This is a genomic window from Pigmentiphaga litoralis (assembly GCF_013408655.1).
Lineage (GTDB): Bacteria > Pseudomonadota > Gammaproteobacteria > Burkholderiales > Burkholderiaceae_B > Pigmentiphaga > Pigmentiphaga litoralis_A.
Genome location: NZ_JACCBP010000001.1, coordinates 3,189,774 through 3,247,444, shown reverse-complemented (window position 1 = coordinate 3,247,444; position 57,671 = coordinate 3,189,774). Strand labels below are relative to the sequence as shown.

At 64.2% G+C, this 57,671-nt stretch carries 50 protein-coding genes (2 of these 50 cut by a window edge); 22 read left to right on the top strand and 28 right to left on the bottom strand.

Annotation, left to right across the window (positions count from 1 at the left end):
• From mqo to HD883_RS14640, 9 genes are all read right to left on the bottom strand, one after another.
• On the bottom strand, positions 1-451 hold the start of the coding sequence (gene mqo / locus HD883_RS14680) for a malate dehydrogenase (quinone) (RefSeq protein ID WP_179584183.1). 1,196 nt of this gene lie to the left of the window's left edge; 451 of the gene's 1,647 nt are visible here — the first part of the coding sequence; the start codon lies at positions 449-451; the stop codon falls past the left edge of the window.
• 304 nt (positions 452-755) lie between these two features.
• On the bottom strand, positions 756-1,613 hold the full coding sequence (locus HD883_RS14675) for an SAM-dependent methyltransferase (RefSeq protein WP_179584185.1): 858 nt from the start codon (positions 1,611-1,613) through the stop codon (positions 756-758).
• Positions 1,614-1,718: 105 nt separating this feature from the next.
• Entirely contained in the window at positions 1,719-5,633 is a 3,915-nt protein-coding gene (locus HD883_RS14670; protein WP_179584187.1) for a patatin-like phospholipase family protein, read from the bottom strand.
• Positions 5,633-8,491, bottom strand: coding sequence for a C1 family peptidase (locus HD883_RS14665; RefSeq protein WP_179584189.1), 2,859 nt, complete (start codon positions 8,489-8,491; stop codon positions 5,633-5,635). The genes HD883_RS14670 and HD883_RS14665 overlap by 1 nt, the downstream gene beginning before the upstream one ends.
• Before the next feature lie 435 nt (positions 8,492-8,926).
• Positions 8,927-9,700: a peptidoglycan-binding domain-containing protein gene (locus tag HD883_RS14660; protein ID WP_179584191.1), complete on the bottom strand. Its 774-nt coding sequence runs from the start codon at positions 9,698-9,700 to the stop codon at positions 8,927-8,929.
• A gap of 81 nt (positions 9,701-9,781) precedes the next feature.
• Positions 9,782-10,663, bottom strand: a complete 882-nt coding sequence (locus HD883_RS14655; RefSeq protein WP_179584193.1) for a hypothetical protein — start codon at positions 10,661-10,663, stop codon at positions 9,782-9,784.
• 11 nt (positions 10,664-10,674) lie between these two features.
• Complete coding sequence (locus HD883_RS14650) at positions 10,675-11,454, bottom strand: hypothetical protein (RefSeq protein ID WP_179584195.1); 780 nt, start codon at positions 11,452-11,454, stop codon at positions 10,675-10,677.
• Positions 11,455-11,781: 327 nt separating this feature from the next.
• Positions 11,782-12,696, bottom strand: a complete 915-nt coding sequence (locus HD883_RS14645; RefSeq protein WP_179584197.1) for an alpha/beta hydrolase — start codon at positions 12,694-12,696, stop codon at positions 11,782-11,784.
• Positions 12,697-13,665, bottom strand: a complete 969-nt coding sequence (locus HD883_RS14640; RefSeq protein ID WP_179584199.1) for a Bug family tripartite tricarboxylate transporter substrate binding protein — start codon at positions 13,663-13,665, stop codon at positions 12,697-12,699.
• A gap of 117 nt (positions 13,666-13,782) precedes the next feature.
• Here HD883_RS14640 and gcvA point away from each other — a divergent pair, with 117 nt between their 5' ends.
• The 8 genes from gcvA to HD883_RS14600 all read left to right on the top strand — a co-directional run bounded on the left by gcvA (position 13,783) and on the right by HD883_RS14600 (position 22,887).
• Complete coding sequence (gene gcvA, locus HD883_RS14635) at positions 13,783-14,664, top strand: transcriptional regulator GcvA (protein WP_179584201.1); 882 nt, start codon at positions 13,783-13,785, stop codon at positions 14,662-14,664.
• 83 nt (positions 14,665-14,747) lie between these two features.
• Positions 14,748-15,845: a permease gene (locus tag HD883_RS14630; protein WP_179584203.1), complete on the top strand. Its 1,098-nt coding sequence runs from the start codon at positions 14,748-14,750 to the stop codon at positions 15,843-15,845.
• A gap of 106 nt (positions 15,846-15,951) precedes the next feature.
• Positions 15,952-16,617, top strand: a complete 666-nt coding sequence (locus HD883_RS27950) for an ABC transporter ATP-binding protein (protein WP_179584205.1) — start codon at positions 15,952-15,954, stop codon at positions 16,615-16,617.
• Positions 16,617-19,091 carry an ABC transporter permease gene (locus tag HD883_RS14620; RefSeq protein WP_179584207.1) on the top strand — a complete coding sequence of 825 codons (2,475 nt, stop codon included), beginning with the start codon at positions 16,617-16,619 and terminating at the stop codon, positions 19,089-19,091. The genes HD883_RS27950 and HD883_RS14620 overlap by 1 nt, the downstream gene beginning before the upstream one ends.
• Positions 19,081-20,202 (top strand): lipocalin-like domain-containing protein, encoded by a 1,122-nt coding sequence (locus HD883_RS14615; protein WP_179584209.1) that lies wholly within the window; start codon positions 19,081-19,083, stop codon positions 20,200-20,202. Before HD883_RS14620 ends, HD883_RS14615 begins: the two co-directional genes overlap by 11 nt.
• Positions 20,203-20,396: 194 nt before the next feature.
• Complete coding sequence (locus tag HD883_RS14610; protein WP_179584211.1) at positions 20,397-21,440, top strand: CDP-6-deoxy-delta-3,4-glucoseen reductase; 1,044 nt, start codon at positions 20,397-20,399, stop codon at positions 21,438-21,440.
• A gap of 23 nt (positions 21,441-21,463) precedes the next feature.
• A complete protein-coding gene (locus tag HD883_RS14605) occupies positions 21,464-21,994 on the top strand; it encodes a VOC family protein (RefSeq protein ID WP_179584213.1) in 531 nt (176 codons plus the stop codon).
• Entirely contained in the window at positions 21,991-22,887 is an 897-nt protein-coding gene (locus HD883_RS14600) for a fumarylacetoacetate hydrolase family protein (RefSeq protein ID WP_179584215.1), read from the top strand. The genes HD883_RS14605 and HD883_RS14600 overlap by 4 nt, the downstream gene beginning before the upstream one ends.
• A 17-nt stretch (positions 22,888-22,904) precedes the next feature.
• On the opposite strand, the gene HD883_RS14595 is transcribed toward HD883_RS14600, so the two are convergent.
• Positions 22,905-23,834: a LysR family transcriptional regulator gene (locus tag HD883_RS14595; protein ID WP_179584217.1), complete on the bottom strand. Its 930-nt coding sequence runs from the start codon at positions 23,832-23,834 to the stop codon at positions 22,905-22,907.
• A 131-nt stretch (positions 23,835-23,965) separates the two neighbouring features.
• Between HD883_RS14595 and HD883_RS14590 the strand changes: the two genes are divergently transcribed.
• On the top strand, positions 23,966-25,132 hold the full coding sequence (locus HD883_RS14590; protein WP_179584219.1) for an ABC transporter substrate-binding protein: 1,167 nt from the start codon (positions 23,966-23,968) through the stop codon (positions 25,130-25,132).
• 45 nt (positions 25,133-25,177) lie between these two features.
• Here the strand turns inward: HD883_RS14590 and HD883_RS14585 are convergent, their stop codons facing one another.
• Both HD883_RS14585 and HD883_RS14580 read right to left on the bottom strand, forming a co-directional pair.
• The gene (locus HD883_RS14585; RefSeq protein WP_257022209.1) at positions 25,178-26,164 is read right to left on the bottom strand and encodes a Bug family tripartite tricarboxylate transporter substrate binding protein; all 987 of its coding nucleotides are present in this window, start codon (positions 26,162-26,164) and stop codon (positions 25,178-25,180) included.
• A gap of 30 nt (positions 26,165-26,194) precedes the next feature.
• Positions 26,195-27,040, bottom strand: a complete 846-nt coding sequence (locus HD883_RS14580; protein WP_179584221.1) for an alpha/beta hydrolase — start codon at positions 27,038-27,040, stop codon at positions 26,195-26,197.
• A 92-nt stretch (positions 27,041-27,132) separates the two neighbouring features.
• Between HD883_RS14580 and HD883_RS14575 the strand changes: the two genes are divergently transcribed.
• From HD883_RS14575 to HD883_RS14540, 8 genes are all read left to right on the top strand, one after another.
• Positions 27,133-28,038, top strand: coding sequence for a LysR family transcriptional regulator (locus tag HD883_RS14575; protein ID WP_179584223.1), 906 nt, complete (start codon positions 27,133-27,135; stop codon positions 28,036-28,038).
• Positions 28,039-28,679: 641 nt separating this feature from the next.
• Entirely contained in the window at positions 28,680-29,648 is a 969-nt protein-coding gene (locus HD883_RS14570) for a tripartite tricarboxylate transporter substrate binding protein (protein ID WP_179584225.1), read from the top strand.
• 4 nt (positions 29,649-29,652) lie between these two features.
• A complete protein-coding gene (locus HD883_RS14565) occupies positions 29,653-30,195 on the top strand; it encodes a cysteine dioxygenase family protein (protein WP_179584227.1) in 543 nt (180 codons plus the stop codon).
• A gap of 39 nt (positions 30,196-30,234) precedes the next feature.
• On the top strand, positions 30,235-31,239 hold the full coding sequence (locus HD883_RS14560; RefSeq protein ID WP_179588554.1) for a zinc-binding dehydrogenase: 1,005 nt from the start codon (positions 30,235-30,237) through the stop codon (positions 31,237-31,239).
• 59 nt (positions 31,240-31,298) lie between these two features.
• Positions 31,299-31,721, top strand: coding sequence for a PaaI family thioesterase (locus HD883_RS14555; protein ID WP_179584229.1), 423 nt, complete (start codon positions 31,299-31,301; stop codon positions 31,719-31,721).
• Positions 31,722-31,729: 8 nt separating this feature from the next.
• Positions 31,730-32,572 (top strand): VOC family protein, encoded by an 843-nt coding sequence (locus tag HD883_RS14550; RefSeq protein WP_179584231.1) that lies wholly within the window; start codon positions 31,730-31,732, stop codon positions 32,570-32,572.
• Between the two features lie 22 nt (positions 32,573-32,594).
• Complete coding sequence (locus tag HD883_RS14545) at positions 32,595-34,106, top strand: class I adenylate-forming enzyme family protein (protein ID WP_179584234.1); 1,512 nt, start codon at positions 32,595-32,597, stop codon at positions 34,104-34,106.
• Positions 34,107-34,134: 28 nt separating this feature from the next.
• A complete protein-coding gene (locus HD883_RS14540) occupies positions 34,135-35,742 on the top strand; it encodes a UbiD family decarboxylase (protein WP_257022208.1) in 1,608 nt (535 codons plus the stop codon).
• On the opposite strand, the gene HD883_RS14535 is transcribed toward HD883_RS14540, so the two are convergent.
• From HD883_RS14535 to HD883_RS14485, 11 genes are all read right to left on the bottom strand, one after another.
• Positions 35,743-36,216 (bottom strand): Lrp/AsnC family transcriptional regulator, encoded by a 474-nt coding sequence (locus tag HD883_RS14535; protein ID WP_179584236.1) that lies wholly within the window; start codon positions 36,214-36,216, stop codon positions 35,743-35,745.
• On the bottom strand, positions 36,189-36,878 hold the full coding sequence (locus HD883_RS14530; RefSeq protein ID WP_179584238.1) for a hypothetical protein: 690 nt from the start codon (positions 36,876-36,878) through the stop codon (positions 36,189-36,191). Before HD883_RS14530 ends, HD883_RS14535 begins: the two co-directional genes overlap by 28 nt.
• A 26-nt stretch (positions 36,879-36,904) precedes the next feature.
• A complete protein-coding gene (locus HD883_RS14525) occupies positions 36,905-37,303 on the bottom strand; it encodes a RidA family protein (protein ID WP_179584240.1) in 399 nt (132 codons plus the stop codon).
• 13 nt (positions 37,304-37,316) lie between these two features.
• On the bottom strand, positions 37,317-38,264 hold the full coding sequence (locus HD883_RS14520) for a D-2-hydroxyacid dehydrogenase (protein WP_179584242.1): 948 nt from the start codon (positions 38,262-38,264) through the stop codon (positions 37,317-37,319).
• Between the two features lie 67 nt (positions 38,265-38,331).
• Positions 38,332-38,844 carry an aromatic-ring-hydroxylating dioxygenase subunit beta gene (locus HD883_RS14515; protein ID WP_179584244.1) on the bottom strand — a complete coding sequence of 171 codons (513 nt, stop codon included), beginning with the start codon at positions 38,842-38,844 and terminating at the stop codon, positions 38,332-38,334.
• Positions 38,837-40,099: an aromatic ring-hydroxylating dioxygenase subunit alpha gene (locus HD883_RS14510; protein WP_179584251.1), complete on the bottom strand. Its 1,263-nt coding sequence runs from the start codon at positions 40,097-40,099 to the stop codon at positions 38,837-38,839. The genes HD883_RS14515 and HD883_RS14510 overlap by 8 nt, the downstream gene beginning before the upstream one ends.
• The gene (locus tag HD883_RS14505) at positions 40,096-41,085 is read right to left on the bottom strand and encodes an ABC transporter substrate-binding protein (RefSeq protein ID WP_257022207.1); all 990 of its coding nucleotides are present in this window, start codon (positions 41,083-41,085) and stop codon (positions 40,096-40,098) included. Before HD883_RS14505 ends, HD883_RS14510 begins: the two co-directional genes overlap by 4 nt.
• Before the next feature lie 45 nt (positions 41,086-41,130).
• The gene (locus HD883_RS14500; protein WP_179584253.1) at positions 41,131-41,940 is read right to left on the bottom strand and encodes an ABC transporter permease; all 810 of its coding nucleotides are present in this window, start codon (positions 41,938-41,940) and stop codon (positions 41,131-41,133) included.
• Positions 41,941-41,954: 14 nt separating this feature from the next.
• Positions 41,955-42,764, bottom strand: coding sequence for an ABC transporter ATP-binding protein (locus HD883_RS14495; protein ID WP_179584255.1), 810 nt, complete (start codon positions 42,762-42,764; stop codon positions 41,955-41,957).
• On the bottom strand, positions 42,761-43,537 hold the full coding sequence (locus HD883_RS14490) for a GntR family transcriptional regulator (RefSeq protein ID WP_179584257.1): 777 nt from the start codon (positions 43,535-43,537) through the stop codon (positions 42,761-42,763). Before HD883_RS14490 ends, HD883_RS14495 begins: the two co-directional genes overlap by 4 nt.
• Positions 43,538-43,629: 92 nt before the next feature.
• Positions 43,630-45,009, bottom strand: coding sequence for an MmgE/PrpD family protein (locus tag HD883_RS14485; RefSeq protein WP_179584259.1), 1,380 nt, complete (start codon positions 45,007-45,009; stop codon positions 43,630-43,632).
• Between the two features lie 206 nt (positions 45,010-45,215).
• On the opposite strand from HD883_RS14485, the gene HD883_RS14480 reads away from it, so the two are divergent.
• The 5 genes from HD883_RS14480 to HD883_RS14460 all read left to right on the top strand — a co-directional run bounded on the left by HD883_RS14480 (position 45,216) and on the right by HD883_RS14460 (position 50,861).
• Positions 45,216-46,214 carry a Bug family tripartite tricarboxylate transporter substrate binding protein gene (locus tag HD883_RS14480; protein WP_179584262.1) on the top strand — a complete coding sequence of 333 codons (999 nt, stop codon included), beginning with the start codon at positions 45,216-45,218 and terminating at the stop codon, positions 46,212-46,214.
• A gap of 1 nt (position 46,215) precedes the next feature.
• Positions 46,216-47,616 carry an MmgE/PrpD family protein gene (locus tag HD883_RS14475; protein WP_179584264.1) on the top strand — a complete coding sequence of 467 codons (1,401 nt, stop codon included), beginning with the start codon at positions 46,216-46,218 and terminating at the stop codon, positions 47,614-47,616.
• Between the two features lie 127 nt (positions 47,617-47,743).
• Positions 47,744-48,724, top strand: a complete 981-nt coding sequence (locus HD883_RS14470; RefSeq protein WP_179584266.1) for a Bug family tripartite tricarboxylate transporter substrate binding protein — start codon at positions 47,744-47,746, stop codon at positions 48,722-48,724.
• Between the two features lie 36 nt (positions 48,725-48,760).
• Positions 48,761-49,447: a GntR family transcriptional regulator gene (locus tag HD883_RS14465; protein WP_179584268.1), complete on the top strand. Its 687-nt coding sequence runs from the start codon at positions 48,761-48,763 to the stop codon at positions 49,445-49,447.
• 34 nt (positions 49,448-49,481) lie between these two features.
• Positions 49,482-50,861, top strand: a complete 1,380-nt coding sequence (locus HD883_RS14460) for an amino acid permease (RefSeq protein WP_179584270.1) — start codon at positions 49,482-49,484, stop codon at positions 50,859-50,861.
• 24 nt (positions 50,862-50,885) lie between these two features.
• Here HD883_RS14460 and HD883_RS14455 read toward each other — a convergent pair whose 3' ends face one another.
• From HD883_RS14455 to HD883_RS14435, 5 genes are all read right to left on the bottom strand, one after another.
• Positions 50,886-51,953 carry a Bug family tripartite tricarboxylate transporter substrate binding protein gene (locus HD883_RS14455; protein WP_179584272.1) on the bottom strand — a complete coding sequence of 356 codons (1,068 nt, stop codon included), beginning with the start codon at positions 51,951-51,953 and terminating at the stop codon, positions 50,886-50,888.
• Positions 51,954-52,043: 90 nt separating this feature from the next.
• Positions 52,044-53,912, bottom strand: coding sequence for a glycoside hydrolase family 15 protein (locus HD883_RS14450; protein ID WP_257022204.1), 1,869 nt, complete (start codon positions 53,910-53,912; stop codon positions 52,044-52,046).
• 4 nt (positions 53,913-53,916) lie between these two features.
• Positions 53,917-54,717 carry a glucose 1-dehydrogenase gene (locus tag HD883_RS14445; RefSeq protein WP_179584274.1) on the bottom strand — a complete coding sequence of 267 codons (801 nt, stop codon included), beginning with the start codon at positions 54,715-54,717 and terminating at the stop codon, positions 53,917-53,919.
• Positions 54,718-54,775: 58 nt separating this feature from the next.
• Positions 54,776-55,456: a Fe2+-dependent dioxygenase gene (locus HD883_RS14440; protein WP_179584276.1), complete on the bottom strand. Its 681-nt coding sequence runs from the start codon at positions 55,454-55,456 to the stop codon at positions 54,776-54,778.
• Between the two features lie 69 nt (positions 55,457-55,525).
• Positions 55,526-57,671: the 3' portion of a catecholate siderophore receptor Fiu gene (locus HD883_RS14435; RefSeq protein ID WP_179584285.1), read on the bottom strand. It continues 200 nt past the right edge of the window; 2,146 of the gene's 2,346 nt are visible here — the last part of the coding sequence; its start codon lies off the right edge, out of view; the stop codon is at positions 55,526-55,528.

The following is a 57,671-nucleotide window of genomic DNA, read 5'->3' as shown; positions in this document are numbered from 1 at the left end:
GCAGGAACGCGATGTCTTCATCTCCCCAGACGAAGCTCATGTGCGGCGTCGAGTTGATGAAGGTGCGCGGGTTCTTCAGGACGTTGCGGTTCACCTGCGACGACCAGAACTGGCGGGACACCTGGAAGGCTTCGTTGATCTCGATGGCCTTGGAGATGTCGACCTTGCCGGTCTTGTCTTGCGGGGTGTAATTCAGTTCGGCCAGTGCCGAATGGCCGGTGCCGGCATTGTTCCAGCCGTTCGAGCTTTCCATGGCGACCTTGTCCAGGCGCTCGACCATTTCCATGCTCCAGCCCGGCTCCAGTTCGTGCAGCAGGACGCCCAGGGTGGAACTCATGATGCCTCCGCCGATCAGGAGCACATCGACCTTCTTGGTTTCGGCCGCATGCAGCGGCAGGACGGCCACCGACGCAACCAGGCCCAGCATGGCCGGGATCATTCGCTTCAACATTGATTGACTACCTTCTGAACAGATACGACAAGGACGAGCCGTCAGGCAATTGCCTGGGACTCGTTGATCTGTCTCCTGCACCAGCTTTGGGATTTCAAGGAAATACCGTCAGCGTCCGGCGCAGCACTATTTTTGGTTCGTGCGCTGCGGGCCGGCACTCGGAGCCCGGGCGAGCACCTGTCGCGGGGGCGGCCCGGCGCGATCCGGGCGAATGGGGAGCGGCGTTGTAGCGAACGCCGCATGGAACCTGGGGATTGTACCAAGAATGCGCGGGATAACCCTGAGGCTATCCCGCGCGGGCCGATCAGCTCTTCCGTGCCGACCAGCTCTTGCCGCCGCCGGCGGTGCCGGTCATGGCATTGCCTTCGACCATGCCTTCGTAGCGGATGCCATTGGAAGTGAAGGCGATTTTCTTGCCTTCCAGCTTGGCGTCGCTGATCGCATTCGTGCCCAGCGTGCCTTCCAGGTTCTGGAACGATTGCTTCAATGTCAGGCGCTGGCCGTCCAGCTGCCATGTGCCGGCCGCCTTGGCGGGCACCACCCACATCAGGGCCGTGCAGTAGTTGGAGCAGCCCTGGCTGACGGTTTCGGAACGGTCAGGCTTCCAGTCGCCCATGGGGAAGGAGTTGGAGACGACGCGCGTGCCGGCCGGCAGTTCAAGCAGCTTGGGACGCAGCCGCTCGTTGATCGTGGGCAACAGGAACATGGTGATGACCGTGGCTTGCGACAGGTCGATCTCGAACAGGTCGGCGGTCTGGAAGGTCGCCATCTTCGACACGCCTTCCTTGTCGGCGTTGGCGCGGGCCAGGGCGGCCATGTCGGGGTTGTATTCGACGCCATGGGCTTTCACCCCGCGTTTGGCTGCCGTGATGACGGTGCGCCCGTCCCCCGACCCCAGATCCAGCACGGTGTCCTTCGGGGTGATGTTGGCCAGTTCCAGCATCTTGTCCACGACCGGTTGCGGCGTCGGGACCCAGACCACATCCTTGCCGGCCTGTCCGACGTCGGGGGTATAGGTGTAGCCGGGTGACTGCGCCAGGGCTGTCGTGCCGAAGGCCAGGGCGGCGACCAGCACGGCGGCGAGCGCCGGGCGGTTGCGGGTACTGCGGGGGTGAACCGAAGCGGTGGGCAGGACGGACGGCGTAACGAACGGGACAGACATGGCGACTTTCCTCTGATGGCCCTCGGTCGGGCGCGGGGTTGGCAGGATCCTCGGTGCGTGGAGCGGGTACCGCCCACAGCAATACCATGGCTGACAGGAAGCTGACTATCGACCGTTTGTTAAAGTTTTTGCAGCCGCCTCCCGGGTGGTGATGGCTGTCCGGGGCGGCAGCCAGACTTCGATGGTGGACGGCGTGCTGGGAAAGCGCGCCGCCAGCGGGCGAGGCGTGACCGGCCCCGGCAAGGTCAACGTCTGCCGCGCCACGGGCCACAGGTAAGCGGCGCATGCCGCGGCATCGTTGCGGTGATAGCGGATCGTCGGTTCGGTAACCGGTGTCAGGTTGGGGCGGCCGCGCGCCTCGGCCGATTGCTGCACGTTCTCGATCGGCTGGAAGCGCGCCTGAATGGCCGACCACGGTCCTCGCAGCCGCAGGGCCGCGTCATACGATTCGCGGTCGTAGACCTGCACGAAGATGGCGACATCACTGCACGCAGCGCGCGCTTCGGCATCGATGACGGTGGGTGGAGGCGGGGCGATGGGCCTGGCGGGCAGGGCCGCTGGTGCGGGCACGCTGGCAGACGCGACGACCCTGGCGTCGGTGGCGGGAAACGGCTCCAGGGCCGACGGCGCAGGCGCTGCGGCAGCCGGACTGCTGTCCGCGATGGCAATGTCGCTGCCTCTGTCCCGCGCGAACCGGCTCAGCCACAGATCGTGCGTGTTCAGGCCGGCCAGGCGTTGCAGGTACTGGAAGCCGTCGTTGACGCCCGCCATCACCGTGCGGACGATGGCCTCGCCGGGCACGCCGAACGCGAATGTGCCCAGCCGGCATCCGGCCGCGGGTGGGTCGACCGCATCGGTGATGGTGACCGGCATGGCTTCCAGGCGCAGGTCCTGCCGGTACCGGTCGCACGGGTGCAGCAGATGCGGCGATGCCCGGGTGGTGTAGTCGTAGGCCCAGTAGGTTTCGTAGCGCTGCGGCGGCCGTTCAAGCAGGGGGCCAAGGCAGGTGTTCACGGTGCGGCTGGCCGGATTGCCGACCGACTGCAGCAGCACGGCGCACGACCGCGACGCCAGCACATCGAGCTTGCGGCATTCCGCAAAAGCGTCGATCGCGATTTCGCGCGCGAGCCCGGGCTGCTGGAACCACTCGGCCTGCCCGTGGGCGCAGATACGGTCGGCGGTATACAGCAGCGTGGTCGCCAGACGCGACACGGCTTCGACGCGTTGCGGCGTGTCCGAGGCGCGAGCTCGCTGCGTTTCCAGCCAGGTCGACGACAGGCTGGAAAGCGCCGTGCGTTCGGTATCGACGCTCTTTTCCCGCGCGGTGCGCCAGGCTTCCAGGCCCTGCCAGGCCGATGCACCGATGGCCGCGACCGCGGTCAGTCCGACTGTCGCCTTTACCGTCGACACGGCGATACGCGCCGGAATGCGCGAGATCGCCTGCATCGGTGTCGCAGGCGCGCCGGCCGGCACGGCGTTCTTGTCACGCGTCAACGCCTTGTCGAGGGTCGAGCTCGTGTCTTGCACGAAGTAGGCATCGGGCGCCGCGGCAATGCAGTTCAACAGATCGATCGACAACGCCTTGCCCATCTCCTGTCCAAGCAGGAAGTAGCTTTCCCATTGCGACTCCGAAAAGAACTGATCCGACGTCGGCTCTTGCGGAAAGTAGGGATTGGCGGCCTTGAAGTTGACGAGGTCCACCGGCAGGCCGATGAAAAAATTCGGCTTCATGTAGATCAGGATGCCGGGGTGCAGCGGATCTTCGGCGTAGATGACGGTGGCCAGCGCCATGCACGCATTGCTCTTGGACGAGGCCAGATCATCAATGGTGCCGAACTGCGCCAGTTCGGCCACGGGCGGACTCAGGCGCAGGTCGGGCGGATTGCGGGGCCGCATGAAACGGATGTCGGCATTCAGGTCGATCCGCGCCTTGCGTACCAGATTCTCAAGGTCGCCGAATGCATAGGTCGGATCCGCGCCCGCGTCGGAAACGACGATGACCCGGCAGCGCTCGGCCAGCAGCGCGTAGGCGCCCGTGTTCTCGAAATGCCCGCCGTCGGTCAGGAACCAGTCGGGTCCTTGCGTGCCCTGGAAGCGGCCGCGCAATTCGTTCAGTATGCGTCGCGATTTGCCGGTCCACGCGTGCACCGACCGGGTGTCCTCGCCATTGCGGCGCTCGTTGCTCCACCAATACCCCAGCCGCAAGCCCGCGAACATGGCCAGCGCCGAGATGCCGCCCCGCGTCAGCGCACCCAATGCCGGCGCGATGGCTGCGCCTGAAATGGCGATGAAGGTTCCCAGGCTCAACGGTTCTTCGCGCCGCATCTCGGACCAGTTCTCGATGCCCTCGCGCATGTAGCCGCCCGACACGATGGTCAGCGGCAGGCCCTGGCGGTCGCGGTTGAAGATGCCGCCGCGCGGATCATTGGTCTGGTTCACGCACATGGTGATCAGGTGCACCGGACCTCCGGCATCCATGGGCCGGTAGTCGTTGATCGCGACGTCATCATCCAGATGCACTTCTTCGACTTCGCTCACGACCTTGCCCAGCGGCAGGTCGGCAGGGACCGGGGTGAGCGTGCCTTCGTCGAGCGGGCCCGCCGCTTCGAAGCGGCGGTAATTGGCCGCGCCCAGATAGCTGCGCACCAGGCGCGCGCGGTAGAAGGAATGCAGCGACGACAGATTCAGGAATTCGATATTGCGTCCGGTCACCGCCAGGTAGATCGCCATCGGCAGCATCAGCAACACCGCCACGGTCAGCGCCGGCCAGAAGGCCAGCGTGGTGCGATCGAAGTACGCGCCCAGCACCGCGCGATAGGCCAGCGACATCCAGAACGCCGCCAGCAGCGCGACGATCAGATAGCCCAGTCCGCGGCCAATCAGCAGCCCGAGGCGCACGCCTGCGGTGGGATTCGTCAAGCGCGATGCAAAGGGCAGGGCGGCCCGCAAGGCCGGCGCCACGATGGTCAGCACGATGCCGACCGTGGCGGTGTCAAAGCCACTGGGCTCGAACGCCAGATGCCACGCGAATCGTTCGACAATGCCCAGCGCCAGAAAGGCAATGCCCCATCGAAAGGTATTCGACAGGCGCTGCGTCAGTACACTGAGCACATCGGCCGCGGCCGAACTGGCATCCGGCAGCCGGCGGCGCGCCTTGATCCAGATGCGCTGCGCATACAGCGCGCCCAGCAGCCAGCAGAACATCAGCGCGACCATGGTCACCCACAGCCCTTCGCGCACCACACTGCCGGGGCGCCCGGGGGCCGTGTCGAACAGCGGGTGCAGGGCCACGATCGCGATCATGGCCGTGATCACGACGGCGAATGCGCGGTGCGACGCGCCTCGTTTCCGCACATACGGAAAACACCAGAAGGCCGACGTCTGGATGGCCCCGATCACGGTGAACACGGCCAGCGCAATCCACGGCACCGGCAGCCACGGCGACAGCCAGCGAAAGGCGTCGAAGAAGGTATCCCCGCCTATCCATCCCAGCGCCGCCAGCCCTGTCCACGCGAACAGGTTCACGCAGGCCAGGAAGATGCCCGCCAGCAGGGCCAGCAGCGCCAATTCGAAATGCACGGCCAACACGTTGCGCACATACAGCGCCACGATCAACGTGCCATCGAGCACGCCGCTGGGAATCAGATACCGCCCGTTGGCGCGCAGCCACCACGTCGTCCATGTGGCTTCGTCGCGCGCCAGGCCTTCCTGCACCGCGCGGGCCGCATCGCCCGTCGATCCCTTGTCGGCATCCACCACGGCTGCCTTGGCCCGCACCCGATCGAACAGCCGGCCTATCGTCGCCCCCGCATACCCGCCGCCCGACACCGTCGACAGCAAGTCGAAGCGCAGCAGCATCTTTTTCTTGGCCAGTGCGGTGACCAGGCCCAGCGCAAAGGTCGCGCTGCGGATGCCTCCCCCTGACAGCGCCAGGCCCCACTTGTTGTCATGCCCTTCCGGCAGGTCCGGGTCCTGCAGGATCTTGCGGCGCCGGTCCACCAAGGTGTCGAGCCGCTTCACTAGAACCCCCGCAGTTCGTCGACCGGTGTGGACAGTGCGCCCCCGGTAATGCGCTCCAGCGTGCGGGCGACCACGGCAACATCGTTGTCGAAGCTGCCGTGCGCGGCCTTCTGCTGGGCCGCTTGTCCGTTGGCTTCAGTGCCCACGCGCACCTTGGCCGTGTCGACTACATCCAGCACCTTGCCCTCGGCATCATCGAAGGCCTTGCGCCATGCCGACAGCGCCTCGGCGGTATCCGATGATCCGTCCCATCCTGAGTAGTCCGGGTTCCAGATGTTCGACAGGCCAAGGATGGGCGTGCGCAGATCCGCTTCCAGCGCATTGGACACCAGGTACAGCAGCGACTTGCGGTAGATGGCGGACACCGTATCGGCGCGTTCCACCTCATCCGACAGCACGTCCAGAAAGAGACGGTTCATGAAGCGCGAGTCGCTGGCGTAATGCTTGTTGGCAAACGGCACGGTGCATGCCGGCGCGTACAGATGGATCGAGGTGACGCGATCGGCCAGGGCGCCCCGCATGCGCAGTGCACTGAGCAAATGGCCAAGGATGATCGACCCGGCCGAATGCCCGACCAGATGCAATTCGAATTGATCGCCCCAGGTCTCCACCAAAGCCGCCAGCGCGTCGAGCAGCAGTTCGCCGCCGCGCCGCGGGGCAAAGGCCAGCTCCGCGTTTTCTTTCATCTCTGACCATATCGGGCGCGCCAGGGGGCGGGCAAAGGTCTTTTCGATCAGGGCGTCCGATGCATCCGTCCACGTGCCGGCCAGATCGCCCCGGGCCGCCGGGGTCCGCACCGATTCGGACAGCATGCCCTGCAACGATTCCAGCAGCCCGGTTTTCCAGACCAGGAAAAGCGGGTAGCAGCCGTTGGCGACGAAGTACCGGCCCATGGCGCTGGCCCGGTCGATCGCCGCCTTTTCGCTGTTCAGACCGCCGTGCGCATACAGCACCAGCCGCTTCTTCTGTTGCGCGGGTGTCGTGCGGAACCATTGGTCGGGCAGGGCATAGACCTGCTGCTGCAGCTTGCGCGGCTTTTCGTCTTCGCTTACATACCGCATCACGCGGCCATCATTGCCCAGCACAATGCTGTGCTGATAGGCCACCGAGGCATCCCACCATTTGCTCTTGTCGATACTTGCGCCGGCGACACCACTGCCATCGCGATTCGATGCGACCAGCCGGCCCTCGATGACGCCCGCGACGCCCAGCGCCACCACCCACGCATCCATCGCGTTGGCCAGCCAGTCGCGATACGACAGGATCGCAAAGCCGCCCGCGCCCCAACTCGGGCCCCAGGAATTCTGCACGATGAACCCGCGCGCATCGAAGCCGACCAGCGCAAACGCATGGCCGTCGACCTGCGAGGGGCGGCCATCGAATTCGATCTCGGGCAGGTCCTGATGGCTGGTCGGGCAACCGCCCGTATCCGGCACATCCAGCCAGCCATCGTGCGTGAATGCCGATACGAAGACCGCGCCGTGCTGTCGCAGCGCCGCCTGCATGTCCGTGATGGACCGCGTCTCGACACGGTAATAGACGCCCAGCGTAGTACTGGCCGCGCGCTTGGCGTAGCCGTAATGCGGCGGGTTGGATTTTTCGGGAGAGTAGGGCCAGTCGTCTTCCAGGCAGACCCCGTGGCTGAACCACGCCTTGATCGCGCCGCGGCAGCTCGATCCTTCGTAGTTCTCGCCTTCGTATTCGTCGTAGCGGCGGGCCAGGGTGTACAGCATGCGCGGGCTGACCGAGATGAAATCCTTGTCGGGATGCCCGGACTTGATCCACCGCAGATAGTTGATGACGCAAGACAATCCGAAGCCGGTGCACGCGCCTTCGCGTCCCTGGTCCAGTATCAGTCCGACCTGCGTGTAGCGCGCCAGATAGGTCTGCACGTCACTGGAAGACGGGAATTCATTGGGCAGGCTGATCGCACCCGGCTGGTACAGCCGGTCACGCAGGTCGTCGGTGTCCTTCTTGGTCTTGGCGCTGGTCAACGACGTTCGGCGCGACGCGAACGTGGGCGACTTGCCTGCGCCCACGCCATGCGTCTCCGTGCTCCATGCCGTCTTGGCCAGCGCGAACACGCTGCGGAACCGGTCCAGCCCGTGGCTGCCGCCATTGACGCACTTGCGCGCGGTGGCAAGGTCGCCCTTTTCGCACGCGGGCCGGAACTTGCCGGCCACGTCGCCCAGAAAGGTCGCCAACAGCAAGGCGGCCACTTCGGGCGCATTTGCCAGGTCGGGCAGCGTCTCCAGCGGAAAGTCGATCTTGGCGCCGTATTTCCGATAGTTGAACTTGCCCGTCAACTGGACGAAACCGCGGCCGCGATAGCGAAAGCCGTCACCCGGCACATCGTTGCCCAGCCGGCCGTCATACCGATTGAACGGCGCCGCGCCCGGGTCGCTGTTGAACTTGGACGGAAATTCGGTAATGGGCACGAAGCCCTCGGACTCGGACCGGATCGTGCCCAGCGCCCCCAGCACCATCGGCGGATCGGTCAGGTCGCACACGCCCAGCGCCGCTTCGATGTAGGGCAGGTAGCGCGCGATGTTGGCCGGCTTGGTTGCCGGGAACAACCGGCTGACGGCAGCCACGGTCAGCGGCGTGCTGGCGAACTTGCCGCCCTGCGGCGGAATCATTTCCAGCAGCACCTGGCACAACGGACCGACGACGCCATCGGCAATCAGCCCGACCCCCGCCTGCCATCGGCGGATCGCGGCGTCGAAGTCCGCATCGATCGTTTCCATGCCTGCAAGATTCGGAAAGTCGCCAGCGTCGTCACCGAGTTCGCGCAACAGCGCCTCGGCCAACCTGCCAACTTCCGCCCCGGTAGATCCCTTGATCAACAGCATCGTCATTGCCAACTCCCTTTGGTGAGTCGCAAAACTGAGCAGATGGGACGAGCCGCGCGCTCGCTGGCACGGGACTCCTGGTGCGGTCGAATGGAATCTGCAGGACGCACCCATCCACTCGGCCGACACGCTGGCCAAGGAGGTAATCGAATGGTGTAAGAGGTGCCCCGACAGTGAAGATGCGCCGCCAGACCGCGAGGCAGCGTGCTTAGACTATTCCGTCAATCGGTTGAGAGATATCGTCCAAAAGTTTGAGTCTGTTACGGGGCTCACGGTCGCAGGGTTGCGCGCATCAATCTTCTTCACGCTAAGACCGGCGGGAATCAACGCCCTTATATACGCAGACCTAAGTTGAATTAGCACAATTCGGAACATCAGCCAATGCTGTCTGTTGTTCGGATTAACACGGCCGCCAGAGTTACTTGAGACGATCGAGTCCATTTACAAGCCAATGAAGTCGGCTTTCGATACAGACCGAGTCCTGGCGCAAACCTCGTATCCTTCCGCACTGCCTACGTCGTTGGTGTTCCCTTCTATCGTACTAAAAACCTGACCAGTGAGGGAAAACCCAAGGCCAGCATGACTCCAATCGTTAGCCGACTCCCGAATTAAAAAAATAAACGAGTTTCCGAGCTGAAGCTTCCTATCGGAATTAACAAATAGTCCTGATCCTTGTACAAACCTTCCGGCGTCTTTTGCCTGCGTCGCAAGCTCATCGCAGCTTAATGAACCCCTAATCGGAGATGGAACTTCCAGTTCGTCCGCTGCTTGATGAACAACGAAGCTGGCAAATCCAGCGCACCACTTCCACTTAGCACCTTCGTGCCCGCCCGTATAAATACGAACCCAAGGCCCACAATTATCGCCTCCAAACTCCCGGGGATGAACTGCTAGATGATTTGCAGCGATACTTCCAACACGATCACCGAGATTTTGTCCAACTCCATCCGAAAGTGCGCTTGCCATAGGAGACACCAAAATGTTCCAGGTTTCTTCCGTTAAAATTCCTGTGGGATCAAATGCTTTAGCCAATTGGAAATTCTTTAATGCGGCTTGAGTTGCTGGGCCAAAATCGCTGTCTATTGGTGTCGAGCAGTCATGATAGCAAAGCCACTCCTGAAGTCGTTTTACTGCAAGTCCTGACGAGCCAGTTGACTGTTCGCCAGTGAAAGTTAGCTCGTTTAAAACAGCTGTTGGAATATGCGTTGTTTTCATGATTTTGCTCTTTCAAAAAATGTTGACGTTGAGGAGCTACTGCCAAACAAGTAAACGCAAAAAACGTAGATTGGGATAGCTTTATTGAACCGCCTGAGTTGAATTTGTATCGTTGAGCGAACGACTTGGGATGGCCACCGCCAGCTTATCCGCCAGAAACTTTCCCAAAGTAATGCTGAAAAGACCGACGATAAGACCCCCGCTGAAATCTTGTAGCTTGAAAGATATCGGAAGCTGGAAAGCCATTAATCCCGCAGAAAGGGTAATTAAAAGAATAGTAACTATCAACCCGTTCACGGCGTACGCAATGGAAACGATGAACCACTTGACACATAAGAATGGAAGTTTAGAAATTAATGCAGTCAGCTCGTTTTTCTGAGCGACATAGATTATTTTGGAAACTATGACAAATACGATCAGCAACAACGCGCCAAAAAAGCCCCCAGCAATAGTGTAAAAGGGCGATGTTTTAAGCTCGGCTTGCAAGGAGTAGTTGGTTTGACCACTTTTCATGCCGTCCGCGAAATAGATTAGGTTGACTGTCATCTTGGTCGGGCCTGAACGAAAAGTTATATGTTCAAACATGGTGGGTTTTCTGCCCGGCCGAAGGTAAACATCCAATGTGTATGCAGAGTTCGGCTCCACTTTAATCTCGCCAGTGGTTATCTTACTTTGGCTGTACAGCGAAGATAATGATCCGATGATATAAACATTCCAGTCGCTAATGGTTAATCGCTCATTTCTTGTGTTTTTGACTATTATTCGTCCAGAGATTGGTCCAGGAATGTAGTCGGTTTCGTCCATTGACAGTGTGACCTGTACGCCGTCACTAACGTTTTCCGCAAGGGCAATGTTCAATGTTTTTCCGACGATTTGTTCGGCTACCTCAGTTTTCACGGCTTCGCCCGCGGAAAGAGCTGAATTTTGAAATACAAGCAATAGTAGAATTAAAATTTTTGTCATCGCTCAATCCCTCACTCGCCATTCTTGCAAAATTTCTTGGTTTCTATCGCGCGCTTTTTCAGTGCTCTATATGATTGCAGGGTTTCGCGCTCGGGGATGTTTGACATCCATACATTGAGCTTGTCGGCTACAGTTGTGAAGTGTTCTCGGCAGTCTGCCTTGCACCAACCATTGGTATAATCAGGCAGTGGTTTGACAGCAGCGGGAACCCAGTTGGGGCAAGTGCGGACGGCTTCTAACCATCGAACCGCTGTCAGATCTAAGAGATGTGCCGGATCGAGATTTGAAAGAAAGTTCTGCAAATTCAGCAGGCCTTTAGTTTCCTGCAACGACAATTGCCAGAAGACATTCGATTCTGCGTCGACCCCCTTGGCGTAATCAGTTTGCAACGCCTCCACGCCAAGCGGATTTTTTTTGGTAGATTCCGCACGTAGCCTATCAAGGGTCTTGTCTCTGTATAGCGCTAAAGTTTTCAGCTCAGAATTTTTATATTCTCTTCTTGCAGTCGGTCCAAAATCCGACGAATCAGCCATTCTATGGAGAAGTTGTGCTCCTTCCCAGAGATAGGTGCGCCATGTTTCGGCGTCTATGGCAGTTCCGAGTGAAGGAGGTGTAACAAGCGCCCGGTCGAAACACTCCGCAGTGGTCCGCGGATAAATCTGTTGATTCTCACGGAGATATCTCAACGCCTGAGGTGACGAGTTGAAAATAGGGCATGGCTGCGAATGCACATCTCTCAGATAACTCAATGCGGTAAGGAGAAAGCAAAAAACAACCAAGAGTTTGCTCATTTTTTCCCCGCTATCTTCGATCGTTCCCGCTTTTCGGCAGCAGCAGTTTTAACCGTACGAATACGAGTCGGAGGCTCATGAAGCAAATTTGCGACCTAGCAAGTCGCTAAAGTCAGGCTTAATGAGAACAGACTAGGATTCTTATTGGAGTGCTAAGTCGATTGTTGGAGAAGAAGTTGAGAAACTACGCCTCGAAATTTTGTAGATAAAGCCCGATTTTGATTTAGTGCTTATTTTTTGTTGCGTGTATTGCCGGTCGATGGTAGACCGGGCGTCCTTGCGTGATGCCGCCTTTGCTTAACACACTTCAAATTTCCAATCGGTCTGTCAGATTCCCGATTCAATGAATTCCAGCACGTGTTTCCCCAGCACCTCTTCGTGCGTGTTGAAGTGCGCGATGATCGACGTGTGGTTATGCCGCGGCAGCCAGACGAAGCGCGGCGCGCGCCGTCGGACTTGCGAAAGGGTCGCAAAGAGTTCGGCGCAGTGCACGTCGATCAGCGGGTTCTCGTACTGGGCGACGGCGATCATCGTGGGCAGGGATTCGGCCGATACGTGACTGATCGCGGAACCCGCGGCCATGTCGTCGACCGACGTGCCGTAGTAGGCCTCGACCCGCTTTGCGTTGGGATTTTCGGCGGAGTTTTCGGCGCGCACGCGGCCGGATACGACGATCAGGCCGGCCAGGCCGTGACCGCCTTCAGGGTGGTAGCGGGCGTCGTAGGCGTAGTGCGCGGAGTGCGCGCCGCCGGCCGAGTGGCCCATCAGGAAGATGCGGTCCGGGTCGCCGCCATAGTCCGCGGCGTGGGCCTTGACCCAGGCAACAGCGGCGCCGATGTCTTGCGTGCCGCTGGGAAAGGTGTGCGTCGGCGCGAGGCGGAATTCGACGTTGACGCCGACGATGCCGTGCCGTGCAAAGTACCAAAGCACGTTGCTGTAGATCTCGTCGGTGCGATCCTTGTCGCCTTCGACAAACGCGCCGCCGTGCACGAACATCAGGATCGGGCGGAGCCCGTCGTTCCTGGCATTCGGTGCATACACGTCCAGGCGTTGGCGCGGGTCGTCGCCGTAGGGCAGGTCACGGTGGGCGGTGCCTTCCTTGGGCGCGTCTTTCAGGACTTCGGAGTAGGCCTCGATCATCGTGCGAACGTTGGCCTGGACGCTCGATCCCCAGCGGGGACCGATCTCGTCCATCAACCGGTACAGCGACTCGGGAATGCGGGGAAGGGTTGTCGTTGTCAATCAATCCACCTTGCCGATCTTCTTGACGGCAGCCACGACGCGTTCAGCGTCGGCCTTCCAGTAGGTCGCGAATTCGGGTGCGTCCATGTATTCGATCGGGCTGCCCAGGTTGCTGAAGACCTGCTTGAGCGCGGGGTCGGCGGTGACCGCACGCATGGCGTTGCGCAGGGTGTCGATCACGGCGGGCGGCGTCTGCGCCGGCGCCATCAGGGCGGACCATTGAACGAATTCCGCGTCGTAGCCCAGCGACTTCAGGCTGGGCAGCCCGGGGTAGGCGGGCAGGGGCTGGCTGCCCCAATGGGCCAGTGCGCGCATCTTGCCCGTCTTGATGAAGTTGCCGGCATTGGCCGGGCCGCTGGCTGCCGTCTGGATCTGGCCGCCAAGCAAGGACACCATGGCCGGCCCGCCGCCCGAGAAGGGCACGTGCGTGATCTGCGCGCCGCTGGCCGCCTTGAACATTTCCATCGGGATGTGCATGGCGCCATACACGCCTGACGACCCATAGTTCAGTGCGGTCGGATGTTGCTTGCTGTCCGCAACCAGATCGGCCACCGATTTCCAGGGGGCATCGGCACTCACCACCAGCAGGTTCGGGTCCGCCGTCACGCGCGCGATCGGCACGAACTGATCGAGCTGGAAGGCCGGCTTGCGGCCCAGCAGGCGGTCCGCTTCGGGCAGGCCGGAAATGGCCGACAACGTCAGCAGCAAGGTGTAGCCGTCCGGCTTGGCGCGTGCGACAAAACCGGTCCCGACCACACCGCCGGCACCCCCCTTGTTTTCAACGATCACGGATTGCTTGAGCACTTTACCCAGCGCGTCGGCCACCGGCCGGGCAATGTTGTCGGCCAGTCCCCCCGCGGCGTACGGGACAACGACGGTGATCGGGCCGGCGGGATAGTCGGCGGCAAATGCGGTGCCCGGCACAGTCAGGGCAGCGAACATCAAGGCAGCGAAACGGGGTGTGGGCATGGGGGCGGTTTCCTGATGGTGCAACGCAATAGACGCAACCATACTGCGGCGATTCACGTCCTGTCACAATCGATATATAGTCAACTTGGTTTACCAAAACTCAACGATAAGGACGCCATGAAGCTGCCGCCGCTGAACCCGCTCAGGATGTTCGAATCCGCCTCGCGCACCCTGAGCTTTACGCAGACGGCGCGCGAACTGCACGTGACGCCCGGCGCCGTCAGCCGGCAGATCAAGGTGCTGGAAGATTTTCTCGGAATGCGGTTGTTCGAGCGCGCCAATCGTGAAGTGCGGCTGACGCCGGGCGGTCTTCAGTACAGGGACGATCTGCACGGCGCGTTCGAACGCATCGAACAGGCCACCGCAAAAGCCCTGGCCCCGCCCGCCGCCAAGCCCCTGCAGATCTGGTGCCAGATGACCTTTGCCATGCGCTGGCTGCTGCCGCGCATGCCGGCATTTCACGTGGCCCATCCGGATCGCGACACGGTGTTCACCACGTCGTTCAAGCCGCTGCGCACCTTGGGCGACGCCGACGTCATGATCGGCATTGGCCACGGCGATTGGCCGGGCGCGATCTCGCGCCGCCTGGTGGATATCGAACTGTTGCCGGTGTGCAGTCCGCAGTTGTTGACCGGGCCCAATGCGATTACCACCCCACGCGACCTGGCGCGCCACACCTTGCTGCAATCGACCGCGCGCCCGGATTACTGGCGCCGATGGCTGGACGCGAATGGCGTCGGCGATATCGATCCCACGCATGGCCTGACGTTTGAAAACGTCGCGCTGGCCTACCAGGCCGCGCTGCAAGGGCTGGGCGTGGCGATGGGGCAATACGCGCTGGTGAAAGATGACCTGACCGCAGGCCGGCTGGTGGCGCCGTTCGACAAGCGTCTGCTTATCGATTCGGCGTTCTATCTGGTGTATTCCGAAAGGCTGGAGTACGACCCGCATCTGTGCGACTTTCGCGACTGGTTGCTGGAAGAGGTGGCCAAGGGGTGACGACGCGGCGCCGGGCGTAAAATACGCCACCCCCGGCCGAATGACCCTGGTCGTCGGCCCTCCCTTCGCTCCTGATACTTCCAATGACCCCAACTTCTCTCGACGCGCGGCGCGCGCCCAATCCGCTCGTCGGCATCGCCGTTTTCGTCCTTATCGCGGTGGCCGGTCTCGCCTACGTGAAGTGGTATCCCTATTACAACCGCGCGTTCGTTGCGGCCAGCAACCATTCGATTGGCAACTCGATCCTGATGGGAACGGCCGCGAGCGCGCCCGCGCCGTCGTGGTCCGCGGCGCTGGATTACGCGCTGGTCTACGGCAAGGCCATCTGGCAGGCCATGGTGCTGGGACTGCTGCTGGGTTCTGCCGTGCAGGCGCTGTTGCCGCCGCGCTGGATCGCCAAGGCCTTGGGCGGTGCGGGTTTTGGCAGTGTGTTCGTGGGCGGCATGATGTCGCTGCCCGGCATGATGTGCAGCTGCTGCGCGGCGCCGGTCGTGGCGGGGCTGCGCGAGCGGCAGGCGTCGCCGGGCGGGGCCGTGGCGTTCTGGCTGGGCAATTCGGTGCTGAACCCGGCCACGCTGGTCTTCATGGGGCTGGTGCTTGGATGGCATTGGGCCGGACTGCGGCTGGTGCTGGGCATCGGCATGGTGTTCGGCCTGGGGTACCTGATCAACCGCATGGTGTCGCCCGCGGAAGCGGCGGGTGCGCGCGAACGGACGGCGCATCTGCTGGAAGGCACTGCCGGCGATCCGACCCTGTCCGCTGGCGACTACTGGAAGCAGGCGTTCACGCGCTGGGGGCAGATCCTGTGGCGCATGACGATCCGGCTGGTGCCCGAGTACATCGTGCTGGTGCTGCTGCTGGGCGCCGCGCGCGCGTGGCTGTTCCCGGTGATCGGTCCGGACATCGGCAATCATCTGATCTGGATCGTGGCGCTGGCCGTGGCGGGTGCGTTGTTCGTGATCCCGACCGCTGGCGAAGTGCCGATCATCCAGGCGATGCTGTCGCTGGGGATGGCGGCGGGTCCGGCGGGTGCGTTGCTGATGACCTTGCCGCCGATCAGCCTGCCGTCGCTTGCGATGGTCGCCAAGTCGTTCCGGCCGCGTGAACTGGCCACGGTCGCGATTGGCGTGGTGGCCTTCGGGCTGCTGGGTGGCGCGCTGGCGGTGGCCTTGGGCTTCTAGGCCTGCCCGGATTAAGTGTCACCCCTTGATTCAGGGCCGGTTCCTGACTCCGGGCCGCCCACCACCTGGGGTTATCCTTGACGCTTCGGTCCGCGGAGCTTCCCAGGTGCTAGTTGTAGAGAACGTCGGCAAGTCTTTCACCACCGCCCAGGGCACGCTGCCGGTACTTCGCGGCGTGGACCTGCAGGTCGCCACCGGTACCAGCCTGGCCTTGATGGGCGAATCGGGCAGCGGCAAAAGCACCCTGCTGCACCTGATCGCGGGACTGGACCGGCCCGACAGTGGCCGGATCGAAGTCGCCGGCGAACCGCTCACCGGCCGCAACGAAGCGGATCTGGCGCGCTGGCGCCGCGAAGGCATCGGCCTTGTCTTCCAGCAATACAACCTCATCAGCAGTCTGACTGTCGGCGCCAACCTGGCTTTCCAGGCGCGGCTGGCAGGCCGCAACGACCCCGCGTGGAATACCCGCCTGGCCGACCGGTTGGGCCTGGCGACGTTGCTGCAACGCTACCCGGAGCAGCTGTCGGGCGGACAGCAGCAGCGCGTGGCCATCGGCCGCGCATTGGCCGGCCGCCCGTCGCTGGTGCTGGCGGACGAGCCGACCGGCAGCCTGGACGAAGCCAGCAGCGACACGGTGCTGGACCTGCTGCTGGAGCTGGTGGCCGAGGCGGGCAGCACGCTGCTGATGGTGACGCACAGCGCCCGGCTGGCAGCGCGCCTGAACCGCCGCGTGCATTTGCAAGGCGGGCGTGTGCTGCCCGCGGAGGCCTGATGCGCACGCTGCGGATCACCCTGCTTGCATTGCTCAGCCACTGGCGGCGGCACCCCCTGCAGTTCTTCAGCATACTGACTGGCCTGTGGCTGGCGACGTCGCTGTGGACGGGAGTGGAAGCGCTCAACGGTCAGGCGCGGGCCGACTATGCGCGTGCCAGCGCGATGCTGTCCGCGCCGTCGCAGTCGCAACTCATCCCCCGCCAGGGTCAGCGCTTTGACCAGAACCTGTATGTGGCGCTGCGCCGTCAGGGGTGGGCAGTGTCGCCGGTGCTGGAAGGCCGGGTTCGATTCGCAGGCGAGACCCTGACCAGTGTCGAAGTGCTGGGCATCGAGCCGCTGAGCCTGCCGGTGGGCACGTCGGTGGCGGGCCAGGCCGAACGTGCGTTTGACCTGACCGGCTTTATCGGATCGCCGGGCGAGGCCTGGATTGCCCCCGACACCTTGCAACGCCTGGGCCTGAAAGCGGGCGAGCCGGCCACGACCAGCGATGGGCAACGCCTGCCGCCGCTGGTACCCCGAGCCGAACTGGCGCCCGGCGTGATCGTCGTCGACATTGGCGCCGCGCAGACACTGCTGGGTGCGCCGGGTCAGGTGTCGCGGCTGCTGGTCGATGCGGATCTGGCCGCGCGCCAGCCGCCCCTGCCGTCCGCTGCCGCCGCCTTGCAGTGGCGCGCGTCCGAAGACGGCGGCGATCTGCAGCGGCTGACCGAAAGCTTCCACCTGAACCTGACTGCGTTGGGCATGCTGGCCTTCATCGTGGGCCTGTTCATTGTGCATGCGTCGATCGGTCTGGCCCTTGAGCAACGCCGAGGGGTGCTGCGGACGCTGCGTGCCTGCGGCGTGAACCTCAGCACACTGATCAGTGCACTGGCGGTAGAACTGGGCGCATTCGCGATCCTGGGGGGACTGGCCGGGGTGATCAGTGGCTATCTGCTGGCCAGCGTGCTGCTGGGCAATGTCGCGTCCAGCCTGCGGGGCCTGTATGGCGCGGAAGTGTCGGGTCAGTTGAGCCTGTCGCCCAGCTGGTGGGTGGCAGGCGTGGCCATCAGTCTGCTGGGCGCCTTGCTGGCGGGCTGCAGCAGCCTGCTGCGCGCCGCGCGTCTGCCCTTGCTCGCCCTTGCCCAGGCCCAGGCCTGGCGCATCGCGCAAGGCGTGTGGCTGCGCCGCCAGGCCATGCTGGCCATCGTGCTGGCGATCGTGGCCGTCGGTTGCTGGCGCTTTGGCAACAGCCTGCTCAGCGCCTTGCTGATGATGGGCGCGATCCTGCTGGCCGGCGCCTTGTTCCTGCCGGCCCTGCTCGATGCCGCGTTGGCGGGGCTGGCGCGGGTATGCCGCGGGCCGCTGACCGAATGGTTCATTGCCGACAGCCGTCAGCAATTGCCTGCCATGGCGCTGGCCTTGATGGCCTTGCTGCTGGCCCTGTCCGCCAGTGTGGGGGTGGGCAGCATGACCGAGGGCTTCCGGCAGACCTTCCTGGGATGGCTCGACCAGCGCCTGTCGGCCGACCTGTACCTGACGCCGCGCGATCCGGCGCAGTCTGTCGAGATCGCGGCATGGGCCGCGGGCCAGCCCGGCGTGAAAGTAGTCCAGCCGCAATGGCGTACCGATTTCCGCCTGCAAGGCTGGCCAGTGCAGGCCCAGGGCATCGTCGTGCAACCGGCTTTCCCCGAACAGTGGCCGCTGCTGGAACAGTCCGACCGCGCATGGGACCGGCTGGGTGCAGGGCAGGGCGTCATGCTCAGTGAACAGCTGGGTCGCCGCCTGCAGGTCGGCCTGAGTGACACCCTGGTGCTGCCATCGGGGGATGGCGAGCAGCGCCTGCCCATCGTCGGCATCTACGCCGACTACGGCAATCCGAAGGGTCAGGTGCTGCTGGCCGCGGACCGGTTGCGCCAGCATTGGCCCGAGGCTGTCATGACCAACCTGAGCATGCGGCTTGAACCCGGCCGCGCGGCCAGTCTGGCCGACACGCTCAAGGATCGCTACGGGCTCGACAGCACCCGCGTCATTGACCAGACCACCATCAAGCGCTGGTCGATCGATGTGTTCGAACGCACCTTTGCCGCCACCGGCGCGCTGAACACGCTGACGCTGGCGGTGGCCGGCATCGCGCTATTCATCAGCCTGCTGACATTGGGCCACAGCCGCGTCGGGCAGCTGGCGCCGCTGTGGGCGCTGGGCGTACGGCGCAGCCGCCTGGGATGGCTCACGCTGGGCCAGACACTGATGCTGGCGTGCCTGACCGTCCTGCTTGCGATGCCACTGGGCTTGCTGCTGGCATGGTGCATGGTTGCAGTCGTCAACGTTCAGGCCTTTGGCTGGCGGTTGCCGCTGTACGTGTCGACCCTGCAGCTGGTGCAGCTGGGCATGCTGGGCCTGCTGACCAGTCTGCTGGCCGCGGCCGGACCCATCTGGCGGCTGGCGCGTCGCCAGCCCGCGGATCTGTTGAGGCAGTTTGCCGATGAACGTTAAGCATTGCGCCATCCGCCTGCGTGCGGCGTTGGGCCTTGCAGGGGTGCTTGCCCTGTCCGCCTTGCTGGCCGGATGCGACAAGCCGGCCGAAGCGCCCCGCAGCGGCTTTGCCGGCCTGGGCGCCGATGCGGCCGCCTTCGCGCTGGTGGAGCGCGGCAAGCCCCTGCGGTTTCCCGCCGACCATGGCCCGCACGATGGCTACCGGATCGAGTGGTGGTATGTGACCGCGAACCTGAAAGACGCGTCCGGCAAGGACTGGGGCGTGCAATGGACCCTGTTCCGGTCGGCGCTGCGGCCGGGCGCGGAGGTGCAGGGGTTCGGCAGCCCGAACGTGTGGATGGGGCATGCCGGCCTGACCAGTCCGGGCGGGCACCGCTACGCCGAAACATTGGCGCGCGGCGGCATCGGCCAGGCAGGGGTGACGGCTGCGCCATTTCGCGCGTGGATCGATGACTGGCAATTGCACACCACCGGCGGCCGCGACATCGATCAGCTGAGCATGCAGGCGGCCGGCAAGGACTTTTCGTACCAGTTGCAACTGTCCACGAATCGGCCGCTGGTGCTGCACGGCGATGGCGGCTACAGCGAAAAATCCGGATTGGGCCAGGCGTCGTACTACTACAGCCAGCCGTTCTACACCGTGACGGGCGACATCGTTGTCGATGGCAACACCGTCCCTGTGACAGGCACGGCGTGGCTCGACCGTGAGTGGAGCAGCCAGCCACTGGCTGCAACCCAGCAGGGCTGGGACTGGTTTTCCTTGCATCTGGACAGCGGCGCCAAGCTCATGCTGTTCCAGGTGCGGCAGACCGACGGACCACCGTATCGGGCCGGTACGTGGATCGCTGCCGATGGCACGCCCCGCGCGTTGCGCGGCGACCAGATCCAGTTGGACCCTGGCGCATCGTCGCGCCAGGACACGGGCCGCAAGGTGCCGACGCAATGGCGGGTGCGGGTGCCTGACATGCAGGTGGACGTGACCGCGGAGGCGGCCCAGCCGCGCGCCTGGATGGGCACATCGTTCCCGTACTGGGAAGGGCCGGTTCGGCTGACGGCCGGTCAGGGCGGCGCACCGGCGGGCCGCGGGTATCTGGAAATGACCGGCTACTGAGGGTGCCAGAGGGTGCGGGTATTCACTGACCTGTCGCCCCGCAAGGCGCGCCAATGCTGGACTATTGATGCAGTTAATTCTCGGGATTTTTTCCGGTTAATAGCTGCACTGGGCGTGAGTGTTTAGACTGCGTGCAGAACCCCGGGAGACAGCGAGCGATCCAGCCCGCGACGGGGAAGATAGGCCCAAGACCTATGTCCTACACGATCACCCTGCATCCCAGCGGGCACACCTACCCCTGTTCCGCGGACACCCCCATCCTCAAGGCGGGCCTGGATACAGGCCTGTTCATGCCTTACAGCTGCCGGTCGGGCGTTTGCCGTACCTGCCGGGGCCGCGTGGTTTCGGGCGAGGTCGATTACGGCGGCGTGCACCCCAACTACCTGAGCGACGAAGACAAGGCCGAGGGACTTGCCCTGCTGTGCTGCGCCAAGCCGCTGGGCGACCTCGTTGTCGAAGTCAACGAACTGGATCCGCAGGACGCGATCAAGTCCAAGTTCATGCCCTGCCGGGTGCTGAAGATGGAGCCTGTCAGTGATGACGTCATGATCGTCACGCTGGGCCTGCCCATGAACGAGCCGACCCTGTTTCGCGCGGGGCAGTACCTGGACATCTTGCGGCCGGACGGCACGCGGCGCAGCTATTCGATCGCCAACGTGCCGAGCAATGACGGCGTGCGCCAGGTCGAACTGCATATCCGCCGCATGCCGGGCGGCAAGTTCACCGAGCACGTCTTTACTGCAATGAAGCTGCGCGAGATCCACCGGATCGAAATGCCGCTGGGCTCTTTCTTCTTGCGTGAAGACTCCGACGCGCCGATCGTCATGCTGGCATCGGGCACCGGCTTTGCCCCGATCAAGTCCCTGCTCGAGCAGACACTGCAGCGGGGCACACGGCGGCCGATCACCGTGTATTGGGGCGGCCGCACGCGCGCCGATCTGTACATGGCCAGCCTGGCCGAATCCTGGGCCGCCACGCACGACCACATCACCTTCATCCCTGTACTGAGCAATGCCACCGACGCCTGCGCATGGACGGGCCGCACCGGCTTCGTTCACCAGGCCGTGATGGAAGACTTCCCCGACATGTCGGGCGTGCAGGTGTATGCCTGCGGCGCGCCCATCATGGTCGAGTCCGCGCGCCACGATTTCACGACCGCCTGCCGGCTGCCCGAAGACGCATTCTTTGCGGATGCCTTCCTGAGCGAAGCCGACCGCAACGGGCTGCCACAAGCCTGAATTCCACCCTAACGGAGACTGCCATGCTGCCAGAAAATTGTCGCGTCGACCCCCCGACCCACCCGTCCGTCGTCAAGCCATTCTGCCTGGGCCACGGCACGCTGGAGTGCTTCAGCCTGAAGGCGTCGCGCCGCTTCTACGAAGAATTTCTGGGCCTCGAATGCGTGCGCCACGGCAAGCCCGCCATGGCCGTCCGGCTGGCCCAGCGCTTCCATGTGATTTGCGTGGAAGTCGGCGACCAGGTGCACCCGACCAACCTGCTCAATCACTGGGGGCTGGACGTCGAAACGCGGGACGAGGTCGATCAGGCGCATGCCGCGGCGGTCCGCGACCAAGACAAGTACGGCATCCGGCAAGTGCTGCCGCCGCAGGAAATGCATGGCGTGTATTCGTTCTACCTGGAAGACCTGGACCACAACTGGTGGGAAATCCAGTGGTACGAAAACGGCTTCCAGCATGACGACCTGTTCGACTACGGCGACCGCTTTTCCATGGACGACGCCGCCGATATCGGCAGCCTGGAAGAACTGAAGATCAAGGGATCGGCATCATGATCCAGCTCGTGACGATCGAGCACGAAGGCACGCGCAAGACCGGCCTGCTGCACGAAGGCAAGATCTACGCGTCGCCGCGCTACGCGGGCGTGCAGGACGTGCTGGAAGACTGGCCGCGCGCGACCGAAAAGCTGGCGACCCTGGGCCGCGACTTGCCCGGGCGCGACTACGTGTCGGGGGCCACGCTGCTTGCGCCGCTACCCGCGCCGCGCACCATCTACTTCGCGGGGGTCAACTTCAGCGACCACGTCGAAGAGATGAAACGTGTGCTGGGCATGCCGCTCGAAGGGGATCCGAAGGGCAAGGGCTACCTGCCGTGGCACAACATCAAGGCCGGCGGCGCGACCGTGGTGGGCCCGGATGCGAAGGTGCGCATTCCGGCCGGGTCCACCATGCTGGACTGGGAAATCGAACTGGGCGTCGTCATAGGGCGCACCTGCAAGGACGTGCCGGTCGACGAAGCGATGGATTACGTCGCGGGCTATGTCGTGACCAACGACCTGTCGGCGCGGGACTGGGTGTCGCGGCCCAACGTGCCCGACACGTCGCCGTTCCGCTGGGACTGGATCGGACAGAAGTCGTTCGATGGCTCGTGTCCGATGGGCCCGGCGATCACGCCCGCGCAGTTCATTGGCGACCCCATGGCCCTGTCGATGAAGCTGTGGGTCAACGGCGAACTGATGCAGGACTCGAACACGTCGCAGATGCTGTTCACGATCGCGGACCAGATCGCGCAGCTCAGCTCGCGCATCACGTTGTCGCCGGGCGACCTGATCCTGACGGGTACGCCGTCGGGGGTCGGCATGGCGCGCAAGCAGTTTTTGAAAGCGGGCGATGTGGTGCGTCAGTGGATCGAGAACATCGGCGAGTTCGAGTTCACCATCGTCGACTGACCGGGTGCTGCCTGTGATCAGGCTGATGCGCGCGGCGTGGTCAGCGGGCCGACCTGGATGTCGTGCACGCAGTCGATCAGCTGCTGCCGGAACCACTGGTTGGCCGGATCCTTGTGGAAGCGGTCATGCCAGTACAGCGCGACATCGAAATTGCCCATGGGCAGGGGCAGGGGTTTGACGGCCAGGGGGAAATGCTTGCGCAGTTCGGCGACCAGCGATTCGGGGCACGTCCAGATCAGGTCGGAGCGCAGCACCAGATGGGGCGCGGCCAGGTACTGCGGCATGCGCACCCGGATGCGGTCCTTGGCGCCGGCTTCGATCAGTGCGCGTTCCAGCAGCACGTGGCCGCTGCCGGCGTATTCGACCAGCAGGTGCTGCTGCGACAGGAAACGTTTCAGTGTCAGTTCGGCGTGCGCCAGCGGATGGTCGTTGCGCATCACGCACAGGTAGCGTTGCTTGAACAGCACCTTCTTGTGGATGTTGCGTTCCAGCGCCGGCAGGTAGCCGAGCGCCACGTCCATGCGGCCGGTGGACAGGCCGTGCACCGTTTCTTCGATCGGAGCGAACATGACGTTGATCTTGACCCGGGGGGCGATGCCTTCCATGCGGGCAAACAGGTTGGGAAGCACAACCACTTCGCCCACGTCGCGCGTGCGGATCGTGAAGGACCGAGTGGATTCGGCCGCATCGAACGAGGTCTGCACGCCGGTTGTCTTGCGGATCGCATTGAGCGCTTCCAGCAAGGATGGCGCAATGCTGGTCGCCATCGCCGTCGGTTCCATGCGCCGACCGGCCAGCATGAAGAGCTTGTCGCCGTATTCATCCCGCATGCGCTTGAGCGCGCTGCTGACGGCGCCCTGCGTCACGTCCAGGCTTTCGGCTGCGATGGTGACCGAGCGGTCGCGCCACAGGGCTTCGAACACGTACAGAAGGTTCAGGTCTTTCATGTCGCGCCTGGTCCAAGAACTATCAATCAGTTTAATACCGCGGAATCAATCAGCGCGATGGCCGGCAGACACGCCGGACCACATAATCGCGGCATAACAACGATGGGCCGACAGGCCCCGGGAGACACGCAATGAAAACGACGATGGTGATGGTGCTCGGCCTCGCGGGCCTTTGTACCGCGCCTGCCATGGCGCAGGTCAAGATCGGCTTTCTGGGGACCCTGTCGGGCCAGGCAGCCGACGTGGGGCGCGACCAGGCCGATGGCTTCATGCTGGCCGTGGAACAGGGCAAGGGCAAGCTGGGCGGCTATGACGTCAAGGTCATCCAGGAAGACGACCAGATGAAGCCCGACGTGGGCATGCTGGGGCTGACCAAACTGCTGGAACGCGAAAAGGTCGACATCGTGACCGGCCTGACCTACGCCAACGTCATGATGGCCCTGCAGGCCAAGATCGGCGCCAGCAAGATTCCCTTCGTCGGTTCCGTGTCGGGCCCGTCCCCGCTCGCGGGCGCGCAGTGCAAGCCCAACCTGTTCGTCACGTCCTGGCAAAGCGATGCCACGGCCGAAGCCATGGGCAAGTATCTGAACGACCAGAAAGTGGCCGACATCAGCATCATCGCGCCGAACTTTCTGGGCTCGAAAGACAAGGTCACCGGCCTGAAGCGCTTCTACAAAGGCAAGATCTCGAACGAAATCTACACGTCACTGACGCAGCTGGATTTTTCGGCCGAGCTCAGCCAGATCGGCGCGGCGAAACCCGCCGGCGTGTTTGGCTTCTTCCCGGGCGGGCAGGGCGTCTCGTTCGTCCGCCAGTATCAGCAGATGGGCATGGGCAAGACCATTCCGCTGTATAGCGTGCACACGCTGGAACCGACCAGCCTGGGCGCCATCGGCAAGGTCGCCTACGGCAATATCGTGGCCGAAACGTGGCAGCCCAGTGCCGACAATGCCCAGAACAAGCAGTTTGTCGCGGCCTACGAAAAGAAGTACGGCCGCACGCCGACCTCGTTTGCGGCGTTCAGCTACGACGCCGCCATCCTGATCGGCGAGGCGTTGAAAAAGATCGGCGGCAAGGCGTCCGATTCCCAGGCCTTCATCGATGCGATCCGCACCACACCCTTCCAGTCGGTGCGCGGCGACTTCAAGTTCAACAAGAACAATTACCCGATCCAGAACTACAACATTTACCAGGTGGCCGAGGGCGCTGACGGCAAGCCGATGTTCAAGATGCTGGTGAAGAACGTGCTGGCGTCGCATGGGGACGCGTACGCGGAGCAATGCGGGGCGTCGAAATAAGGCTGGAGCAGGGCCAGGCCACGCTGCCTGGCCTGCCCGCGTGGCTTACTGCGGCTTGATGTTGGCGATGCGGACCCACTCGGCCCACGTGCCGCGATCACGTTTCACGAAGTCGGTGAAGGCGTCGCTGTCCATCGTCTTGACCGTCACGCCAAAGCCTTCAAAGCGCTCCTTCACTTCGGGCGTGTTCAGGGCACTGCGCATGGCCTTCTCGACGTCCGCAATGATCGCCTTGGGCGTACCCGCCGGCGCCGACACGCCATACCATCCCGTCACCGTGAAGCCTGGGTAAAAGCTCGCCATGGTCGGAACATCCGGCCAGGCGCGCAAGCGTTCTTCGCCAGTCACAGCCAGCGGGCGCAGCTGACCGCCCTGGATCGTTCCCATGGCAGTCAGGTAGTCGACAAAGGCGAACGTGATCTGCCCGCCGATCAGGTCGGTAATGATCTGCGTGATGTTCTTGTACGCGACGCCGTCGATCGGCAGCTTGCCACGCGCCTTGAGCAGTTCGGCCGGCACCTGCGATGACGAACTGTAATACCCGAAGAACACCTTGTTCGGATTGGCCGTGGCGTAGGTCGTCAGTTCGGGCAGGGTCTTGAACGGGCTTTTCGGCGCCACCAGCGCAACCGCGCCAAAGGTCCCGATCAGGCTGACCTGCGTGAAATCCTTGACCGCGTCATACGACAGATCCTTGTACAGGTACTGGTTGGCGGAGTGCGTCGAGCTGGTGGAGATCAGGAAGGTATAGCCGTCGGGGGCGGCGTTCTTGACCGAGGTGGTGCCCAGGATGCCGCCCGCACCCGGCCGGTTTTCGACCACGAAGGGTTGCTTGAAGCGTTCTTCGAGCAGGCGCGCCGTGGTCCGCGCAATCATGTCCGCGCCGCCGCCGGCAGCCGACGGCGCAATGATCTTGACGGGCTTGGTCGGCCAGTCCGCGGCGGCTGCCGGCAACGTGGCAAGCAATGTCGTGGCAGCCAGTACGCCGGCCGTGGCCAGCAGTGTCATGCGGCTCAGGCTTCGATGGACCATGGGTGTCTCCTCGTGACGGACGTCACTGTTCTAGTTGAAGGTGCTGCGAAACCAGGTGTGGATGGCAGCCATGCTGCGCTCCCATCCCGCGGCGTACATCATGCAATGGGGCGCGTCGTCCAGCCGCTGGCAGTCGAGCCCAAGAAAGTCCGCCACCGCGCGATCCTGCCCTTCGGGATGCCGGTCAGGCGTATCGCGGCCGGCTTCGATGCACAGGCCCGGCGCGCGTTGCCGTGCCGGATCGACAGGCACCCGCAGCAGATAGCGGTCGTTCAATACGCCGGGCGACTCGTCGCACAGGCGGGCGACGATGGCGGACACATCGGCATCCTCGGGCGTGCCGGCAAAGCGGCTGCGGATTTCCTCGTCGGCAGGCGGCGCGCAGACCTGGTCGACCGGTTTCGGTGGCAAGGCCTTGGCGCCCGGCAGATTGCCGGGCGGCGATGGCGCCAGCAGGATCAGGCCAGCCGGCGTGCGCTGCGTGGCACACCACGCCACCAGCAAGGCACCCAGGCTGTGGCCGACCAGTACCGTGGGCCCCGGCAGCGCGTCGAACGCCGCAAGCACCTGCCGGGCAAGATCCGGCACGGTCAGGCGAAGCAGGCCGGGGTCGGGCGCCAGCGCGCCATGCCCGGCCAGATCCACGGCGGCACAGGCGATGCCGTGCTCGTCGCAGTACTGCAGGTAGTTCGCGTAACACCAGGCCCCGTGATAGGCGCCCGGCACGAACAGCAGGCGCGGCTGCGCTGCGGGCGGCGGTGTCGCGGGCTTGCCCAGGTACAGCCGGCAGCCATCGACGTCCTGGTGTGGCAGGGTATCGACATACGAAAAGTCGAACGGCCGGGCAGGTGTCGCAGGTAACGGAGCAGGGCGCATGAAAGACCAGAGAAAACCGGGAATGCGCTAGTCTCGATCCGATCAGCCTATAAGTAAAATTTAAACAATTAATACCTGGATCAGGTTTGCAAATGCGCGCCACCCTTTCCGCTGCCCTGCGCGACGTGTCCCTTGCACAGCTTCGTTATTTTCTTTGTGTCGTGGACACCGGCAGCTTCCAGGCGGCGGCTATCCGCATGTGCCGGTCGCAGCCAGCCCTGTCGCTGGCCATCAAGCAGCTGGAAGACCGCCTGGGCCACCAGCTGTTCGAAACCGGCAACCGCTCAACGCTGACGCCTTACGGGCAATACTGCCTGCCGCTGATCCGCGAACTGCTTGGCCGGCACGACACCGTGCTCGACACCCTGGAGCGTTATGCCCGCAGCGAGACCGGCACCCTGAGTCTGGGAACCATCACGGCGTTCGCCACCAACTGGCTGCCTGCGCTGGTGGCTCAGTACAGTGAACGCCACCCCGGCATTGCCCTGCGCCTGCTCGACGACAACTCGATCAACGTGACGCGGATGGTGCTGTCCGGCGAACTCGATTTTGGCGTGACCGCGGGCGGCGCCGCCGACAAGCGCCTGATGTTCGAACCCTTGGTGACCGATGTGTTTGGCCTGGTCTGCCGGCATGATCATCCCCTGGCGGCGCGGCGCCAGCTGCGCTGGAGCGAACTCGGCGCGTTGCCGCTGATCGGCACGACTGCCCATGCGGGGCTCGCGAGCACGGACGAGGCCGAACCGCTGCGCCGGTGTTCCATCTATGCGTCCAACATGATTTCGCTGTTGTCGATGATCGACCATGGCGTGGGCGTGACCGTGCTGGCGCGCCTGGGCTTGCCGCCCTGGATGGACAAGCTGGTGTTCGTTCCGCTGACGCGGCCGAAAGTGGAACGCACGCTGGGCATTCTGCGGCTGGCGGACCGGAGCCTGTCACCGGCGGCCGAGTCGATGCGGCAGCTGATGAAGACCTATGCAAAGGGCGCATGGACATAGGCGATCGCAAGGCACGCGATTCTGCGAAATCGGCCGAAGGAAGCACGTGGACACCGAAAGAATGCCGATACACAAAAAATAATTCTTACCGGCAGGCTGCTTTTTTTGCACCATAGCAGGGTGCGGACACCGGCGTCATGGTCTTGGCTTGGGCCGACGGAACGGGATAGGGGGGTAGGCAGGATGCATCCGCGATTACCGCCGCGCACGTCTATGGTGCGGGCTGGCTGCAACATCGGGCAAATCGCGATTCGGCAGTCAGGCACGATCACACCAGCAAGCGGTCCGGCAATCGATATGAACATGCTCAAATTTGAACAGAGTGCGAGATCAAGGTAGCCGCGACGCACCGGACTGGGTCGCTGAACCCGCGCCGGCAACGGCGCGGTGCATGGGCTGATCATCGCGGTGCACGGCCATTCCGGGCCGTTTTCCGACCTCTTGACGATGCTCCGGCACACGCTTTACCTTGAAGTCAGGTGCTGCGTCGCAGCACTTCGCTGGCAACCTCGGCCCCTCCCCCGTGGCATTCGCCCACGCTGTGGAGAACACGACCCCGCGGCAGTATTTAGCACTCGCAAGAGTTGTCCGAATACCGGGGCGCGTCTCTGTCGGGATCGCCCCTTGCAAAAGGGAATCCCATGCTACGTCACCGCCTCACCCTGCTCGCCGCGTGTTGCGCGGTCTCGTTCGCCGCCTCGAACCCGGCCCTGGCCGACGACTATCCCACCAAGGCCGTCAAGCTGGTCGTGGGCTACACGCCAGGCGGACCGAACGACATCATGGCGCGTGCCCTCGCGGCCGAATTGAATCTTGGCCAGACCGTGTACATCGAGAATCGCGGCGGCGCATCGGGCAATATCGCCGCCGAAATGGTGGCGCGCGCGCCGGCCGATGGCTACACCTTGATGATGGAAACGTCGAGCGGCGCCGCCAATGCGACGCTGTATCGCAAGCTCAATTACGACCTGCGCAAGGACTTCACGCACATCGCCTTCGTGGCGGCGTACCCGCTGGTGCTGGTGGTGCATCCCAGCGTGCCGGCAACCAACGTGAAGGAATTGCTGGCGCTCGCCAAGGCCAAGCCGGGCGCGCTCAACTATGCGTCGGGCGGCAGTGGCGGGGGCGCGCATCTGGCCACCGAGTTGTTCAAGACCATGGCGGGCATCGACATGATGCACATCCCGTACAACGGCACGTCTCCGGGCCTGCTCGGGGTGGTGGGTGGGCAAGCGCAGGTGATGTTCGCGGCGGTGTCGGCCGCGATGCCGCACGTGCAGTCCGGCCGCCTGCGTGCCCTGGGGGTCACGGGGTCGACGCGCACGGCAAGCGAACCGGACATTCCGACGATCGCCGAGGCGGGCGTGCCCGGCTACGAGGTGCTGGGCTGGCTGGGATTGGGTGCGCCCGCGGGCTTGCCGCCTGCGATCACCGAGAAGCTGAATGCCGCCGTGGCGCGTGCGGTGCGGTCGCCGCGCATGACCGAATACATGGTCAAGGAAGGGTGGCAGCCGATGGTGATGACGCCTGCCGAATACACCACGTTTTCGAACCAGGAGATCGAGAAGTGGGGCAAGGTCGTGACGGATTCAGGTGCGCGGGTGGATTGAGGCCATGGCAACGATGGAAGTTGATGGAAGCAAGCAAAACGAAGCGCTGTGCGTCCTGGCGGACGAGATCCGTCACGCATGCGCCGGTTGCACCGACGACATCCCCCATGCATTGCAGCGCGCCTTGCAGTCCGCCATCGCCCAACCCACGTTCCTGAACGCTGCGCAACGCGTCGGCCGCGCCGACAGCTACGCGCGCCACCTTCTGTACGCCGACGATGCCGGCCGCTTTTCGGTCGTGGCGATCGTCTGGGGCGCCGGCCAGTTCAGTCCTGTGCACGGTCATCACACCTGGTGCAGCTATGCCGTCGTCGCGGGCACCTTGCAAGAGGAATGCTACGCGTGGTCCCCCGACTGCCGGGGCGTCCGGCTGCAGGAGCGGCGCACGCGCTGCGTCGGCGACATCACCTTTACCTATGCGGGCATCCAGGAGGCGCATCGCCTCGGGAATCCCGGTGGCGAGGACGCCGTGTCGATCCACATCTATGGCATCGACAGTCCTCGCGTTGCCACCCATGTCAATCGCCTGGTGCAGGCGGTCCAGTAGAGCGGTCCACCCCAAGGAAGAACGATGAGCGAAACCACCATGAAGGCCTTGCTGCTGTCGCAGCACGGCGACCTTTCAGAACTGAAAGTCGTAAATGACTTTCCGCGACCGCAAGTGACCGAGGGCCATGTCGTCATCCGTGTCGGCGCGTCGTCGTTCAACTACCACGACGTGTTCACGGTGCGCGGCATGCCGGGCATCAAGGTGCCGCTGCCGGTCATCATCGGACTGGACATGGCCGGACAGATTGTCGAGGTGGGCGCGGGCGTCGAAGGCTGGGCGCCGGGCGACCGGGTGCTGGTCAATCCGCTTAACAAGAAAAAGGGCTTGATGGGCGAGATGCTCAATGGCGGCATGGCTGAATATTGCCTGGTGTCGAGCGACCAGTTGATCCGCATGCCCGATCAGGTCACGTTCGAAGAAGCGGCGTCCTTGCCGGTCGCCTATGGCACCGCGCACCGCATGATCGTGACCCACAACACCATCAAGAAGGGCGACAAGGTGCTGGTGCTGGGCGCAAGCGGCGGCGTGGGCACCGGCTGCGTCATCCTGGCCAAGTTGCTGGGCGCCGAGGTCATTGCCTGCGCGGGCGGCGAAGACAAGATGGCCAGGCTCAAGGACCTGGGCGCCGATCATGTCATCAACTACAAGGACGTCGACTTTTCGAAGTGGGCGATCGAAAAGTACGGCAAGCCGCAGCGGCGGTCGAACGAAGGCGGTGTCGATGTCGTCATCAACTTCACCGGCGGGGACACCTGGGTGCCGTCGCTCAAGTGCATCAAGCGCGGCGGACGCCTGCTGGTCTGCGGCGCGACGGCCGGTCACGACCCCAAGGAAGACCTGCGCTACATCTGGAGTTTCGAGATCAACGTGATGGGCTCGAACAGCTTCTACGACGACAACCTGTCTGCCCTCATGACGCTGATCCAGGAAGGCAAGATGAAGCCTGTCATCGACAAGGTGCTGCCGCTGGAACAGGCCGCCGAAGGCCTGGCCATGATCCAGGACCGCAAGGTCCTGGGCAAGGTCGTCATCGTTCCCTGAGCCTTGATCCCGCGCCCGACGCCTATTCCCGACCCGGTTCCCGACGCCCTGGAGGCACTATGACCGACGACATCCTTACCGCAGAGAAAGTACAGGCCATGCTGACGCGTGGTCCGTTCCATCAATGGCTGGGCATTGAAGTGCTGAGCGTGGGCGAAGGGGAGATCACCCTGAAAGCCACGTGGCGCGAAGAATGGGTCGTGAACCCTGACCGCAAGTACACGCACGGCGGCATCCTGGCGACTCTGGTCGACCTGACCGCCGACTGGGCCCTGGTGTCCAAGACCGGCCGCGGCGTGCCGACCATCGACATGCGCGTCGACTACCACCGCGCCGCCATGCCGGGCGACCTGACGGCGACGGGCAAGCTCGTCAGATGGGGATCGCAATTTTCGGTGGCCGAAGCGCATGTGTATGACAAGGACAAGGCCCTGGTGGCAAGCGGCCGCGGGGTGTACCTGACCGCACCGCCCAAGGCATAGCCGCCATCATGCCGGTGCCTTCCGTCGATCATGCCGTCATCAACGTCCTGTACGACATGGACGCGGCGGCGGACGTGTTCCGCGCGCTGGGGTTCCATCTCACGCCGCGGGGCTTTCATTCACTGGGTTCGATCAATCACCTGATGATGTTCGGCCAGGACTATCTGGAGCTGGTGGGTCTGCCCACCGGCACCGACAAGATACGCCGGGAGGTCGCGGACAGTCCGCGCGGCCTGAACGGGCTCGTGTTCCTGACCGAAGACGCCGATGCCGAATACACGCGCCTGCTCGCGGCCGGGGTACCCACCGAACTGCCGCTGGCGTTTGGCCGGCCGGTTGACCTGGACGGCACGACGCAGGAAGCAAAGTTCCGGACGGTGCGTCTCAAGCCGGGGTTCGTCCAGGGCGGTCGGGTCTATTTCTGCGAGCAACGCACCCGCCACCTGGTGTGGCGGCCGGAGTGGCAATCACACGCCAACGGCGCCGTGGCCATTGCCGGGTTCACGGTGGTCGTGCCAGACCCGGCGGCGGAAGCCCGGCGGTATGCCACGGTGCTTGGGCAAACTGCGGCCGTGCGCAGCGCCGATACCGCAGCGTTGCGACTGGGCGATTTCGCCCTCGAAATGATGACCTCGGACGCCTATCTGGATCGTTACGGGGACCAGGCGTTCCGGCCCGAAGGACGCGAGGCCTACATGGGCGCCGTCACCTTGCGGACCACGTCGTTGGCGGATGTCGACGCGTGCTTTGCCGCGGCCCGGGATCACGGCATCGCCTGCCGGCGCGACGGCGCGCGCGCGACCGTGTCCGCCAGCTCTGCCTTCGATTCCGTTATCGCTTTCATTGAATGAACGTGGCGCAAGGAGACCGCGCATGCATGCCATGACCAATCTGGGTGATCTGTTCGACCGGGAAAAGCCCGACAAGCCCGCCATCATCGATCTGAGCGGCGACACGCCGCGCACCTACAGCTATCAGGAACTCGATGCGATGGCAAACGGCGTTGCCCGGTCGCTGGTGGCCAAGGGCTATCGACGGGGCGACCGGGTGGCCATCCTGTCGGCCAACAATGCCGAGTATGTTGCCGTCCTGTACGGCACGATGCGCGCGGGCCTGATCCCGGTGCCCGTCAACTTCAAGTTCCCGAGGGCGCTCATCCACTATGTGATCGAGGACTCTGGCGCCCGCCTGATCTTCCACGATGCAGCGCGGCGCGAAGACTGCCCGCCGGATATGCCGGCGGTGGCCTTTGGAACGGCGGGCCCGCAGGGCTTCGATGCCTTCCTGTATCCCGGCCCCTTTGCCGCCATCGTGCCGCAGCAGGGCGAGACGGCCGTGTTCCTCTACACGTCCGGTTCGACCGGCAAGCCCAAGGGCGTGATGCTGTCGCACCAGAGTCATCTGTGGGTGGTGGCGTCGCGCCTGGCCGGGCAGGAACTGGAACGGCACCGCTACCTGATTGCCGCGCCCCTGTATCACATGAACGCGCTCGCGCTGACGCAGCTGTCGAGCGCGGCGCACGCCACGGTGGTGCTGCTGTCGCAATTCACGACCGGGTCGTATGCCGATGCCATCGGGCAGTACCAGTGCACCTGGCTGACCGCGGTGCCGCCCATGATCGCCATGATGCTGCGCGATACCGAGGCCATCGCCCGGGCCGATCTGTCGAGCGTCGAATTCCTGCGGATGGGGTCGGCCCCGGTCAGCCCGAGTCTGATCGCCGGCATCCACGCGGCCATGCCCAACGCAAAGATCAGCAACGCCTACGGCACGACCGAAGGCGGCCCGCTGGTATTCGGCCCGCATCCGGCGGGCATTCCGCAGCCGACGCTGTCGGTGGGCTACAAGCACCCCCTGGTGGACCTGCGACTGGTTGACGGTGACAACCGGGATGCCGATCGCGGGCAGCTGGAAATGCGTTGCCCGTCGTTGATGACGGGCTATCACAACCGGCCCGACCTGAAGCCGCCGTTTACCGACGACGGGTTCTACAAGACGGGGGACGTCTTCACGCGCGACGAGAACGGCTTCCATTACTTCGTGGGCCGGGTCGACGACATGTTCGTGTGCGGCGGCGAAAACATCTATCCGAGCGACGTGGAAAAGATGCTGGAGCGGCATCCGGACGTGGCTCAAGCCTGTGTCGTTCCCATCGACGACGAGATCAAGGGCCAGAAGCCCGTGGCCTTTGTCGTGCCTCGCGAAGGCGCGGCGCTGACGGAAGACGCCGTCAAGGCTTTTGCGCTGGCCAACGCGGCGGCCTACCAGCACCCCCGCTTCGTCTGGTTCCTGCCGCGGCTGCCGCTGGCCACGACCAACAAGATCGACCGCAATGCATTGATCGAGATCGCCAAGACCCGCGCAGGCGCCGCCCTGCCCGGGTGACCGCCGCCGACCGACACAAGGACATGACATGCACCCCATGAATGAAAACTTTCGTACCTTCCTGGATCGGCTGCGCGAGGCCGATGAACTGGTGGACATCCATCAGCCGGTCGACATCCGGCACGTGGCCACCCTGGTGGACCAGAGCGACAAGGCGCTGCTGTTCCATGACGTGATCGGCTACGACATGCCCCTTCTGTCCGGCATCATCCGGACGCGCAACCGCACCATCATGTCGATGGGGTGCGAGACGTATCGCGAAATCGAAGCCAAGCTGGACCACGGCATCAACAATCCCATTTCGCCGGTGTACGTCGATCACTCCCCCGCCAAGGAAGTGATCATCACTGGCGATGACATCGACCTGTACAAGCTGCCGATTCCGATGTCATCGATCTTCGATGGTGGCCCGATGATCACCGCCGGCGTCATCATCGCAAAGGATCCGGAGTATGGCGTGAACACCGGCATCTACCGGCTGATCGTCAAAGAGAAGGGGCTGACCGGCATCGACATCGTGACGCCGAACAATATGCGGCGCTTTGCGCAGCGCGCGTACGAAGCCGGCAAACCCTGCCCGATCTCGATTTCGATCGGCACCCACCCCATGGAGATCATGGGCGCCGGCTACCGCGCACCGATCGGCGTGGACGAGATGGCGATCGCAGGTGGCATCCGCGGCTGCCCGGTCGAACTGGCGCAGTGCGAGACGATCGACCTGCCCTTCATTGCCGATGCCGAAATCGTGATCGAAGCCGAAATCCTGCCGACCGGATGGACGCAGCCCGAAGGGCGCTTCGGCGAATTCACCGCACTGATGGGCGGCCTGCACTGGAATCCCAACGTGCGCATCAAGGCGATCCTGCACCGGCGCGACGCCATCTACTACGCCCTGCATATGCCGTGGGAAAACACGTGGCTGGCGGCGCCGACGCGCTACCAGGCCATCAGGACCGCGCTCAAGACGGCCGGCGTCCAGGTCAAGGACATCAACGTGACTCTGGGCGGTCGCGCCTTCTGGCATGCGGTCATCTCGATCAAGAAGCAGGCGGGCGAAGGCAAGAACGCACTGCTGGCGGCGCTGTCGGTCATGGACCTGAAGCACGTCGTGGTGGTTGACGATGACATCGATGTGTTCAATGGCGAGGAGGTCGAGTGGGCCATCGCCACCCGGGTGCAGGGCGACCGCGACATCTTCATCATTCCGGGCGCGCGGGCCAAGCCGCTGGACCCCAGCCTGGCCGTCATGCCGCCGGGCGTGGTGCCGACGGGGGCCAAGGTGGGGATCGATGCCACGATTTCCGAAGGCATTCCGCATGAACGCTTCGAGCGGATTTCGTACGCCTATGCGGACACGGCCAAGATTGCCGATTACCTGGCGGGCAAGGCCGACCCGAATGTGGTGGCGGGCCTGGACAAGGTCGGCGAGGCGGCCGACGCCATCTTTGCGGCGATCGACACCGCGCCGCTGTACTACACCGAGATTGCCGACCGGTTTGCGGCCGACTACGACTTCAACACCATCGCCCGGGCGCTTGGATCGCTGCACGAAGCGCAGCGGCTCTGGCAGACCGCCGAAGGCCGCATGTGCGTGCGGGGGTCGGCGTTCGCGGCCAAGCCACCCGGGTCGCGTTGATCAGGCTGCGTCGTCGTCGCTGCCCAGCAAGGGCAGCGCGGTGGAGTATTTTATTTTTTCCATGACGAAGCGCGAACTGACGTCGAAGACTTCGACCGCACGGATCAATTTCCGGTACACGGCGTCGTAGCCTTCGATGTCGCGCACGACCACACGCAGCAGATAGTCGACGTCGCCGCTCATGCGGTAGACGTCGACGATCTCGGGCAATTCGCGCACGATCTTGGCGAACTTGCGCAGCCACGCATCGTTGTGGCGGTTGGTTCGGATCTCGACAAACACCGTCAATTTCAGATCCATTTTTGCGGGATCGCACAGCACCACCTGTTTGGTGATGACGCCGTCTTCCCGCAGCTTCTGCACGCGCTTCCAGCAAGGCGTCGTCGACAGGCCGACCCGTTTGGCCAGCTCGCTGACGGGCAGCGTTGCGTCCTCTTGCAGGACCGTCAGGATCCGGCGGTCGATATCGTCCATGGCTTCTCGCAGGCATAGTCTCTGTCGTGCCGGATGCATGGCGACGCTGCGGGCCGCAGCCCGCGGACATGCAACGATACGGTGGGGATCGATCCGACATTGCGCAGGCGGTGGACGGTGGCGTCGCCAGGCAGATGAAACCGGGCGCCTCCGGGAAGCACTGCCGAGCTGCTGCTGTGGCGGGCGTCGGCAATGGCGTCGCTGCGATCGTAGAGGTCTTCGCGCAGCCAGCCGTCGATGATGGCCAGCGCGCGCCAGGTATCGTGGGTATGCACGCGGCTGACCTGGCCGGCCTGCCACGTCAAAACATCGATGCGGAATCGTCCGGCAGGATCGATGTAGGCGTCGCGTGGCCGAGGCCGGGAGGCGGCCAGGACGCGCGCGGTCCGGAGCAGGGAAGGGTCGGCGGCATGTTGCCGCAGGGTGCCCAGAAGCCGATGGACGAATCGCGTGGACGGGCCGTCGCAGGCGCGTTCGATGTCGGTGATGAGCGCCTCGTGCAACAGGCTTTCCCGACCGCAACGTGTGTCGCCATGCAAGGCAATGACGTTGGCTTCTCCATCCATGTTCGGCAGTCCCTCGCAACGGCAGATCGACGTCTTGAGTCTACGCGGATGAGGGCGTAGCGTGGCGAAGGATTTTCTATCGGCTTGCTGCAGCAAAGAAAAAAATACTTATGGCGGGCACGTCATGCGGCGGGCCGGCGCGCCACCATGTCGACTTCGATGAGCGCGCCGCGCGCCAGTCCGCTGACACCGATGCAGGTGCGCGCGGGCCGGCGGCCGGGTGCAAAGTAGCTGGCATAGACGGCGTTCATGGCGGCGTAATCGCGATCGAAGTGCAGCAGGTAGATTCGGACTGACACCACGTCCGTCAGCCCCAGGCCGCAACCGGTCAGCACGGTGTCGAGGTTGGCCATGACCTGGCGCGTCTGGGCCTCGATGCCGTCCGGATAGGCGGAGTCGTTGGCGCGGCCGGTGAACGGCATCTGCCCGGTAATGAAGACCCAGCCATCGGATTCGACGGCATGGCTGAAGGGCGCGACCGGATCGGGGGCGCCGGTGATCATGTGGAAGACGGTGGACATGCAGGCTCCGGAATCAGTAGCCGCGGCCGGCGTCGACCACATTGGTCAGCGGCAGGCCGTCGAGCAGGGCAAGGGCATTGCGGATCGCGATGCCCAGGGCATCGACGATATACCGGTCGGCGTCATCCGACGAACTGTGCGGGGTGATGATCAGATTGGGCGTGGACCACCACGGCGAATCCGGCGGCAACGGTTCCTGCTCGAACACATCGATGACGGCGCCCGACAGATGGCCGGCCGACAAGGCATCGCGCAGCGCACCGCCGTCGAGCACCCCGGCGCGCGCCACGTTGATCACGCTGGCGCCTGGCCGAAGCCGGGCAAGACGCGCTGCATCGATCAGGTGGTGCGTGGCGGGCGTCAGCGGCATGGCCAGCACCAGCAGGTCGGCCGCCGGCAGCACGCGGTCGAGCGCGTCGATGGCGTGCACTTCATCAGGCAGGCTCCCATCGGATTGCGCCTGCGTCGAGCCGCTGCGCGTGACGGCAACGACGCGCATGCCCAGGCTGCGCGCAGCGCGGCCGGCGGCCTGGCCCATGTCGCCGTAGCCGACGATCACCACGGTCTTGCCAGCGGCGCGGGGCGTAAAGACCTGCTGCCAGCGTGCCGCGCGTTGCCGGGTCACCATCTGCGGCAGGCGGCTGTTCAGCATCAGCAGCGCCATCAGCGCGTATTCCTGCGCCTTGGCGGCGTGGACCCCACTGCTGTTGGTGAAGCACGCGCCGTCGGGCAGCCAGTCGAGCGGGAGCATGCCGTCGATCCCCGCGCCCGTGGCGTGCACGCAGCGCAGCCGGGTCGCGTGCCGCCGCAGGTCGATCGCAGGCACACGCGCGCAGACCAGCATGTCGGTGTGAGGCAAGGCGTCTGCCAATCCGTCGCCGTCCCAGCCGATGCGGATGTCAAGCCGGTCCGCCGCGCCGGGGCATCCGGCCAGCGCGGTATCCACCGCGGCGGTCGTCATGTGAAAGACGGGATGCTTGCTCGACACATTGTCGAGATGAAGCCGAAAGCGGGGCGCGTCCGGCATGTCAGATCGGGATGACCAGCAGCGTGTCGATCTGGCTGGACTCGCAGATCACTTCGCGCCGCAGGAAACGCGGACCGGATTCAAGCAGGGTGATCACGTCTTCATAGCAGCCGCTGGAAAACAGCGTGCTTTCGCCGCTGCGCATGGTGCGCACCAGCACATACGAGGTTCGAGCGCGACAGGTGCCATCGGGCAGCCGCGCAATCCACGGCGATCCGGTCACGTGCCGGTAGCGATGCGGCTCGAACACGTTCACGCGGCGCAGTCCGCTGATGCGGTCGCGCATCATGGCCGCGCTGGTGCAGTACATCATGCCGAGCGGATGACCCTGGTCGCGGCTTTCGCGCGAACGGATCTGGTAGAAGCACTGCTCGGCAAAGAACGCAGGCCAGCGTTCGTACTCCCCGTCGTCGAGGGCGAAGGCATAGTCGCGAATCAAGGCTTCGACGGCCGCGCGCTCGTCGGGCGTCACCGGCGTGGTTGCCGGCAGGGTCAGGTCGGGTGCGCTAGACATGAAGCAACTCGCGATAGAACTTGTAGAAGCCGCGCACCGACGTTTCGGTGGCGCGATTGTCGGCCGTACCGACCCCGCGGCCCCCCATCTCGACCAGTGCATGGATGTCCGGATCGCCCGCCACGCCGCGCTGCACGAAGCCGCCGATGGCGCCGTCTTCCATCGATACGAAGCCGTGCGGGCCCACCAGGTTGCTTTGTTTGAGGCGGATCTCGGCCTGTTCGGGCGTGTCTTCTTCAAAGCCCAGCAAGGTCCAGATCAGTTCGCATTTGTCGACGCCGATCGGGTGGGTCTGGCGGGTGCCAATCGAATTCAGGATCTGCTGCAGCACGAAGCCCGGGAACAGGCTCTGGATCGAATTGGTGATCTGGTCCGGGAATTCGATCCACTGGTCGATCAGGGAAGGATCCTCCAGCCCGTAGTCGGTCTTCATGGCGCGCAGGGTGCCCGAACTGTATTCGGCGGATCCGACGTCGGTGTGCCGCTTGGCAAAGACCAGATGGTGCCGCGAGTCGGCATCGTGCTGCACGCCGCCATCGGCCGACAGTCGATTCAATTTGAAGGTAGCAAAGAAGCTATGCAGCAAGCTGGGATGATAGGTGTCCCGGCTGTTCTCGATATACAGCTTCCAGTTGTTCGGCATGATGTGCGAATAGCGCGCCAGCACCTTGAGCGTGCGGCCGCCCAGGGTGCGTTCCACGTGGTGCAGCATCTCGGGCCCCAGGTAGTCGCGCAGGGGGGCCACGCTGTCGCTGAAGGTGGCGAACACCAGTCCGTGCAGCACCTCGACCCGCAGCACGCGCAAGGTGACCTGGCTGCGGTCGAAGTCCTCGGGCATGCCGCCGCGCCCCTGGATGCCTTTTTCGAAGGCCACGCTCAGGCACTTGCCGTCCAGGTCGTAGATCCAGTTGTGATACGGACAGACCAGCCGCGCGTGGGCGCTGTGGCCTTGCGGCTCGTAGCAGATCAGCGAGCCCTTGTGCGCGCAGCGGTTGACCAGGGCGCGCACCGATCCATCGGCCGCACGCATCATGACCACCGGCGTATCGCCGATGCGAGAGGTCAGGAAGTCGCCTTCGCCGGGAATTTCGTGCGCCAGCCCCAGGTAGTTCCAGGTCGGTCCGCGGAACAGCAAGTCCTGCTCGTCGCGGTAGACCTGCGCATCGCTGTAGATGCGGACGGGGATGCGCGACAGGCCTTCCGATGGCCAGCGCAGCGGCTGGCGCAGCGTGACGGTTGCCGGGTCCGCGCTCATTTTATGGCCTTCGATTTTTGATAGGGCTCGGGCGCAAAGGCCGAGTCGGGCAGCGTGCCCTTGACCGCGCCCACGCTTTTGAAAATCTCGAACTCGCGCTTCAGGGTCGCGATGTCGGCGGGTTCCATGCTGACCATGTAGATGCCGTCCCACAGATTGGCGTAGTCCTTGGCGTTCGCCTCGGGCATGTTCGCGTACTTGACCAGCGCTTCGACCACGGCGGGTTTGTTCACCTTGCCGAACTCGTACGCCTTGCGCATGCCCACCACCAGCTTCACCGCGGCCTCGGGGTTCTTGTCCAGGAAGTCCTTGCGCACCAGCCCGACGCCCAGCACGGGCTTGGCATCGCTTTTGGTCAGCGTCTTCCATTCGGTTTCGGCGGATGCCAGCGTGCGCAGCTTGACGCCGGGCATCTGCGCGATGGTGACCGACCGGATCGCGGCCACATCGACGTCTTTCTGCACCAGGAACTGCGCAAGCCGTGGCTCGTTGCCGGGAACCGCTTCGTACGTGCCCGGCTTCATGCCGTGATTGCCATCCAGGATGGCGGCCGTGATGCCCGACGTGGCGCTGCCCGCCGGTGACATGCCGATCTTTTTGCCGCGCAGGTCGGCCATGGTCTTGATGGGCGAGTCTTCCAGCACGACGAAGCTCAGTTCCGCGATCTGGGTGGCCAGCATGATCTTGAGCGGCAGGCCGTCCGCCGTGACGCTCAGTGCGCCCCCGGCGCTGGCGCCCAGCGCAAAGTCGATCGCATTGCCGGCAATCGCCTTGGTGGGCGCGTTCACGTCAGGAAAGTGGACATACTCGACTTCCAGCCCTTCCTTCTCGAAGAACTTCTGCGCTTCCAGCACCGCGCCGAACCCCAGGCTGACGCCGCTGGTCCAGTAGCCGACCCGCACTTTTTGCGCGTGCGCGGGCGTCGATGCCAGGGCGAGCAGGGCCAGCGCCCCCATCCAATGAATGAAGCGGTGTGAAGTGCGCATACGTTCTCCCGGGGTGAGGGTGGGGGTGTCCTGGTCGGCAAGGCGTCAGGACTGGACAGGTCGTTTCCAGCGAAAGAGGTGGTTTTCCAGAGGCTTGAGGATCAGCAGTTCCAGCACGACCATCATGCTGACCAGCGTGACGGTCCAGGCGAATACCTGATCGGTCTGCACGAGGTCGGCCGCTTGCCGCAGGCGGTAGCCGATCCCGTTGCTCGACCCCAGGGTTTCGGCAATCAGGCTGACGCGCCAGCCGAAGCCGAACGCCAGCCGCGCGCCCGAAAAAAAGTAGGGCAGGATGCTGGGCATGTAGATCATGCGCAGCACCTTGGCGCGGGACATGCGGAAGGTCTTGGCCAGGTCGATGTATTCGGAGTTGACGGTCTGCGTGCCCTGCCAGACGTTGGTCAGCACCAGCGGCATGGCCGTCATGAACACCACGAAGATCGTGGTCGCGTTGGAAATGCCGAACCAGATGATCGCGAAGATGGCCCAGATGGCCGACGACACCGTGTTCATCACCGCCAAGACCGGCTCGAAAAAATCGGCCAGCGTCTTGTTGGAGCCCAGGACCATGCCGAGCACCGTGCCGACGATGGCGGCCAGCACGAAGCCCACCACCACGCGATACAGCGTGATCGACAGATCGGCAAAGAACATGCCGTTGGCGATCAGTGCGACAAAGGCATGCCACACCCGCAGCGGACTGGGCAGCACAAAGGGCTCGGTGCCCAGCGATGCCATGCCCCAGATCGCGATCACCATGAGCAGCAGGGCCAGTCGCTGAGCGACGCGGGTGGCCCGGCGATGATCGCGCTTGCGGGGGGCCGGCACATTTCGTTCGATCACTGAAGCCATGCCGGCCTTCCTTGTCAGATCAGCGGACGCAGTCGACGCACTTCGTCGCTGACGACCTGGCTGTTGGGATCGCGCGGACGCGCGAGCGGGACGGGCATGACCGAGCGGACACGGCCGGGGCGGGGCATCAACAGCACGACCTGGTCGGCCAGCACCACGGCTTCTTCGACGTCGTGGGTAACGAACACGATGGTCATGTCCATCATGCTCTTGATGCGCAAGAGTTCGTCATGCATCTGCGAACGGATCATCGGATCGAGCTTGGAAAATGGCTCGTCCATCAGCAAGAGGGTGGGGCGGGTGACCAGGCTGCGGGCCAGCGCCACGCGGCTGCGCATGCCGCCCGACAGTTCATGCGGAAAGGCGCTGGCGAATGGCGCCAGGCCCACCAGTTCCAGTGCCGCCATCGCCCGGTCGTTGCGCTCGCGTCTGGGCAGGGTCTCGGCTTCCAGCCCGAAGGCGGTGTTGTCGAGCGCCGTGCGCCAGGGCAGCAGCCGGTCTTCCTGGAACATGTAGCCGACCGACCGCCACGCCTTGTAGTCGGCCGCTGCCGTGCCGTGGATGAACACGCAGCCGCGGTCGGGTGTCAGCAGTCCCGACATGATGTTCAGGATCGTGCTCTTGCCGCAACCCGATGCGCCTACCAGTGCGACCACCGACTGTTCGGGCACGTCGATCGACACGTTCTGCAGGACCGTCAATGGCTCCTTGCCGCGGGTATCGAACCACTTGCTGACGCTTTGCAAGCGCACCGCCGGCGCGCCGGCAGGTAGCGTGTCGGCGCAGGCTGCAGCGGGGTCGTTCAGCGTGGCGGCCTGCGTCATGGTTGCGCGCTCCGCGTGCGGGTCGGCACGGGCACCGGCACATCGGCATGCGCGTCGCGCAGGCGTTGCATGACGCGGTCCAGCGTCATGTCGCGAAAGACCTCGATATGACGGCGCGCGATCTGTTCGGCGCGTTTGGCGTCACCCGTCACAAGCGCATCGATCAGCGCATTGTGATCATGGCGGATGTCGGGGCTGTCGCCGCGGGCGACGAACCCGAGCGCCACCAGCCGCGCCATCTCGTCCATCAGTCCGGTCAGGGATTTGTGCAGGCGCTGATTGCCCGATGCCTTGGCAATCGCCAGGTGAAATTCGCGGTTGGCGTCAAGAAAGAAACCGATGCGATTGCCGCTGTCGGTGGACGCGGTATTGCTGCGGCAGGCGTCTTCAAGACGTTGCAGATGGCTGCCCTCGACCTTGCCCGTGGCCAGCCGCGCGGCATAGGGCTCGAGCTGCAGGCGCAGCGCAAAGATCTCTTCGACGTCGTTCAAGGTGATGGGGATGACGGTGTAGCCGTGGCGCGGCATGGAGCGCACCAGCCCTTCCTGGATCAGGCGGACCAGCGCGATGCGGACACTGGCCTTGCCGGCCTCGAACATGTCCATGATGCCCGCTTCGGTCAGCGTGGCGCCCGGCAGGATCCGGCACGACAGGATGCTCTGGCGCAGGCGTTCGTACGCGACATCGGCCCGCCGCGAAGGATCAAGCGACGGTACCGCTGCGCTGGAATCCTGGATCTCCGACACGGGAAGGGCTGGCCTGGCTTTCGGCATAGAGCATCTCTCCAAATCCTGGTGAGCAGTCTACAGGCCGAAGTTTTGGATTGGCAAGATGAGATTGCGGCAGCGCAGCAGATCGCGGATCGCTACAGCCCCGCCACACCGCCCAACGCCCGCATGTCCGCCACCGCGTCGATCTGCATCGCCTCGGCATGGATGTCGGCGACGCGGTCATCCGGCCAGGCGCGTCGGGCGATGTCGAAGAACTTGGCTTGGTATTCCTGTGGATCCGCAGGGTTGGCGGGCTCGCCGCGGATCACGTCGGTGTGCCCGGACAGCACCGTGCCGTCCTTGAGCGTGATCACCACGTCGCACAATTGCTTGCCGGGGAACTGCGCGCTGTAGTTGTCATCCTCAACCATCTCGATCTTGGCGACCAGGCCGTGGATCGTGTCGTCAGCTGCAGCGGCGTCGTCGAAACATTCGAGGCCGTGGCTGCGATGCACGATCACGCTGGCGACCGCGAACGGGGTGGAAAAGCGCGTGGCAAACGCATTGCGGATGTCGCGGCGGTTGAGGAACGCAATGAATTTGAAGCCGCGGATGTGGATGTGCGCGATGTCGTCGGCGCGGGGCCAATGCGCGGGATCGCCGGTGGACGCCAGGGCCTGCCGCACGGCGTCGAGCGCGGCGTGGATGGGGCGGCCGCAGCCGTAGAGCTTGATGTAGCCATCGGCCAGCAGCCAGCGGGTGCCCAGGTCGCGCACGACGTCATCGGGCCGGAAGTTGTCGAACAGCACTTCGTTGCACGTGGGCGTGATGCCGTCGCGCGGACCGGTGAACCCGCTTTGCACGAGGCGCACCGCGGTCTGGCCCATGATCGCGCTGTGGGACGCATACCAGTTGCGCAGGGTGGCGCCGTCTTTCATGCTCTGGCGATTGCCGGCGATAGGGGACGAGCCGGCCAGGTTGATCAGTTCGCGCATCTCGGTCACGTCCAGGCCTTGCAGGCGCGCGGCGGCGACCGCGGCGCCGATGACGCCGTAGGTGCCGTGCGGGTGGATGCACATGCGCATGTCGCACGCCGCGCCGACGCGCGCGATGATCTCGTAGCCGATCGCGCAGGCCAGCAGAAAGTCGGCGCCCGAACTGCGCCGTTGCTGCGCCACCGCCAGCGCGGCGGGAATCACCTGGATGCCCGGATGGCCGTTGCTGGCCAGGTTGCCTTCGTCCAGTTCCAGCCAGCATCCGGCAGCGGCGTTCAGTGCGGCGGCGTCGATCGGATTGAGCCGCTGGCCGGTGCCCACGACACTCGCATGGCCCCCGGCGACGTCGTCCATTTGCCGTGCCAGCAGCGCGCGCATTTCCGGTTCCTGGTTGCCCGCAGCAAAGGCGCCAAGCGTGTCAGCGATGATGACGCGCAGGTGTTGCAGCGCGCGGGGATCGATGTCGGCCAGCGTGGTCGTGCAGGCAAAGTCTGCCAGGCGATCAAGGTAGTCGGAAGCAGGGGATTGGGGGTCAGTCACGGCGGGACACTCGCGGTGGGGCGCACAGGGTCGTGGCGGCTGCCATCAGACGGTGCGTGTTGTGGGGCGCGCTGCACCAAGCTGGACGCGGCCCGGCGCAGGAAAAGGTGCGGTTCAATATAAATATATTTTTATGTTGCGTACATATATTTCATTGAGAGATACTTTTCGCACTCTTCCGCTCAACCCCTTGCAGGACGTGCGCCGTGGCCTCTTTTCCTTCTCTTTCACTGGCGCGCGTCTGTCTGCCGCTGACCCTGTTGTCCGCTGCCCTGGCCGTCGTTCCGTCCGCCGCCATGGCGCAGAGTTTTCCCGACCGTCCGCTCAAACTGATCATTCCGTTCGGCGCGGGCAGCGCGGTCGATACCATCGGCCGAGTGGTCGCCGCGCAGGTGTCCGAACAGATCGGCCAGAGCATCGTGATCGACAACCGCACCGGCGCAAATGGCATCATCGCCGCCGAGATGGCCGCCCGTGCGCCCGCCGACGGCTACACACTGTTCATGCCGAACGACGGCATCATGGCCGCCAACCCGGCGCTGTACGCCAAGCTGCCCTATGACCCGCTCAAGGATTTCACGCCGGTCACGCTGACGTCCACGGTGCCGTTGGTGCTGGTCGAGAACCCGAACTTCAGTGCAAGAACCATTCCAGAAGTGATCGCGCTGGCCAAGTCCAAGCCGGGGTCGATCGACTACTCATCGACGGGATCGGGGTCGGCGCAGCACTTGGCGATGGAAATCTTCATCGATGCGGCCGGCATCAAAATGACCCATGTTCCGTACAAGGCGATGGCGCCTGCGATCTCCGATGTGGTGGCTGGCACCGTGCCGATGATGTTCTCGGGCATGTCGAACGTGATCGGTTTCGTGAAGGAAGGCAAGCTGCGGGTGCTGGGTGTCAGCACCCCCAAACGATCGGCCGCCGCGCCCGACTGGCCCACGATTGCCGAGGCCGGTCTGCCGGGCTACAGCTATGCCGCATGGAACGGCATCGTGGCGCCGTCGGCCACGCCGCCCGCGGTGGTGGCGCGGCTGCACACCGAATTTGCAAAGGCCATTGCCACGCCGGCCGTGCGGGACAAGCTGGCCAGCCTGGGCTTTGATCTCGTCGGATCCGGACCGGACGAGTTCGGCGCACTGATCAAGGCCGACGTGGCGCGGCTGGGCGCCCTGGTCAAGAAGGCCGGGATCCAGGCGAACTGAGATGACGACTGTTGCCACCCCCTCCGCCGCCACCCCCTCCGCCGCGCCTGGCATTCCCGTCGACTACCTGGATCAGCTCGCGCGCTTCGTGGGCCAGACCCGATATGAAGACATTCCCGAAGCCGTGCTGGCGCGCACGCGCGAGATCCTGGTCGACACCTTTCCCGTGATCGCCAGCGGCATGCGCACGCCGGAACTGATGGCGCTGTCCGACAAGCAGGTCAAGAGCGGATCGCCAGGACGATCGTGGGTGATCGGGCGCGGCGTCACGACCAATCGCTTCGATGCCGCCATGCTCAATGGCATTGCCGGCGCCTGGCTGGACTACGACGAAGGCAACTTTCTGGCGAACGGCCATCCGGGCATGCAGGTGATTCCGGCGGCCTTTGCGGTGGCGCAGGAACTGGGCCTGTCGGGCAAGGAATTGCTGGCCACGATCGCATTGGCCTACGAGGTGGTGGCCCGCATCGGCTGGGCGACCAAGGTCAAGCTGATCATCAATCCGCATGGCACCTTTGGCGTGGTGGGCGCCGCGCTGGCCACCGCCCGGTTGACGGGCATGCCGGCCAGCGATCTGCGGCAACTGGCCAGCCTGGCCGCGTCGTCGTGCATGGCGACCAACCGGCACACGATGCTGGATGGCGCGACCGTGCGCAACTGGTATGCGGGGCACAGCGGCATGATGGGCCAGATGGCGGCCCGTCTGGTCGAGTCTGGTTTCAGTGGCCCGTCGGACGGCGTGAACACCACGTTCAGCCTGGTGCTGGGGGACGGGTTTTCAAAGGAGACAGCCGTTGCCGGATTGGGCGAACGCTGGCTGCTGACTGAAGGCTATCTGAAGCTGTATCCCACGGCGCGCTATTCGCATTCCTGCATCGACGCGTTGTTCGATGCGCAGGCCAAGGCGCCCCGGCCCATCGATCCGGAAGAGGTCGATCATATTGAGGTGCGCGCCTATCGGCTGGCCGCCTACCTGACGACGCAGCGCCCCAAGGACTGGTTCGGCACGCGCTTTTCGTTGCCGTTCGCCGTGGCGACGCTGATGGTCGGCGGGCGCAATGGCCTGGATGCGTTTGGCGACGAGGCGGTGGCCGATCCCCGCATCGTGGCGCTGGCGGCTCGCGTCACCGTGGCCGAAGCGCCCGAATTCACGGCGCGCTATCCCGAAGAACAACGCGTCACGATCGCGATTCACTTGCGCGACGGCACGGTGGTCCATGGCGAATGCGTCATCACCAGTGGCGAGCCCGGCCGCCCGCACGCCGCCGCCGACCTGGAACGCAAATACCGGGACCTGGCGGAACCGCTGTGGGGCGCCGACCGCGCCGCGCAATTGCGCGAGGCATTGATGCATCTGGACGACTGCCCCGATGTGTCCGCGCTGGTGGATTTCTGCCCCTGACCGGGACGACGGTTTTTCGTCTGCTGCTTCCGCTTCGATCACTGCTGCTTCTACTGCTTCGATCACTGCTTCGTCTGCTCCCTCGACCCTCTTGCTTCCCACCCTTCGCCGCCCGACTGGAACCGCCATGAAAAGCCCCGTGATTGCCTTGCTGACGATGTCTGCCTGTCTGACGTCGACCGCCCTGTATGCCCAGCAGCCCGCGCCCGCGGCCTGGCCGACGCAACCGATCCGCCTGATCGTGTCGCAATCGGCCGGCGGCAGCATCGACATTGCCGCGCGCCTGATCGGGCAGAAGCTGTCGAATGCCATCGGCGCGGCCGTGGTCGTGGACAACAAGGCCGGCGCCAATGGCCTGATCGCGGGCGAAGCGGCGGCGCGCGCGACCGACGGCCATACCTTCCTGATGACATCGCCCAGCACACTGACGATCAACCAGCACGTCTACAAGTCGATGCCTTACGACACCGCGCGCGACTTCCGCCCGGTCACGCAGACGACGTCGATCGCCTTCCTGCTGGTCGTCAACGCGAATTCACCCTACAAGACCCTGGGCGACCTGATCGGCGCCGCCAAGGCCAAGCCCGGGTCGATCCGGTTTGCGTCGGCCGGCATCGGCAACCAGTCGCAATTGGCGGCCGAGTTGCTGGCAGGCGCGGCCAAAGCCGAAATGCAGCATGTGCCCTACAAGGGCGAAGCGCCGGCCATTGTCGACCTGATCGGCGGCCGGGTGGACTTCATTTTCGGCACGATGCCGGCGCTGTTGCCGCAAGTGCAGAGCGGCAAGCTGCGCACCCTGGTGGTGGGCCAGCCGACCCGATCCGCCGCGGTGCCCGATGTGCCGACGACCGCCGAAGCCGGGTTGCCGTCGGTCGTGGTGACCGGCTGGACCGGGATCGTGGCGCCGGCGTCGGTGCCCGCACCGGCGATTCAGCGCATGCATGACGAGGTCGTGAAGATCCTGGCCCAGCCGGATGTGCGCGAGACCCTGGTCAAGGCGGGCGCCGAACCGGTGGGCAGCACCCCCGCGCAATTTGGCGAGTTCATCCGCACCGAAACGGTCAAGTGGGGCGCCGCCGTCAAACAGGCAGGAATTACGCCCGAGTAGGCCGGAACCCGCACCCGAATGTGAGAAACTTGCGGCATGAGGAGCCAAAAGAAAGTTTTCACGAAAGCCAGCGACCGGATCCGGATGGAGATCGAAGAAGCCATCAAGGATGGGTCGCTGCTGCCTGGCGAATCGGTCGACGAGGCCGAGCTCGCGCTTCAATACGACGTGTCGCGCACGCCCGTGCGCGAGGCCTTGCTGCAACTGCAGGCGCAGGGGCTGCTGACCAGCCTGCCGCGCGGCGGCATGATCGTCGCCAAGATGGACCTGCAGCAACTGCTGTCCTTGTGGGAACTGCTGGCTGAACTGGAAGGCGTGGCCGTGCGGCTGGCCTGCCAGCGCATGACGCCCGAAGAACTCGACATCATCGTCCGGCACCACGAGGCCAGCCGCAAGGTGGCCGAGGCCGACGACGTGGCGGGATGGCAGGAAAGCAATCTGCGTTTCCACGAGCTGATCTATCGCGCCACGCGCAACCCCTATCTGCGGCAGGAAGTGCTGCGGATGCGCACCCGCACCGGCTACTACCGCCGGCACGCCTTCGCGGCGCTGGGCCAGATCCGCAATTCGTTCGAGCAGCACCGCCGCGTGGTCGAAGCCTTCCAGAAGGGCGATGCCGAGTCGGCGTCAAGCGCGATGGTGGACCACATGCGTCCGGCCAGCGACGCCAACGGCCTGACCGACTTCATCGTCAATCTGCCCAAGGAAGTGCTGGCGCCCTGACCGGATCGCGATCCCCTCTTTTCAAAGGAAGCGCATGGCGTCGTCCGCCCCTCAGCAACTAAAACGTGGTCTGAAGAACCGTCACATCCAGCTGATCGCGCTGGGCGGGGCGGTCGGCACGGGCCTGTTCCTGGGCATTGCCCAGACCATCCGCATGGCCGGACCGTCGGTGCTGCTCGGCTATGCGCTGGCCGGCCTGGTGGCGTTCTTCATCATGCGCCAGCTGGGCGAAATGGTGGTCGAAGAACCGGTAGCCGGATCCTTCAGCCATTTTGCCAATGCCTACTGGGGCCACTTTGCGGGCTTTGCGTCGGGCTGGAATTACTGGGTGCTGTACGTGCTGGTCAGCATGGCCGAACTGACGGCGGTCGGCATCTACATCCAGTACTGGTGGCCGGGCGTTCCGACCTGGGTGTCGGCCGCCGTGTTCTTCGTGTTGATCAATGCGATCAACCTGGCCCACGTGAAAATCTATGGCGAGATGGAGTTCTGGTTCTCGCTGGTCAAGGTGATCGCGATCGTGGGCATGATCGGCTTCGGCAGTTATCTGCTGGCCAGCGGCAATGCCGGCCCGGAAGCCGGCCTGGCCAACCTGTGGCAGTTGGGCGGCTTTTTTCCGAACGGGGTGGGCGGCCTGGCCATGGCCATGGCGGTCATCATGTTTTCGTTTGGCGGGCTGGAACTGGTGGGCATCACGGCCGCCGAAGCGGACGATCCGGCGCGCAGCATTCCCCGCGCGACCAACCAGGTCATCTACCGGATCCTGCTGTTCTATATCGGATCGCTGGTGGTGTTGTTGTCCTTGTATCCGTGGCCCAAGGTGGTCGAAGGCGGCAGTCCCTTCGTGCTGATCTTCCATGCGCTTGACAGCAATGTGGTCGCCACTGTGCTCAACGTGGTGGTGCTGACGGCCGCGCTGTCGGTCTACAACAGCAGCGTGTACTGCAACAGCCGCATGCTGTACGGCCTGGCGCAGCAGGGCAATGCGCCGCGCGCGCTGCTCAATGTCAGCCGGCGCGGCGTGCCGCTGGCCGCCCTCGGCGTGTCGGCGGTGGCCACCGCATCGTGCGTGGTCATCAACTACCTGATCCCGGCGCGGGCCTTTGAACTGTTGATGTCGCTGGTGGTGTCGTCGCTGGTGCTCAACTGGTTCATGATCTCGGTGACTCACCTGAAGTTCCGGCAGCAGAAGCGATTGGCCGGGGCGCGCACGTCGTTCCCCAGCATCGGCTACCCGCTGACCAACGTGATCACGCTGGTGTTCCTGGCGGGCATTCTGGTGGTGATGTGGCTGACGCCCGGCATGCGTTTGTCGGTGATCTTGATCCCGGTGTGGATGATCGCCCTGGCGATCGGGTATCGACTGCGCAAGCCGGGATCGAACCTGACGCCGGCCGAGCCGGACGCGGGCTGACCTGGCCCGACGCCGCCTCGCCTTCTACTCCTGTTCGATCTTGCGTTCGCGCATCACGCCCTGCAGGCTGGCAATGTCGCGTTCGACGCGACCGCGAAATTCGGCGGGCGTGCTGGCCTGAGGCGACCCGCCCCAGTCCGTCAGCCGCTGGCGGATGTCCGGCTGGGCCAGCACGGCGCGCAGCGCATCGTTGAGTTTGGCAACGATCTCGGGCGGGGTGCCAGCCGGCGCCGCAATGCCGAGCCACGACTCGAACACCACATTGGGCAAGGTGTCGGCCACGGTCGGCACCCCGGCGATGGGGCTGCCGCCCTTGGGCGCCGTGACCGCCAACGCCCGCACGCGCTGTTCCTTGAGCAGCGTTGCCGTGCTGGTCATGGTGTCGATCATGACATTGACGCGGCCGGCCAGCAGTTCGCCCAACGGCGCGGTGCCGCCTTTGAAAGGCACATGCACGGCCGTGATGTTGGCCTCGCTCAATATCCATTCACCGACCAGATGCATGGCGGTGCCGACCCCGACCGATGAATAGGTCAGCGTGTTCGGCGCGGCGCGTGCCTTGGTGATGAAGTCACCGAAGGACTGGATTGGCGAGTCGGGCGCAACCACCAACGCCAGCGGATAGGTGGTCACGGTGGAGATCCACGCGTAATCGTCCACCGGCTTGAAGGGCAGCGACTTTTTCATGGCGGCGTTGCTGGCGTGGCCGCTGGGCAGCAGCACCAGGGTGTAGCCATCGGGCGTGGCCTTGGCCGCTTGGTCGGCCGCGATGTTGCCGCCCGCGCCCGGCTTGTTTTCGACGATCACGTTTTGCCCAAGCCGTTCGCCCAGGGGGCGCGCGACCAGTCGGGCCACGATGTCGGATCCGCCGCCTGGGGCAAAGCCGAGCAGCAATCGGATGGGTCGATTGGGATAGGATTGCGCGTTTGACGCAGCGCCCGACTGCGCGCTGACCAAGGTCGAAACGATCAGGCAGGCCGCGCCGACAAGAGCTGCGCCGAGCCGGGAAGCGCTGAGCTGGGAAGCGCCGACTCGGGCAGCGTAGAACCGGGTCGCGCGCAGGCCGCCAGACAGGCGTGAAGGGTGTCGCATACCGTCTCCTGATGACCCGAGCCGGCTGGCAAGGGTTGCCAGGCTGTCGCGCAGGTCAGTCTGTTTTTATCAATATGCGACAAATGTACATCAAGGCTGCCAGTGTGTCTCGTCTCCCGACAGCTTGCGATCCAGGAATGACGCCGCACTGATCAGCGCCAGGTGGGTCAAGGCCTGCGGCGTATTGCCCAGATGCCGTCCGCGCCGATCGAACTCTTCGGCGTACAGTCCCACCGGATTGGCGTAAGTCAGCAATTTCTCAAATTCGGATCGGGCTTCGTCCACCCGGCCGGCCCGCGCCAGGCATTCGACATACCAGAACGAACATGCCGCAAAGGCGCCTTCGTCGCCCTTCAGGCCGTCGCACGGCGTCTCTTCCATCAGGTAGCGCTTGACCATGCCATCGCGCACCAAGCGGTCGCGGATGGCGTCGAGCGTGGCGATCCAGCAGGGGTCGGTGGCGCCGACGAACCGCACCAGGGGCATCAGCAGCATGGCGCCGTCCAGCGCGCGGCTGCCCAGGCGCTGCACGAAATGCCCGGCCTCCTTGTCGTAGAAGTTTTCCCAGATGTCATCGTGGATCGCGGCGCGTTCGGCGTTCCAGCGTTCGAACGGGGCGGGCAGCGACCGCTTCTGCGCCAGGCGGATAGCCCGGTCGATGGCCACCCAGCACATCAGGCGCGAGTGCAGGAAGTGCTGCGATTCGCCGCGCATTTCCCAGATGCCGACATCAGGCGTGCGCCAGTCGCGGCAGGCCTGGTCCACGATCTGGATCGTGTGCCGCCAGCCCTTGTGCGAGATGGCCGCGCCGTACTTGTTGCTGAGGTAGACACCGTCGAGCAGTTCGCCGTAGATGTCGTGCTGCACCTGCTTGTAGGCTTCGTTGCCGATGCGCACCGGGCGCGAGTTGGCATAGCCCTTCAGGTGATCCAGCGATTCTTCTTTCAGGTCCGGATTGCCGTCCACCGTATACATGACCGCCAGGATCTTGTGCGGGTCGTGGCCTTCATTGTCGTTGGTGTCCACATAGGCCGGCACGCGTTCCGCTGCCCAATGCATGAAGGCATTGGCTTCTTCGGTAAAGCCGAGCCGCATGAAGGCATAGATGGTGAAGGACGCGTCGCGGATCCACGTGTAGCGGTAGTCCCAGTTGCGTTCGCCGCCCAGGTCTTCGGGCAGTCCGAAGGTGGCTGCGGCCAGAATGCCGCCATGCCGGCGCGAGGTCAGCAGCTTGAGCGCCAGGGCCGACCGCGCGACCATCTCGCGCCAGCGCCCGGTGTATCGCGACTGCGACAGCCAGCCGCGCCAGTACTCCACCGTCCGCACAAAACAGTTCTGCGCGTCGTCGGCCCGCACGAACGGATCGTCGGCGCCGCCCAGCACGAACTCGGCCGTCTCGCCTTCTTCCAGCCACAGGTCCGCCACCGCGGCGTTGTCGTCAATGAACAGTGGCGTGCTGCCCGACAGGCGCATCGACGGCTGCCCTTCCGCTTCGAAGCAGACGTCGGCGCCGTCCGTGCGCGCACGGGTATCGGCACGCGCGTAGTCATGGCGTACCGCGCAGCGCAGGCGGATGCGCGCTCGCCCGCGAACCGTCTTGATGGTACGGACGATGCGCGACAGATCATCCTCGTCATTGACGGGCATCAGATCCGTCAGTTCAACAATGGCGTCTTCATCCAGCCAGCGTGTCAGCAGCACATTGGTATCGGGCAGATAGACCTGCATGTGGCGCGCATCGGGCAGGTCCGGCGCCAGTTCGAAGGCCCCCGCGCGCGGCGTGTCGAGCAGCGATACGAACACCGACGGGCTGTCGAATTCAGGCCAGCAGAAAAAGTCGACGGTGCCATCATCGGCAATCAGCGCCGCGGTGCGCATGTCGCCGATGATGCCGTGGGCTTCGATCGGCCTTTGCGTGGGAATGGGGCCGGTGTCCGGCATGGGGTCGGGATAGGACATGGACTCAGCCATTGTTGATGAATCCGGGATAGAGACACATGCCGCCGTCGATGGTCAGCGTCGTGCCGACCACATAGTCGGACAGGTCGGACGCAAGCCACACCACCGCGTTGGCCACGTCGTCCGGATCGCCGATACGGCCATAGGGAATCAGCTTGAGCAGCTTGCGGCCCGACGCGCCCTTGGTTTCGGTCTCGTTGATGGGGGTGCGGATGGCGCCGGGCGCAATGCCGTTGATGCGGATGCGCTGGTGCGCCAGTTCCTGAGCCAGCGTGCGCATCAGCATGTCGACGCCGCCTTTCGACGCGGCATAGTTCACATGGCCGGCCCACGGGATGGTCTGGTGCACCGAGCTCATGTGGATGATCTTGCCGGCGGCGCGGGACACGTTGTCGAGCACGCCCTGCGCCTTGAATTGCCGGATGGCCGCGCGGGCGCACAGGAACTGGCCCGTCAGGTTGACCGACAGCACGGTGTTCCAGTCTTCCAGGGTCATGTCTTCGGCTGCGGCGTCTTTCTGCATGCCCGAATTGGCGACCAGAATGTCGACGTGGCCGAAGGTGTCGATGGCCTTCTGGAACATCATGTCGACCTCGGCTTCGTTCGACACGTCGGCGCCGACCGCGATGGCCTGACCGCCATCCTGCTTGATGGCCTTGACCAGGTCGCGCGCAGGTTTTGCCTTGGAGTGGTAATTCACGACGACCGCGGCGCCGGCCTTGGCAAGGGCGCGTGCGGACGCCTCGCCCAGGCCTGAACTGGCGCCTGTGACGATCGCAACCTGGTTTTCGAGTGTGATCTGCATGGACGCTCCATCTGCAACGAAGGTTGATCGTGCAGTTGAGCAATAAACATGCCTCGAATCAGGTCTGGCCCCAGCGCCGGATCAGGTTGTGATAGTGGGCCGTGAGCGCAATGGTTTCTTCGCTATCGCCATGGCGCGCGCGCAGCGATTGGATCGCTACGTCAAGTTCATACAGTTGCGTGCGTTGGCCATCATCCTGCACCAGGCTTTGCGTCCAGAAAAATGCACTGACGCGCGCGCCGCGCGTGACGGGTTCGACGCGGTGAATGCTGGTGGACGAATACAGGATCAGGTCGCCTGCCGGCAGCTTGACCTCGTGTTCGCCATAGGTGTCGCGCACCACCAGTTCGCCGCCCTCGTAGGTGTCGGGTTCGGACAGGAAGAGTGTGGACGACACATCGGTGCGCAGCCGTTGATCGGTGCCGGGCACGATGCGGACCGACCCATCCACATGATCGCCATAGTGTTCGCCGCCCTCATAACAATTGAACAGCGGCAGCATCATGCGCGCCGGCAACGCGGCGGCAAAGAACATCGGTTGGGACGACACCGCGTGCTGCACGATGCGGCCCAGTTCGATCGCGAGCGGCGAGCCTTCGGGCAACTGGCGATTGCGTTTGACGCGCGCGCCCTGGTCACCCACGGTGGCGCGCCCGTCCGTCCAGTCCGACGCATCGAGCCGCGCGCGCAGTCCGGCAGCCTGCTCCGGTGTCAACACGCCGGGGATATGAAGCATCATCACGGGCCTCCTTGAAATGAAAAAAGCCTCTCCGGATCGGAGAGGCCAGCACACGGCGGGGGTACGCGATCAGAAGCGGAAGTTGGCGCTCAGCAAGGCATACCGCGGCACGCCGGGCGTGTAGCGATAGCCGCTCTTGTTGATGTTCGCCACGTAGTCCTTGTCGAACAGATTGTAGACGTTGAGCTGCAGGCTCAGATTGCGGTTGATGGGATAGAGCGCCATCGCATCGAACACCACATACGAGTCGGTGTAGCGCGGCGTACCCACCGCGCCGTCGGTGCCGCGTTGCAGCTTGCCGTTGTAGCGCGCGCCGCCGCCCACGGTCAGGCCGAACGGGGTCTTGTAGGTGGTCCACAAGGTGAAGGCGCTTTTGGGCGTGTAGTTGAGCGCGTTGCTGCCCGGGTCGGCGCCGACGTTCGCCCCGTTGGTGACGGCCGTGTGCATGGTGGTGTAGCCCGCGTTGATGGCCCATGCCTTGGTGATCTGGCCGACGGTGGACAGTTCGACGCCTTGCACGCGCTTCTTGCCGGACTGAATGAAGGCGCCCTGGCTGACGGGATCCGCAATGATTTCGTTGGTGATCTCGGTGCGATACAAGGCGGCGGCGACACCCAGTTGGCGTTCCAGAAAGTCCCACTTGGTGCCGACTTCGGCGGTCCTGGCTTTTTGCGGATCGTAGGCCGTGCTGTTGGCGTTGTTGGCCGACGTGCTCAATGAAAAGGCCGCGCCGCCCGGGGGTTGTTGCGACACGCCGTACGCGGCGTACACGCTGCCGTTATCCGCGGGCTTGTAGAGCGCGCCCAGTTTCCAGCCGAACAGATTGCCTGACTTGGACACATCAATGGCAGGTGCGGTCGCGGTGGCAGTGAAGGGATTCGACGAATATTCCGTCTTGTAGCGGTCATACCGCACGCCGCCGTTCACCGAAAAACGGTCGGTGACCTGGATCGTGTCAAAGGCATAGATCGCCGCTGTCCGGGTGGTGCCAGTGGCCTGGCCAGGACCTTTGATGCGGCTATAGCCCGGCGCATTCCAGTCGGGGTTGTACAGATTGGCCGGTGGGGCCGTGCCCGCCCCGCCCGTGTTGCGCGCCACGAAGGCGTAGTTGATCTGCTCTTCGCGCGTCAGTTCAAGGCCCGCGCTGATGGTGTGCTTCAGGCCGCCCGTCATGGCCGTGGCGCGCAGATTGGTCTGGTTGGTCAGGATGGTGTTGCGCTGATCGACGTTGGTCGGCGTGCTGCGCGCCACCGTCCAGTCCGTTGGCAGACCGGACATGTTCAGGTTGTTGCCCGTCGGCATGAACGCGTTCAGCATGTAGTCGTGATCGGTGCGGCCGTACCGGGTGGTGTTGGTCAGCAGATTGCCGTTGCCCAGGTCATGCTCGATACGCGCGGTCAGCATGTTGGTGGTGGCGTCGTCGAAATCGCTGCTGGTGCCGTAGAAGTTGCGCGAGCGCACGCGCGGGGCGCCGTTGAGCTGGTTCAGCAGGGTTTGCGTCGCGGTAGGCAGTGGCCCGGGATTCGCCGGAGTCGGATTGGTGGGCACGGCCGCCGCCGATGGTGCGCTGTACCCCGGCAGCCCGATCGTCGGCACGCCGCCATCGGGCACGTTGTCCTGCTTCGTGTGGATGAAGTTGAAGAAGGCCCGCGTGTTGCCGTTCAGGCCAAAGGCCAACGACGGTGCGATGCCCAGGCGATCGTTGTTCACATGATCGCGGCCAGGCACGTCGCTGTCCTGCTTGATCACGTTCAGGCGGAATGCGGCGCCGTTCCATCCTTCGATGACGCGATTCAAGTCGGCCGTGACGCGGCGCTGGTTCTGCGTGCCGAGGCTCAAGGTGCCGGCTGCAAAGTTTTCCAGCCGCGGCTGTTTCGTGACGAGGTTGATCGATCCGGTCGGCGATGTGCGGCCGTAGTCCGAGCCCGATGGCCCCTTGATGACTTCAATGCTTTCGACGTTGAACACGTCGCGCGAGGCAGTCGAGGTGTCCCGCACGCCATCGATGAAGATGCTGCTGCTGGCGTCGAAGCCGCGCATGTAGACCGCATCGCCCGTGGTCGTGTTGCCGTTTTCGCCCAGGAAGAAAGTGCCGACACCCGGGGTGTTGCGCAGCGCTTCGGTCAGCGTGGTGGCGACCTGTTCCTTGAACAGGCTTTCCTTGATGATAGTGACGGTGCGGGTCGTGTCGATCAGCGGTTCGGTGAACTTGGGC

Excerpts from the sequence above, each read along its gene's own strand:
- HD883_RS14495 (WP_179584255.1), bottom strand. The coding sequence starts at position 42,764 with ATGACGCAGGCCGCCACGCTGAACGACCCCGCTGCAGCCTGCGCCGAC.
- HD883_RS14655 (WP_179584193.1), bottom strand. The coding sequence starts at position 10,663 with ATGACAAAAATTTTAATTCTACTATTGCTTGTATTTCAAAATTCAGCT.
- HD883_RS14615 (WP_179584209.1), top strand. The coding sequence starts at position 19,081 with ATGAACGTTAAGCATTGCGCCATCCGCCTGCGTGCGGCGTTGGGCCTT.
- HD883_RS14545 (WP_179584234.1), top strand. The coding sequence starts at position 32,595 with ATGCATGCCATGACCAATCTGGGTGATCTGTTCGACCGGGAAAAGCCC.
- HD883_RS14675 (WP_179584185.1), bottom strand. The coding sequence starts at position 1,613 with ATGTCTGTCCCGTTCGTTACGCCGTCCGTCCTGCCCACCGCTTCGGTT.
- HD883_RS14465 (WP_179584268.1), top strand. The coding sequence starts at position 48,761 with ATGAGGAGCCAAAAGAAAGTTTTCACGAAAGCCAGCGACCGGATCCGG.
- HD883_RS14460 (WP_179584270.1), top strand. The coding sequence starts at position 49,482 with ATGGCGTCGTCCGCCCCTCAGCAACTAAAACGTGGTCTGAAGAACCGT.
- HD883_RS14515 (WP_179584244.1), bottom strand. The coding sequence starts at position 38,844 with ATGTCTAGCGCACCCGACCTGACCCTGCCGGCAACCACGCCGGTGACG.
- HD883_RS14500 (WP_179584253.1), bottom strand. The coding sequence starts at position 41,940 with ATGGCTTCAGTGATCGAACGAAATGTGCCGGCCCCCCGCAAGCGCGAT.
- HD883_RS14470 (WP_179584266.1), top strand. The coding sequence starts at position 47,744 with ATGAAAAGCCCCGTGATTGCCTTGCTGACGATGTCTGCCTGTCTGACG.
- HD883_RS14575 (WP_179584223.1), top strand. The coding sequence starts at position 27,133 with ATGCGCGCCACCCTTTCCGCTGCCCTGCGCGACGTGTCCCTTGCACAG.
- HD883_RS14445 (WP_179584274.1), bottom strand. The coding sequence starts at position 54,717 with ATGCAGATCACACTCGAAAACCAGGTTGCGATCGTCACAGGCGCCAGT.
- HD883_RS14640 (WP_179584199.1), bottom strand. The coding sequence starts at position 13,665 with ATGCCCACACCCCGTTTCGCTGCCTTGATGTTCGCTGCCCTGACTGTG.
- HD883_RS14605 (WP_179584213.1), top strand. The coding sequence starts at position 21,464 with ATGCTGCCAGAAAATTGTCGCGTCGACCCCCCGACCCACCCGTCCGTC.
- HD883_RS14660 (WP_179584191.1), bottom strand. The coding sequence starts at position 9,700 with ATGAAAACAACGCATATTCCAACAGCTGTTTTAAACGAGCTAACTTTC.
- gcvA (WP_179584201.1), top strand. The coding sequence starts at position 13,783 with ATGAAGCTGCCGCCGCTGAACCCGCTCAGGATGTTCGAATCCGCCTCG.
- HD883_RS14520 (WP_179584242.1), bottom strand. The coding sequence starts at position 38,264 with ATGACGACCGCCGCGGTGGATACCGCGCTGGCCGGATGCCCCGGCGCG.
- HD883_RS14570 (WP_179584225.1), top strand. The coding sequence starts at position 28,680 with ATGCTACGTCACCGCCTCACCCTGCTCGCCGCGTGTTGCGCGGTCTCG.
- HD883_RS14565 (WP_179584227.1), top strand. The coding sequence starts at position 29,653 with ATGGCAACGATGGAAGTTGATGGAAGCAAGCAAAACGAAGCGCTGTGC.
- HD883_RS14535 (WP_179584236.1), bottom strand. The coding sequence starts at position 36,216 with ATGGACGATATCGACCGCCGGATCCTGACGGTCCTGCAAGAGGACGCA.
- HD883_RS14585 (WP_257022209.1), bottom strand. The coding sequence starts at position 26,164 with ATGGTCCATCGAAGCCTGAGCCGCATGACACTGCTGGCCACGGCCGGC.
- HD883_RS14620 (WP_179584207.1), top strand. The coding sequence starts at position 16,617 with ATGCGCACGCTGCGGATCACCCTGCTTGCATTGCTCAGCCACTGGCGG.
- HD883_RS14440 (WP_179584276.1), bottom strand. The coding sequence starts at position 55,456 with ATGATGCTTCATATCCCCGGCGTGTTGACACCGGAGCAGGCTGCCGGA.
- HD883_RS14555 (WP_179584229.1), top strand. The coding sequence starts at position 31,299 with ATGACCGACGACATCCTTACCGCAGAGAAAGTACAGGCCATGCTGACG.
- HD883_RS14610 (WP_179584211.1), top strand. The coding sequence starts at position 20,397 with ATGTCCTACACGATCACCCTGCATCCCAGCGGGCACACCTACCCCTGT.
- HD883_RS14525 (WP_179584240.1), bottom strand. The coding sequence starts at position 37,303 with ATGTCCACCGTCTTCCACATGATCACCGGCGCCCCCGATCCGGTCGCG.
- HD883_RS14450 (WP_257022204.1), bottom strand. The coding sequence starts at position 53,912 with ATGTCCTATCCCGACCCCATGCCGGACACCGGCCCCATTCCCACGCAA.
- HD883_RS14510 (WP_179584251.1), bottom strand. The coding sequence starts at position 40,099 with ATGAGCGCGGACCCGGCAACCGTCACGCTGCGCCAGCCGCTGCGCTGG.
- HD883_RS14455 (WP_179584272.1), bottom strand. The coding sequence starts at position 51,953 with ATGCGACACCCTTCACGCCTGTCTGGCGGCCTGCGCGCGACCCGGTTC.
- HD883_RS14580 (WP_179584221.1), bottom strand. The coding sequence starts at position 27,040 with ATGCGCCCTGCTCCGTTACCTGCGACACCTGCCCGGCCGTTCGACTTT.
- HD883_RS14590 (WP_179584219.1), top strand. The coding sequence starts at position 23,966 with ATGAAAACGACGATGGTGATGGTGCTCGGCCTCGCGGGCCTTTGTACC.
- HD883_RS14505 (WP_257022207.1), bottom strand. The coding sequence starts at position 41,085 with ATGCGCACTTCACACCGCTTCATTCATTGGATGGGGGCGCTGGCCCTG.
- HD883_RS14550 (WP_179584231.1), top strand. The coding sequence starts at position 31,730 with ATGCCGGTGCCTTCCGTCGATCATGCCGTCATCAACGTCCTGTACGAC.
- HD883_RS14600 (WP_179584215.1), top strand. The coding sequence starts at position 21,991 with ATGATCCAGCTCGTGACGATCGAGCACGAAGGCACGCGCAAGACCGGC.
- HD883_RS14490 (WP_179584257.1), bottom strand. The coding sequence starts at position 43,537 with ATGCCGAAAGCCAGGCCAGCCCTTCCCGTGTCGGAGATCCAGGATTCC.
- HD883_RS14475 (WP_179584264.1), top strand. The coding sequence starts at position 46,216 with ATGACGACTGTTGCCACCCCCTCCGCCGCCACCCCCTCCGCCGCGCCT.
- HD883_RS14665 (WP_179584189.1), bottom strand. The coding sequence starts at position 8,491 with ATGACGATGCTGTTGATCAAGGGATCTACCGGGGCGGAAGTTGGCAGG.
- HD883_RS14650 (WP_179584195.1), bottom strand. The coding sequence starts at position 11,454 with ATGAGCAAACTCTTGGTTGTTTTTTGCTTTCTCCTTACCGCATTGAGT.
- HD883_RS14630 (WP_179584203.1), top strand. The coding sequence starts at position 14,748 with ATGACCCCAACTTCTCTCGACGCGCGGCGCGCGCCCAATCCGCTCGTC.
- HD883_RS14560 (WP_179588554.1), top strand. The coding sequence starts at position 30,235 with ATGAAGGCCTTGCTGCTGTCGCAGCACGGCGACCTTTCAGAACTGAAA.
- HD883_RS14595 (WP_179584217.1), bottom strand. The coding sequence starts at position 23,834 with ATGAAAGACCTGAACCTTCTGTACGTGTTCGAAGCCCTGTGGCGCGAC.
- HD883_RS14540 (WP_257022208.1), top strand. The coding sequence starts at position 34,135 with ATGCACCCCATGAATGAAAACTTTCGTACCTTCCTGGATCGGCTGCGC.